Genomic DNA, 57,671 nt, shown 5'->3' on the forward strand with positions numbered 1-57,671 from the left:
AAAATAGACTATTATATATATGGCGAGGAAATGCAATATGTGGAAATAGAATTGGATCCACAGGAAATTGTAATTGCCGAAGCAGGAAGTTTTATGATGATGGACAATAATATTCAAATGGAAACCATTTTTGGAGATGGTTCCGGACAAGAAACCGGATTGTTTGGCAAACTTTTAAGCGCTGGAAAAAGAGTACTAACTGGTGAAAGTCTCTTCATGACTGCATTCATTAACCAAAGCAATACTAAAAGCAAAGTTTCCTTTGCATCCCCTTATCCGGGGAAAATTATCCCAATTGACTTAACCCAATTTGACGGAAAATTCATTTGTCAGAAAGACTCCTTTCTTTGTGCTGCCAAAGGCGTTTCCGTAGGAATTGAATTTTCTAAAAAACTGGGACGCGGACTTTTTTGCGGTGAGGGTTTCATCATGCAAAAAATAGAAGGAGACGGAATGGCGTTTGTGCATACAGGGGGAACATTAGCAAAAAAAGAATTGGCAGCAGGCGAAATCCTAAAAGTAGATACCGGTTGTATCGTAGGTTTTACCAAAGATGTCGATTATGATATTGAATTTATTGGTGGCATCAAAAATTCCATTTTTGGGGGAGAAGGATTATTTTACGCCACACTTCGTGGACCAGGGACGGTTTACATACAATCATTACCTTTCAGCAGGTTGGCAGACAGAATCATCGCATCCGCTCCAAAAGCTGGCGGAAACAGCCGTGATGAAGGTAGTTTATTGGGAGGATTAGGAAATCTTCTCGATGGCGACAATCGTTTTTAGTTTTTTAAATAATTACAGACGGTTTCCATTTCTGAAAACCGTCTGTAATCTATCGCTCTCTTAACTCATCTAGAATTACTCCTATTAAGTTACATTTGTTAAATGGTTAAAAAATAAAAATGTTATTTTTGCACTTTAAACAAAAAACTTGAAACAAATTCTCTTTAAAAATACCAATATTTCTTATTCCGATACTGGAAAAGGGACCGCTATTGTTTTACTTCATGGTTTTCTGGAAAACAAAGACATGTGGGATTTTTACATTCCGGAATTTGCTAAAAAAAACCGCATCATTACTGTTGATTTATTAGGTCATGGTGAAACGGAATGTTTAAGCTATGTACAAACTATGGAAGATAATGCGGATGCTATTCGTGCCGTTTTATCGGAATTACGCATTAGAAAAGCAATTTTTGTCGGACATTCAATGGGTGGCTACGTAGCTTTGGCTTTCGCAGAATTATATCCTGAGAATATAAAAGGATTAGTTTTATTAAATTCAACAACGAGATCCGATAGCGAGGAACGAAAAACAAATCGGGACCGGGCTATTAAAGCGGTAAAACAATCTTTTATTAATTTTGTTTCATTATCAATTGCTAATTTGTTCAGCGAATCCAACAGAGACATACTTTCATCAGAAATTGAAAAAGTAAAAAAAGAAGCTTTAAAAACGCCACTTCAAGGAATTGTTGCCTCTCTCGAAGGAATGAAAATAAGAAAAGATCGTGAAGTTTTATTGCATCTTACCCACTATCCAAAACTATTAATTCTGGGCGAAAAAGATCCTGTTTTAAATTACGAAGAAACTAAAGAGCAAATAGAAAATACTGCTGTGAAACTCGTTTCTTTTCCAGACGGACATATGAGTCATATTGAGAACCAAACAGAACTATTAGAAGTACTATTGACTTTTTTCAAAAGCATTTAAATCATTCCCGATTTCAAATAGTCTCTTTTTATCAATTCACTTTTATCATTTAAATGATACAGCTTCCCGTCTTTCATCAACGCCAATTTTGTAGAAACTTTAAGCACATTTTCATAATTATAATCCGTAATAATAATTCCTTTTGAGATTGACATTTCAGTTATCAGTCTATTTATCTTTTCAACGATAATTGGCGACAAACCATTATAAGGCTCGTCAAGCAAAACAAATTTTGAAGGATTATTGAGTATTAATTTAATTTCTAAATACCGCCATTCTCCCCCGGACAAATTTTTTATTTTTTTATTAAGTATCGTTTGAATTATGTCATCAGCATAAAATCCCTCCAGTTTATCTTTAGCAATAGACAATTCAATACTCTTTTTTACAGAAAATAAATTTGGGATAAAATTATCTTGAGACAAATAGCTTATTTGATTTAGTAAATCACTGGTTTTTAATTTCACTACGCCATCTACCTGAACACATTTAAAATCGGCAGTTACAATTCCGAAAATGATTTTTAATAATGTCGATTTTCCAGAACCATTCCCTCCTAAAATGCCAATAATATCAGCAGTTTCACATTTCAAATACACATCTGAAATTATGATTTCGCCGTTGTATTGTTTTTGAACGCTGTCAACTTCTAAGATACTTTTAGTCATATTACTTGCAGCATTAAATTAATGACTAAAATGAAAAGTATTGAAAAAACGCAATTCATCAGGAAACTAAAAGTCAATAACTTCATTTTTGAAATTCCATTATTGTAATAAAACAGATATTCATTCTTAGCATTTACTTCTTTTACCAAAATACTAATCAAGAAACCGAAAATAACAAGTACACATTTGAACGTTTCAAATCCTCCAAAAACCCATGCCAAGACGCTTATCGACAAGGTTATCGTCAAAGTGCTTTTGTAAAACTCAAAGATATTAGATAATTTACTACTGGGCATTTAAATTATTTTCTCCAGAAAAGGAATATTCTCATCTAAAATTTCATTCAACAACAGAACAATCTGTTCGAGATAATTATTCAAAATTGCCTCGTTTATAATTGAATTAGCCTCTTTCTCTTCTTTAAAATTAAAGGGTAAAAAACCAGCTTTCAAATTCTTAAAAGAAACAATACCTGCTTCAATCGGCTTTCCCTTTGCTTCATTTTCATACATAAAAGCATAAGCCAAAACTTGAATAATTTTATCAAATTTAATATCCTCGCTTAATCCTTTCCATGACTTTAAAGTCACACTGGCTTTTTCTACTTTACCTGTCTTGTAATCAATAATTCTGATGACCCCGTTGCGTTCTTCAATTCTATCGACATTTCCTTTTATCAATACCGGAAACAGCAAATTAGGATGATTTAATAACCGCTCGAATGTTTGTTCCAGAGCGATAATTTTGATTACATCACCATTCTTAATGCTTTCTAATTCAACTTTTAGGAAATTTGACACGTTCCGTTTGGCTACTTCGAAAGCCAATAAATTCCTTCCTTTTTTGATTTCACCTTCTTTGTAAACCAATTTGAATTGTTTCAGAACCTCTGCATCGATTTGTTTGAAACAGTTTAAGATATCACTTTCAGAAACAAACTTCCCAACGAATGGTTCGTACAGCACTTTCAGCGTTTCGTGAATAATAGTCCCTAAAGTGTTTAAAGCAATATTCTCTTCGACTTCTTCGACTTCACTGATGCGCAAAATCTTTTGAAAATAAAACTGGATTGGATTTCGGATATAACTGGTCAAAGCAGAGGGAGAAAAGCCTTTACCAGCAATTTCTTTCAAACGAGCCATAACACTTTCCGACTTCGGAATTACCATTGGCTGATAAGCCGTTTCTGGCAAAACAGCATTATAGATTTCGTGTGTCAGCGTATGATTGACCTGCTTCTCTACTTCCAATTGTGTTATGAATCGGCTTTTTTCACCAGCATCCAGTCCCTCGCTTTCGGTATTATAAAGCAGGTAAATATTCTTGGCACGTTGTAATAAATGATAAAAATGATAGGTGTAAATCGCATCTTTTTCTTTAAAAGTTGGCAAACCTAATTCCCGTTTCACATCATATGGAATAAATGAATTTTGCGATTTTCCTGCTGGAAATTTCCCTTCATTCATTGAGGTAACAATTACGGTATCAAAGTCCAATACACGGCTTTCTAAAACTCCCATAATCTGCAAACCATTCAGAGGCTCCCCCTCAAAAGAAACTTCGGCCAAATCAATTACTTGTTTATAAATGGCATAAAGTGTTTCTATCTTATCGATGTGCTCGTGTTTCGCATAGTAATTAATCAATTTATTAATAACTTTGAAAATAGCAAAAACAAAAGCCTTCGTGATTTTTTCTTCTTCGTTGTCGTTACTTAAATTGTTTTTAATCGTTTGTAATAATTTAGAAATAGTCTCTAATACTGGTATCGATCCGTTTTCCCATTTTTGGAATAACAAAAGAAATAACTCTGATGGATTTGCATTCAATTCCATCAATTTATGATGGGTGATAAAAGTGTAATTATTTTGATTGATAATTTTGACCAAAGTATTGGTTTTCGCGTAAGGCTCCACCAAAGGATGTGTCAAAATATCCAATACATCTTTGTAATACAATACATAATTTTTTGCATTTCTAGACAGTGCATTGGTATGCATTTTAAATAACTTCGCAATCAAAATCTGCGCTGGATTGTTCTTACCCGAATAGCCCATTGTTATATTCAATACACCAACAGTTGATGGCAACGAATACAAAAGCGGCACTAAAAGATTTTCTTCACCAAGAACGACGGCCACTTTATCAAGTTTACCTTCGGGATTTTCATTGACTACATTTTCAATAATACTTCCTGCGATTTTGGCTTGACCAATTGTCTTTGGTGTTCCTATAACCTGGATGTTTTTAGTCTGTGAAAACTCATTTACAATCCATTCAAAAGGATTGGACTTATAATGTTTCCAACTTTCTTTAAAACGCCTTACAAACAGCCCTGCATCGTGATATGGGTCATTTAGAAAGGTTTGATCTGCATCCCAATATATTTTGGCCTGATCAGAAGCAATAAGGTGTTGAATTATTTTTTCCTCGGCTGCATTCAGTGCATTAAAACCCGCAAACAGGAATTGTTTGTTTTGTACAGAATTCGAAAAATGGTTCAGATTATTTACTGCCTCACGGTAAATCAAACCTTGGTAACCGACTCCCTTATTTAATAAATGAGTATAAAGTGATCGATAGTAATTGGGCAGTAATTTCCAAAAATCGATATATTTTTCTAATAAGACTGTTTTATTTTCAACTTCAATTCCCCATTTTTTGATGTCTTCGATATCTTTCAGGTACGAAAGAACATATGATGGTTCCAATAAATAGCGATCTATCTCATTAAAATCCTGCAAAAGTGTTTTTGCCCAATTGGCAAAGAGTTCAAAGGATTGTTGGCTTACTTTGTCAGTAATAGACAAATAGACTTCATAGAATTCGAATAGTAATTCTATTGGATCAATAGTACGAATACCCGCTATATCTTGAACAAAGTCTTCGATACTAATAATTTCAGGAGAAAGGATATTAGCTGAAACTTGTTTCTTTAAAGCTTCGATCAGGAATATTTTCGCCCGTTTGTTTGGTAAAACGACAATGGTATCTGAAAGATTATCTGAATAGTTTTCAATTAAAACGGTGGCTATTTTATCTAAAAAAGAAGTATTTGTCATTTTATAAAAATAAAAAAAACGCCCCGATAAATCGAGGCGTTTTCTATAAATATTTTGAAAGAAATTATTCTTTGATCAAAGATATTTCAACTCTTCTGTTCATTGCTTTACCTTTTGCAGTTTTGTTAGTTGCAATTGGTTTAGTTTCACCAAAACCTGTAGATCTAAGTCTATCAGCAGCAATTCCGTTTTCAATTAAATAATTTTTAACTGCAGCAGCTCTGTTTTCAGATAAGGTTTGGTTCATTGCGTTACTTCCATCACTATCAGTATGACCTTCAATCATGAATTTAGAATATGGATATTCTTTTAAGATTGATGTGATTGATTGCAAAACAGTATAAGTACCTTTTTGGAAAGTAGATTTACCAGAATCAAACAAGATTACTTTACCATAGTTATTTAAAGTCTTCATAACTTCTTCTGAAACTTCTGGACAACCTTGATTAGCAACAGTTCCTCTTACGTCTGGGCATTTATCATCTTTGTCTAAAACACCATCTCCGTCAGTATCTGGCCAAGGACAACCTGCGTTTTCTTTAGGACCTGCAACAGTTGGACATTTGTCATCTTTATCAGCTACTCCGTCTCCGTCAGCATCTGGACAACCTTTTAATGCAGCTAAACCAGCAACATCTGGACAAGCATCATCTTTATCAGCAATTCCATCTCCATCAGTATCAGGACATCCGTTCAATGCAGCTAAACCAGCAACATCTGGACAAGCATCAGCACTATCTTGAATTCCATCTCCGTCAGTATCAGGACAACCGTTGAATTGTTTTAAACCGGCAACTTCTGGACAAGCATCATCTTTGTCATATATTCCATCACCATCAGTATCTTTACCTCCAAATTTGAAAATAAGACCTGCAGTATGTTGGAAATAAGAAGGAGAATCAATTACTCCATTACTATCTTGTCTATCTCCAAAAGATTTTTTATAAGTTGTTGTTAAAGAAAGTCCGATATTTTCAGTAAACCAGATATTTAATCCAGCTCCTGGGTTAATAGTACCGTAACTATCTTTTCCTAAGAAAGTATAACCTCCACCAACAGCTAAAGACGGATCAATTACTTTAGATTTGATCAAATTCATTAAACTGTATCTGATTGTACCATCAATACCGTAATACATTAAATCTCCAGGATTAGTTACTATGTAACCACGAGAATCATGACCAACGGCAGTTGGACGAAAATAAACTGCTTTTGTAATTTTATTTACTGATCCAGAAAGTCCAAAAGTAAAATTGTCCCCTATGTGTCTGGATACGCTTAAATAAGATACAGAAGGAAGAATATTCCAGTTGTCTTTAACAGCGAAAGGCTGAGAAAAATGTCTGTCTAACCAATTATGACCACCACCAGCACTTGTTCTGGTGTCAATAGCATTAACTCCAAAAGAGATTGCCCATGGATTGTTACTGTCTTGTGCGTGAGAGCTTAAACCCATCACCATCATTACAGCAACTAAAAGTTTGTTAAGATGTTTCATACTTAATTTTTTTAATTACAATTTAGTTAATTACAGACAAAAGTAACTCGTAAATTTTTAACTACAAAATGAAATGTTAAAAAAAAACAAAAATATAGCCGCAAAGTGGAAATTATATAACATTCACCAGAAATTATACAACTTCCAAAAGACGCCCAACTTCAATAAAAGCAGCAATTGCCTTATCCAGATGGGCTGTTGTATGTGCTGCTGATAGTTGCACTCTAATTCTCGCTTTATCCTTAGGGACCACCGGAAAAAAGAAACCGATAACGTAAATCCCTCTTTTTAAAAGCTCATTTGCCATAGTTTGAGACAATTTTGCATCATAAAGCATTACAGGAACAATAGCAGAATCACCATCAATAATGTCAAAACCTGCCTTTTTCATCCCTGCTTTGAAATAGTTTGTATTCCATTCTAACTTATCGCGTAACGAAGTATCCTTTTCTAATAATTCAAAAACTTTTATAGAAGCTCCAACAATGGCTGGCGCAAGAGAATTAGAAAACAAGTACGGCCTGGAACGTTGGCGTAGTATTTCGATAATTTCTTTTTTAGCAGTTGTATAGCCACCCATTGCGCCTCCCAATGCTTTTCCCAATGTTCCGGTAATGATATCTACTCTTCCCATAACGCCTTTTGCTTCGAGCGTTCCTTTTCCGGTTGCACCAATGAATCCGGCAGCATGACATTCATCCACCATCACCATTGCATCATATTTATCCGCTAAATCACAAATTTTATCCAGAGGAGCTACGACTCCGTCCATGGAGAAAACACCATCAGTAACAATTAATTTAAAACGACTTCCTGCGTCATTTGCTTTAATAAGTTGCTGTTCCAGATCCTCCATATTGCTATTTTCATACCGATACCTTGCCGCTTTACACAAACGCACCCCATCTATAATGGAAGCGTGATTCAAACTGTCTGAAATAATTGCATCATTTTCTCCTAATAGAGGTTCAAAGACACCGCCATTAGCATCAAAAGCTGCTGCATAAAGAATTGTATCTTCGGTCCCATAAAATTCAGAAATCTTTTTTTCCAGTGTTTTATGGATATCCTGAGTTCCACAAATAAAACGAACCGACGACATTCCGAAACCATGGGTATCCAAAGCATCTTTTGCTGCCTGAATTACTTCCGGGTGTGATGACAATCCAAGATAATTATTAGCACAAAAATTCAAGACTTTCTCACCGGTTGAAATCGTGATTTCTGCTCCTTGTGGAGAAGTGATGATTCTTTCTTTTTTGAAAAGTCCATTGTCCTCAATAGTTTGCAATTCTGTCTGTAAGTATTCTTTGATTTTTCCGTACATTTTGTGTATTTATTTAAGCCGTTATTTATTGATTTTAATATAAGCTTACAAATCTACTACATCGATTTCTTTCCCTATGTATACCAATGCCTTTTTAACAACTTTGTATCCCATTTTCTCAATTGCATCTTTATAATTCTCCAATTGTTGCTGGTATTTAACATTATGCGTTCCAGTTTTATAATCCAGCAACAATACTTCTTTGTTTTTCGTTACAACCATTCGATCTGGTTTTACTGTTTTCCCCTCTTTTTGAATAATGGTTTGCTCATTCAAAATTTCATTTCCTTCAGCGAAATAAGTTAAAAGTTCCAAATGATTTACAATTTCCTGAATCGTTTTATACACCAGCTCTTTTTGATTTAGCGTAATCAATCCGTTTTCAATTGATTTTGTTATTGCCAAATCAACATCATTTTTAGTTTTTACAAAAGATAGAATTTCGTGAATAACATTTCCATATTCTATAGCTTCTTGCTGCAGTGTTCCCCACATTAATGCTTCGCGCTGTGCTATTTTTATATTCTTTGGATTCAAAATTTCCGAAACTAAAGGAATCGTTTTTGAAGTATCAACATGCTGTTGCCCTGAAGATAATTTTAGTGGGTTTCCAAATTCATATTCCAATTTATTTTCGTCGAATGCACCTTTGCTACCCAAATAATTAATAAAAAAAGCACACATATTGTTTTTTGGAACCTCTCCTTTGCTGGACAAATTCATATTCGAAATTACATACAATTGTTCTTCAGCTCGGGTTAAAGCCACGTACAAAACATTAATGTTATCTAATAATTCTTCCTGCTTTTTTTGATTGTAAACGACTGATGCTTCCTCACCAAAACCCTCCACTGCGCTACTATTATCTATTAAAACTTTTGGCAAACCGAAATCATGTTCTTCAGCATTAAGCCATAATTTATCTTTTGGTTTTCTATTATAATCTTCCTCGGCAAAAGGAAAAATAACAATTGGAAATTCTAGTCCTTTCGATTTGTGGATAGTCATAATCCGAACCGCATTATTCCCTTCAGGAGACGGAATGCTAAATTTCTCCGCATTTTTATCCCAATAGTTTAAGAAGTCGGAAATTCCTGCTTGATTGCGAATGTCCCGTTCGAGAACAATGTCCAGAAAATATTGAACGTAAGCATTACTTATCTTTGGATTTAGGAATTTAGAAATAATGGTTTCAACCGCCTCATACAACGATTTTTTTCTAATATTCTGAAAGGAGAGCGAAATATCAAAACTCGTCAACCACTCTTCGAATTCACTTTCTTGAAACAAAGACATTCCTTTGGCAATGAAATCATGAACAGGCAGTTCATCCTGAACATTTCGAGAGAGATATTGTAAAAAATGTGCTTTGGATTCCAAATCCGCATTATTTTTCAGGTATTTCAATAAATGAATAATCAATCGAACTTCGGTGGCATTTTGAATCATCAAAGTTTCCGATGACAAAAGCGGAATACCTTGTTCAGTCAAATAATTTGCAATCGCAATTCCTTGATCTCGCTTTCGGGTTAAAATTACGATATCTTTATATTCAAATCCTTTTTGAATTACTTTTTGAATAGTGTTTAAAGTAGCTAAAACATACAGTTCAGTTTTACCCAAAGCCTCTTCATCGTCTTCTGAAACTTCTATTTTAGGAATAAAGGAGATATTTACATAACCTCCCGTTTTGTTATTTGTTTTTTGATGACTGTGATTTTCATACAAATCTTTATAATCCAAATGCACAAATTCATTAGACAACAATTTAAATAAATCATTATTAAATTCGATTATCTGGGAATAACTCCGGTAATTTTTATCTAAATGTTCGAGTTTTTTATCGGGATTATTGAATGGATTCCGGTCTTTACTCAACTCTATAAACTGCTCTGCTTTTCCGCCACGCCATCGGTAAATTGATTGTTTTGGATCACCCACGATCATCAAAGTCCCTTTTACACCAAAATCATCCTGACCCGAAAGCGCATTATCAATAAGCGGAATCAGGTTTTGCCATTGCATTTCAGAAGTATCCTGAAACTCATCAATAAAAAAATGACGGTAGCGCTCACCCAATCGTTCATAAATAAAAGGCGCCGGCTGGTTTTGAATTTCACGATGAATAATCGCATTGAATTCAGAAATGGAAAGCACATTTTGTTCTTGCTGAATTTTGGCTAATTCATTACTGACCGTATTTAGCAAGGACAAAGGGGTAATGTTTTTTAAGAAAGCCTTATAGAAATTTATCTTTTCGAAAGTTTTATATACTTTGTCTAGAAATTGCAATAAATCAGGAACTATGTTTTCAATAATTACACGGTCTTTTGCTGTTTTATTTATTTTTATATCGTCAAATTCGTGATAGGTTTTGTTTTTTGGATTGAATTTCCCTTCTTGAATACTCAGCAAATGTTTTGGAAAATGTCCTGCCGAAAAGGATTTGACATCAACTCCATTTTTTTCGATTAGCAATAAAGCTTCTTCAGCAATAACGACACTTTCTCTCTCTAAAACTTTGCAGGCTTCAGCCAGTTTGTTTTTTATCCCCACAAACTCTGCAATGGATTTATCCTGAAAATGAGTTATTTCATTCCGGTTATTTTCGTTTAAGACCAAACGACCGGTTTCGAGAATTTCCCGTGAAATATCCCAAGATTTGTCGTCATCGGTTTTTTCCATCGTGAAATCGATCAACAGCTTTGTTAATGTTTCATCTTCTCCGGCTTGTGCGATAATCGCATCGACGGCTTCTATCAATAAATTTTCAGTATCCAACGTGACTTCAAAAGTCATTGGTAAATTCAAATCATGCGCAAAAGCCCGAATCACTTTATGTGTGAATTTATCAATTGTCGAAATATCAAAAGCAGCATAATTGTGAATTATATGTTTGATAATTTGCTGTGATTTGGTTTTGATTTCAATAATAGAAAGTTCCGTATCTAGTACCAGACCCTGCATTAAATCCTGTGCTTTGGGACTCGGTTCGTCTTTAGCAAACTCTGACAAACTACCTACAATTCTACTTTTCATTTCATGTACCGCTTTATTGGTAAACGTAATGGCGAGAATGTTTCGGTACGCATCATTTTTCTTGGCAACAAGAATAATTTTAAGGTATTCTTTGACAAGCGCATAGGTTTTTCCGGAACCAGCCGATGCGTCATATATGGAAAATGAAGGTCTTTGCATTTTGTTTTTTGATTTTTTAAAACCCTTAAAAGTTTCTGAAAATTGAAATTTTATTTTGTCCAAATGTCATAGTCCCGATTACAAAGACATACTTTCCTTGTCTCGTTTTTTTAACTGAACAAGGAAAGACATAGTGAAAATCGGAAATAACTCCTGATAATCAAACAAATTCTGCTTTGAATTGATTGTTCATTTGAAAATTTGTTTGTATAAAACTTAAAAGTAGTATTTTTGCAGCATGGAAACAAATAGACAGAAAAAAATAGGTGGGGTTATCCAAAAAGATTTGGTTGATATCCTACAAGGTGAAGTGAGAAAAAATGGAATTAACAATTTAATAATTTCAGTATCCAAGGTTGTTGTAACTTCAGATTTATCAGTAGCTACAGTACATTTAAGCATTTTTCCTCAGGATAAAGCTAAGGAAACTTTGGCAGCAATAAAGACAAATTCTACCTTAATAAAACACGATTTATCGCAACGCGTTCGTTTACAATTAAGAAAAGTGCCAAATTTGGTTTTCTTTATTGATGACTCTTTAGACTACATCGAGAAGATTGACAATGCGTTGAACAATAAGGAAAATCCAATAGAAAACAGAGATCTTCTAGAAAAACGCAGACATTCATAAAGTTTGAATTTCCCCCTTTACATAGCCAAACGCTATATTCTTAGCAACAGTAAAAACAATGCGATCAACATCATCAATCGAATTGCCAGTATGGGAATTATTGTTGGGGCAATGGCTTTGTTTGTGGTTTTATCCGTTTTTAGCGGACTGAAAGTCTTTAGTCTTTCATTTACGAATGACATTGATCCCGATTTAAAAATAAGCAGTACTTTAGGTAAATCCTTTCTTATTTCTCCAACACAGGAAGGCCAAATCAAGAAAATTGACGGGTTAGCTTCTTATACTAAAATAATAGAGGAGCGTGTTCTATTTACTTTTGACGGAAAACAGGAAGTTACTTATCTCAAAGGGGTTGATTCCAACTTTAGTAAAGTAAATGCCATAGAAACAAAGCTTTTCAATGGACAATGGCTTAAACCGGACACCTACCAAGTAGTTGTGGGTTACGGAATTGCTCAGAAATTTTCAATGGGATTGCTTGATTTCAATCATCAATTGGAAGTTTTAGTACCAAAACCCGGGAAAGGGGCTATCGAAAATCCCGAACAAGCTTTTAACAAAACCAATATTATTCCTGTTGGCATTTATGCTATTAGCGAAGACTTGGATTCAAAATATGTTTTTGCGGATTTAGGTTTGGCGCAAGAATTATTGGAATATAAAACCAATCAGGTTTCGGGGATTGAAATTAAAATAAAAAATGGCACTGATGAACGTGCCATTATAGACAAACTACAAACCATTTTCGATAATACCATTACCGTAAAAAACAGGGCTCAACTCAATGAATCATTGTATAAAATGTTGAATACCGAGAACATAGCCGTGTACTTGATCTTTACCTTAGTAATCATTGTAGCACTTTTCAACTTAATTGGCGCTTTGATTATGATGATTTTGGATAAAAAAGGAAACTTGAAAACCCTTTTTAATCTAGGAACTGAAATCAAGGATTTGCGAAAAATATTCCTGCTTCAAGGCACTTTATTGAGTGTTTTTGGCGGAATTATTGGGTTGGTTTTGGGAATTGTAATTGTGTTGCTACAGCAACATTTCCAACTCGTTATGATTACCCCTACGTTAGCTTATCCTGTCGTTTTCTCCCTTGAGAACCTGTTAATTGTTTTGGGAACTATTGTCACGCTTGGTTTTATCGCATCGCTGATTGCCAGTAGCCGCGTAAGCAAGAAGTTGTTGGATTAATTTTTTTAATTAAAAAGAATATTTACATTTACTTTTGTTAAAATCTAAACGCCATGATAGTTTCTGTCTAGTCTTTCCTGATTTTTCGAATAATTAGGATCCCTTTATTTACTTTTATGTCCCGCTAATACGTCTGGACTGACCATCTCATTATCCTAATATATCATGACAGGAACAACATTAGAAAAAAACTTATTTTCTCGAATTTTCACAACATTAAAACAAGCTATCAAAGGAAATCAATCTTTTGATTACACCTCTGGAAGTATCAAAAAAGGAGTAATTCTTCTAGCTATTCCGATGGTGTTGGAAATGCTTATGGAATCGGTTTTCGCTTTAGTCGATTTATATTTTGTCGGCCATTTAGAGCAAAGCAGTTATGCTATTCAAGCGGTTGGATTAACAGAATCAGTAATTACGATTGTTTATTCTATTGCTATCGGAATTAGTATGGCCGCTACTGCGGTTGTTGCTCGTCGAATTGGCGAAAAAGATCCTGTTGCCGCCTCAAAAGCAGGAATGCAAGCCATCATTATTGCATTCGTTATTAACACAATAATTAGCGTTTTTGGTTTTATTTATGCCAAAGATATTTTGTCATTTATGGGAGCCTCCGTTGAAGCAGCTGAATATGGGGTAAACTTCACTCGAATTATGATGGGCGGAAGTTTATGCATCATGCTGCTGTTTCTTATTAACGGAATATTTCGTGGCGCAGGAAATGCTGCAATTGCTATGAAAAGTCTTTGGTTAGCTAATATTTGCAACATTATTTTATGTCCCCTATTAATTAATGGATTTGGTTCCATTCCTGCTTTTGGATTAACGGGTGCCGCAATGGCAACAACTATCGGAAGAAGCATTGGTGTTTCGTACCAACTGTATCATTTATTTAACGGCAGAGGAATTTTAAAAATCATACCTTCTTATTTTATTCCAGATCCGGAACAAATTAAAGCATTGGTAAAAATCGCTGCCCCTGGAGTATTACAATTTGTAATTGCTTCCTGCAGCTGGATATTTCTGGCTCACTTGGTCGCCACGACCGGTGGAGATCATGGTTCTGCGGGATATCAAACTGCATTGCGCATCATGATGTTTTTTATTCTTCCTGCTTGGGGATTAAGTAATGCCGCAGCCACTTTGGTAGGTCAAAATTTAGGTGCAAAAAAAATTGAACGTGCCGAAAAATCGGTCTTTATCACCGCAAAGTACAACGTGATTTTTATGGCAATCATTACAGTTATTACATTGGTTTTTTCTAGTGCTCTAATTTCATTTTTCACTAATGATCTTATCGTGCAAAAGATTGCCGTTGAAGCATTACAAACAATGTGTTTGGGTTATGTTTTTTACGGAATTGGGATGGTGTTAATTAATACGTTCAATGGCGCAGGCGACACCTGGACTCCAACAATGATTAATTTTTTCGGATTCTGGTTATTCCAAATTCCATTGGCTTATTTATTATCCAAATATTATAAAATGGGACCAACTGGTGTTTTTATAGCGATTCCTATAGCCGAAACAGCAATCACTTTAGCAAGTATTGTGCTCTATAAAAGAGGAAAGTGGAAACGTGTTGAAGTATAAAAAAGATGTAACAAAGAACTGCCCCCAAAAAGATACTATTTGGGGGCATTTTTTATTTTAAACAACCTCATAACCCGCATACGCCTCTTCAATCTCATTCAAAGTAGCGAACAACTCTTCAGGGCGATCCAGCGTTACTAATTTTTGTTTATGGGTTTTGAAAGAATGAATTCCTTTAAAATAATTGGTGTAATGTGGTCTTGTTTCAACAATTCCCAATCTTTCTCCCTTCCATTCCATTGCCCACGTGAGGTGATTTCGAACTGCTTCCACTCGATCGACAACGGTAGGTTTTGGTAAATGTTCGCCTGTTTTGAAATAATGCTTGATTTCGTTAAAAATCCATGGATATCCAATGGCAGCCCGACCAATCATAATTCCGTCGATACCGTATTCGTTTTTATAGTGCAATGCTTTTTCTGGAGAATCAATATCACCGTTTCCAAAAATAGGCATGGTAATTCTAGGATTATTTTTTACTCGGGCGATATGAGACCAATCCGAATGTCCTTTATACATTTGGGCACGTGTCCTGGCGTGTATACTCAAAGCTGCAACACCAATATCTTGCAGACGCTCTGCAACCTCATCAATATTAATCGAATTATCGTCCCAACCTAAACGCGTTTTTACCGTTACAGGCAAATGAGTACTATCGATAACAGCCTGAGTCAAACGAATCATCAAATCAACGTCTTTTAAAACGCCGGCACCAGCACCTTTGCAAACCACTTTTTTGACAGGACAACCAAAATTAATATCTATCAAATCAGGGTTTACAGCGGAAACAATTTTTGAGGACATCGCCATGGCTTCTTCATCACCTCCAAAAATCTGGATTCCAACAGGTCTTTCGTAATCGAAGATATCTAATTTCATTCGGCTTTTGATCGCATCCCGAATCAATCCTTCAGAAGAAATGAATTCCGAATACATCAAATCAGCGCCATGAATTTTGCACAATCTGCGAAAAGGCGGATCGCTCACATCTTCCATAGGTGCGAGAAGTAAAGGAAATTCGGGTAATATTATAGTGCCAATCTTGACCATCTTCATTTATTTTGCTGCAAAATTACGTTTTTTAGATGAAAGGATAAAAGAAGAAAGAAGAAAGACTTAGTATTAAACCTATTAGTTTGCGAATTCGACACTTTGAAACTGTTGAATTTAGCTTATATTTGCAGATTAATTGGTGCTATTTGGCAATTGCCTGAAGGATTGCAGCGAATTTTTTTTCCATTTTTCTTTAAAAACGAAAAGAATGTAGTGAAAATCCAGACCTTACGGTCGCGCCCATGCTTCGACTTCGGTCAGCATGACATATAAATTTGATACAAACAGAAAATGAAACATATACGGAATTTTTGCATTATTGCACACATTGACCACGGAAAAAGTACACTTGCTGACCGATTATTAGGCGCAACACAAACGGTTACCGCTCGTGAAGAAAAAGCGCAATTGCTTGATAACATGGACCTGGAGCGCGAACGTGGCATTACAATAAAAAGTCATGCAATCCAGATGGAATATACTTATAAAGGGCAAGAATATATCTTGAATTTAATTGACACTCCGGGACACGTGGATTTTTCATATGAGGTTTCCCGTTCAATTGCAGCTTGTGAAGGCGCACTTTTGATTGTAGATGCAGCACAAAGTATCCAGGCACAAACCATTTCAAATTTATATTTAGCTCTTGAAAATGACCTGGAAATTATTCCGGTCTTGAATAAAGTGGATTTACCAAGTGCGAATCCTGAAGAAGTAAGCGATGATATTGTAGATCTATTAGGTTGCAAATTAGAAGATATTATTCATGCCTCCGGTAAAACCGGTTTGGGTGTGGAAAATATTTTGGCGGCAATTATCGAAAGAATTCCTCCTCCAACAGGAAATATTGACGAACCGTTACAAGCCTTAATCTTTGACTCCCATTACAATCCGTTTCGTGGAATCGAAGTTATTTTTCGAGTAAAAAACGGGCAAATAAGAAAAGGTCAAAAGATTAAATTCATGGCTACCGGAAACGAATATTTTGCAGATGAAATTGGCACATTGAAACTAAATCAAGTTCCGAAACAAGTAATTTCAGCAGGTGATGTTGGCTATTTAATTTCCGGAATTAAGGAAGCAAAAGAAGTAAAAGTAGGTGATACACTGACGGATGCAAAAACTCCAACAACAAATATAATTCACGGTTTTGAAGATGTGAAACCGATGGTTTTTGCAGGAATCTACCCCGTAGATACAGAAGATTATGAAGAGCTGAGAAACTCTATGGAAAAATTGCAGTTGAATGACGCTTCTTTGGTATTTTTACCCGAAAGTTCAGCAGCATTGGGATTTGGTTTCCGTTGCGGATTTCTAGGAATGTTGCACATGGAAATTATCCAGGAACGACTGGAGCGTGAGTTTAACATGACTGTTATTACTACGGTTCCCAACGTTTCGTATTTGGCTTACACCAAAAAACATCCTGAAACACCACTTATAGTAAATAATCCTTCGGACTTGCCTGAGCCTTCTCGTTTAGATCATGTCGAAGAGCCTTTTATAAAAGCAACTATCATCACTAAAGCCGACTATGTTGGAAATGTAATGAGTTTGTGTATCGAAAAACGAGGTTTGATCACCAATCAAACGTATTTGACCACAGAACGTGTAGAGTTAACTTTTGATATGCCACTGGCTGAGATTGTATTTGACTTTTATGACCGATTGAAAACAGTTTCTAAAGGGTATGCTTCATTTGATTATACGCCAATAGGGATGAGAACTTCCAACTTGGTAAAAGTAGATATATTGTTGAACGCTACCATTGTTGATGCTTTGTCATCATTAATGCATGCAGACAACGCGTATCAGATTGGTAAAAAAATGTGTGAAAAACTGAAAGAATTAATTCCACGCCAGCAGTTTGACATTCCTGTTCAAGCGGCAATCGGTGTTAAAGTAATTTCGCGTGAAACCATTAAAGCGTTACGTAAAGATGTAACTGCCAAATGTTATGGCGGGGATATTTCTCGTAAACGTAAATTATTGGAAAAACAGAAAAAAGGTAAAAAACGTATGAGACTTGTTGGGAATGTCGAAATTCCGCAAGAAGCGTTTATGGCTGTACTGAAGCTGAACGATTAAAAATTATTTTAATTATAAATGAAACCTGATGACGTAAATGGCATCAGGTTTTTTTATTTATTCTTCAACCATTCAAATAATCGTTTTGCATCTTCAAATTTAAATAATTGGGTTCCTTCATTCATCGTTGCTGCAGATCCACAGGCAACACCCCAACGGATTACTTCTTTCAGGCTTTTATTTTGCGAAAGTGCCCAAACCATTCCACCAACCATACTATCCCCAGCACCTACGGTACTTTTTTTGACCACATTGGGAGCAGGAACAAAATCATAGGAATCTTTTGTAACCAATACTGCACCTTGTGGACCAAGGGAAACGACTACGATTTCGGCGCCACCTTTGGCAATTATTTGTTTTGCGGCTTCGTTTACCTCTTCAATCTCAAGGCTTTCCACACCTATAAGTTTCGCTAATTCACCCACATTCGGTTTTATCATATACACACCGGTATCTAATACTTTTTTCAAAGCTTCACCCGAGGTATCAACAATCAATTTTGAATTGGATTCTTTCGCAATACCGGCAAAAACCTGGTAAAAATCCGATGACAGTCCTTCATTCACCCCCCCACTAACAACTAAGTACTTAGATTTTAAATTTTGAATTGTCTGAATGATTTTGTCTTTTTCCAACACCGTTATTTCGGCTCCTTTGAAACTAAAACGGTATTGTAAGTTGGTATTATCATCTACAGCAACAAAGCTTTCTCTTGTCCAACTCTGTATTGTTACAGCTTCATATTCTATTTTTTCCTTACGCACCAGCTCTTCAAGCATTTTACCTGTCGGTCCGCCACTAGTGAATACTGCTAAAGAAGTTCCGCCTAAACGAGAAATTGCCTTAGACACGTTTATCCCTCCTCCTCCGGCATCAAAACGTGGCTCATCACATCGTATTTTCTGTTCAGGCACCAATCCTTTAAAATGGGCACTTTTGTCCAAGGCTGGATTAACCGTAAGTGTGACAATATCGAATGACTTCATTTTCATAAATTTAATACTCTAAAGGTCGGATAAAATTCATAAAAAAGGATCCAATTCAAGGCGAATATTTCTTCGTATATTTGCAACCTCAAACAAAAGAAAAAAATGATTGAAGATAAAACCCCACAACGTACAAGTATAGCTCAGTTAGGAGAATTTGGGTTGATAGACCATTTGACAAAAAACTTTGAAATCAACCAATCTTCGACTTTAAAAGGAATCGGAGATGATGCTGCCGTTTTGGATTTCAAAGATAAAAAAGTAGTTGTATCTACCGATTTATTGATTGAAGGTGTGCATTTTGATTTGGCCTATATGCCGCTAAAACATCTAGGCTACAAAGCAGTCGTGGTTAATGTTTCTGACATTTGCGCGATGAATGCAAAACCAACACAAATTACGGTTTCAATTGCAGTGTCCAATCGTTTTCCTTTGGAAGCGTTAGAAGAATTGTTTGCTGGAATAACACATGCGGCCCGCGAATACAATGTAGACGTTATTGGTGGCGATACTACCTCATCACAAAAAGGATTAATAATCAGCATCACCGCCATTGGCGAAGCTGCTGAAGATGAAATAGTGTACAGAAACGGTGCCAAGCAAACTGATTTATTAGTTGTAACCGGAGATATTGGAGCTGCGTACATGGGATTGCAGGTTTTGGAGCGTGAGAAACAGGTTTTTCAGGTCAACCCAAATTCACAACCGGATTTGGATGCTTACACCTATTTGATAGAACGTCAATTAAAACCTGAAGCCAGAAAAGACGTACGTACCCTATTACACGCTTTGGAGATAAAACCAACTTCAATGATTGATATTTCTGATGGATTGTCATCCGAAATTATGCATTTGTGCAAGCAATCCAAAGTGGGTTGTAATTTATATGAAGACAAATTACCAATCGACCCTCAATTTATTAATGTCTGTGAAGAATTCAATATCGACAGTACAACAGTTGCAATAAACGGAGGTGAAGATTATGAATTGCTTTTCACCATTGCCATGGAAGATTTTGAAAAAATAAAAGGAAATCCAAATTTTACCATTATTGGCCACATGACGCAAGAAAGCGAAGGGATCCATTTAGTTACCCGAGCCAATACAAAAATCGCCTTAAAAGCGCGTGGCTGGGATGCTTTGAGTGAATAGAAATTTCATTAAAATAAATAAAAAAACGACACTTTTTCAGGTGTCGTTTTTTTATTTAATTTTACTTAAAAGCTAAAAAAGCAATCCTTGATTTTTTGCCTCGCGGATTAAATCAATATCACTACCATCATCTATTTTCAATAATTCTTTTAGATTTAGTTTTCTTCTTTCAATTTCTCCTAATGAAATCGGGATATAATGTGGAATCTCATTCAGCTTCGTCCCTTTTGACAAATGAAATAAAATTTGTTTGTCAAATTGATCAATTTCTATCGTGTCTTTTTCTGCTAAGTCCAACATTTTTTGAACAGATTGACTATAATAAATTTTATTATTTATGACTTTATCAAAAGCAAAAAGTAATTCGTCAAATGTCAGATCATTCTTTATTACTAATCCGTTTGGATTTATTGTGCTAATAATGGTTTTTATCTTTAACAATTCCGTATACATAGTTAGCAAAATAATTTTGCAATCAGGCATAGTTTCATTTATCAATTTAGCCAAATCCTCGCCCGTATAAATACCTTTTTCTTCATAAGATGGCATACTAATATCTAAAAAAGCAATATCAAAAGCCGAAGTAGCAGGATTTGTAATGATATTGTATGCCGATTCACAATCTTTGGCTTGGCTAATAAAAAATTCAAATTCTTTAGGGTTATATCGTGTAATGGCATTCTTATATCCTTCTATAATAAAAGGATGGTCATCTACAATTAATATATTATTCTTAATCATCGTCTTTTCAGTTGGGGCAATTGTCATTTCTATGTAGGTATTTGTTTTTGTTCTATTGGGACTAGAATTGTAATAGTTGTTCCTTCTTCATTTTTTGATTTTATGTCTACTGTTCCATCGCATTCTTTTATTCGGGATTGTATGTTTTGTAGGCCAATACCCTTTTTTGCTTTGTTTACATTAAACCCGACACCATCGTCACTTATTACTAAAAATAAATCATTCTCCTTTTTTTTGAGTTCAACTTTGATAGTATTCGCACTGGCATACTTATTAATGTTTTGAAGTGACTCCTGAATAATTCGGTATAAATTTATTTTAATCGCATTGCTTAACAGCTCCCATTTTATAGTTGGATCTATGACTGTAACTAGCTTTGGTTTAAATGTCTTTTTTTGATCTTCAAATAAATTATTTACAATGGCGACGAAGTTATTAATTAATTCTGATTTCTCTCTATTCAAATCATGTGAAATTTCACGAATATCCTGCTCTATATTTTTTAATTCCGCCAGATAGCTGATTCTTTGATTAACCGCTAACTCATCATTAAATTTATTCAAACCGTCTAAATTCATCCGTACCCCAAACATTCTGCCTAGCACTCCATCGTGCAACTCTTGTGCAACCCTTTTTTTCTCCACAACCCTATTGGTTTCAATGGTACTTTGCTGTGAAATCATTAAGTTATAGATTTCTTCATTGACCTTTTGTTGCTCTTGCTTTAATAGCAATTCTCTATTTTTAGCTTTTTGTGATTTAATGACATACAGAAACATTCCCAAGATGGTAAAAGCACTAAACCCAAATAACAAATTCCTGTTTTTAGTTTCCAGATTTACATTTTCATCTTTTATCTGATCCGTTTCATATTCTATTCGGGTAAATTTATTACCCATATTTCGTTCTGTTTTTTGTAGTTCTTCATTGATATGAATGTATTCTTTCGCGTAAAGTGATGCTTTTTCGGGCTCTATAATAGCCAATTGTTTAAGGGCCACCAATACATTTCTATAACTTTTGGAACTTCGAGACAATAAAAGCGCCTCTTTTGAATATCGAGTCGCTTCTGCAATATTCTTTGTAGATACAAAATATTCAGACAGATGAAATTTACTGGCAATAATTCCCGAAGTCAATTTTAAACTATCTCTCAGTTTTAGCGACTGATAATACATTTGTGGCAATCCATCAATTTCATTTAGTTTGAATTTGGAATACGCCAAATTATCTAACAACATAGCATAAACGGCCGGCTTTTGAATAATTAGATTTTCCTGTTCTAATCCCTTTTTAAAATAGGAAATAGCCATTTTATGATTATTCAAATTTTGATAGATATACCCGATATTATTAAATGAAGTGGCTTTCGATTGAAACTCTACTGGTATTATTTTATCGTCTATGCTTGCTAACGCTTTAGTATTGAATTCTATTGCTTTATCATATTCTCCCAACTCATTGTATATAAGCCCCAAAAGATTATAGGATTCGTATATAACATCATTCGCTTTTTCACCTTTTATTACCCGCAAGGCTTTAAATACTGCTATTTCACTTCCAAGAAAATCACCTTCGTTATATTGCAACAATGCTTTATTTAACCGTAACCTAGCTAGAGAAAAAATATCATTGCGTTGTAAGTACATTTTTTCAGCTTTTGAATAGTACATAAAAGCACTGTCCGAAACTGCTTGAGCTCCATAGTAATCCCCTAAATAAGTATATCCTTTTGCTAAATTTAAAGTATCCTTGGCACTCTCTGAATTTTTTAAAACAAGATGCACTGTACTACTAAAATCGCTCCAGTTATCAATATTATAGTACCGATTCGCTACTCTAAACAGATTTACTCGATTTAGCGAATCATTTTCTTGATTAACAACTATATCGAAAGCTTTTTGATTAAATATTTTCCTTTTTTCGCGTGACAAACTGAAGTCGTTCGCTAAGGATAAATAATCAGAAAGACTATCATTGGATGAATTGACAGTAATGCTATTAGATTCTTTTTTGGAGCAACCAAAAAAAATCAACAAGAGAAGTGTTAATATGAGGGATTTTTTTTTCAATAGTTTTTCTTGAATTTTATCAAAAATAGTAAAATAAAACTACTGACATAAAAAAAGGCTGTCAAAAAAAATTGACAGCCTAAAATATATATTTTAAGTATTTATTTAAGTAAAATATTTCTTAGTCTACTTTCACATTTCCACCTGCTGAACCAGATCCAATGATGTCTACTTTTACATTTCCACCTGCTGAACCAGACCCGATGATATCTACTTTTACATTTCCACCTGCTGAACCAGATCCAATAATATCCACTTTTACATTTCCACCTGCTGAACCAGATCCAATAATATCCACTTTTGCATTGTTTTCAACTTTAGTGTTATTAGTTTCAGGAGTTGTGAATGATGTTAAGATCATTACTAAAGAGAATAAACCGATTGTTAAGATTGCTTTTTTCATAATTTGGGATTTTTATGTTGTTATGTTTTTTACTTTTTTCACTTCCTTTTGCAGGAAATTGTTTCGTAAAACTACATAGGTAAACTTAAAATTTCCTACAAAAAAAGGCGTTTATGGTAGAATACAGCCGTTTGATAGTGAATGATATCCAAATTATGGTGAATGGCTATTTTTTAGATTTCCAAGTAATTTCCATTGGAAAAATCAGAAATAATAAGGTCAACATTTGCCTTATACGATTTGGAGAAAGGAAGTTTTGTAGTGGTGTTTTTAATATAACATACTGTATTTCCTGTATGAATTCTGGAGATGTAATTTCGGTTTACGATATAACTGTTATGAATTCTGATAAAAGGAAAAGATAAAATCCCTTCAAAGTGCTTCAATGTTTTGAAAGCGGTTATCATTTCACCATTATTTAGATGTATGTCAGTAGAATTATTATCCGCTTGGAAATAGCAAATATCTTTAGCATTAATATACCTGTAATCACCATAGGATTTTATACAGAGAATAAGAGGCTGTTCTTGATTTGGCGTTTCCTGTTTAACTAAAACTATAGGTTTCTCATCAAGAGCTGGTTTTTGTTTCGAAAGAACTTCTTCTGTGTTATTCGATTTGTTCAATTTTAAAATTGATTTTACAATATCGATGCGCATCAACGGTTTTAATAAATAATCCGCCACTTCATATTGAATAGCTTCAAAAGCCAAATCTTTCTTTGTGGTTGTAACAATAATCTTTGGAACTACTTTCAGATACCGGTACAACTCATTAATAAGAGCCAGTGATAAATTACTCGTTGCATTAGCAGGGTCAATTTCGAGAAAAACCAATTGAGGAGCATGTTCTAAAATAAGATTTAAGCCATCCGTGTAATTATTTGCCGATGCCACAAAAGTAAGCTCCGAAAAACTATCAGCAATGGCTTTCGTTTTCGAAACACTTTCTTGATCGTCGTCAATAATAATGTACGAGTAATTCATCAATGGCTTTTCCTAGAATTATTAGGCATTTCATCAGATATCCAAAGTAAAATATACTTTAAATTATTAAGTAATAATGGTAGTTTTGGGAAACTATTAAACAAAAGCATAAAAAATCAAATAAAAAACCCCTGTTTAACAGTCTAAAAATAAGCATTTAACCATTTTTTAGTATCCGTTGTTAATATGTTTTTAACAAATGTTGATACATTAAGATGAAGTGCAAATAAACCCGACAAAGAGCGTAAATTCCTGCTATAAAAGAAATTAATAACGATACTCTTTTCAATTGATTGCGCATTAAAAAATTATTTGATCCTCCACAAAATAAAAAAGCTCTCCATTTAGGAAAGCTTTTCTTATATAAATAAAAATTGAATTACATTTTCAGCAACCAATTTTTCATCGAAACTTCATTCTCAATGATTGCTTTTAAATCCGTGATTTTCACGCGGTCCTGTTTCATTGTATCTCTATGTCGAATCGTTACCGTCTGGTCTTCGATCGTTTGATGATCTACAGTTATACAAAAAGGAGTCCCTAAGGCATCTTGTCTTCTATAACGTCTTCCTACAGCATCTTTCTCATCATAAGCCACGTTAAAATCCCATTTTAAATCTTCAATGATTTTATGAGCTATTTCCGGCAATCCATCTTTTTTAACCAATGGTAAAACTGCCGCTTTTGTCGGTGCTAAAACTGATGGTAATCTTAGAACTGTTCTTGTGGAGCCATCATCTAATGTTTCTTCTTTTAATGAAGTTGCAAAAACTGCCAAGAACATTCTATCTAATCCTACTGAAGTTTCCACTACATAAGGAACATAATTCTGATTCAACTCAGCATCAAAATACTGCAATTTTCTACCAGAAAACTTTTCGTGCGCCTTTAAATCAAAATCTGTACGAGAGTGAATCCCTTCTAATTCTTTGAATCCAAAAGGAAAATTAAATTCAATATCTGCTGCAGCATTAGCGTAATGCGCTAATTTTTCATGGTCATGAAAACGATAATTTTCTTTCCCAAGTCCTAATGACAAGTGCCAGTTTAATCTTGCTGTTTTCCAATGTTCGTACCATCTCATTTCATCACCTGGACGCACAAAAAACTGCATTTCCATTTGTTCAAACTCGCGCATACGGAAAATAAATTGTCTTGCTACAATCTCGTTTCTAAATGCTTTTCCGGTTTGTGCAATTCCAAAAGGAACTTTCATTCTTCCTGATTTTTGCACATTCAAGAAATTAACAAAAATACCCTGAGCTGTTTCCGGACGTAAATATAAATCCATTGCCGTATCAGCCGATGCTCCTAATTTAGTTCCAAACATCAAGTTAAATTGACGTACTTCGGTCCAATTTCTGGAACCTGATTCCGGACATGCAATCTCCAATTCTTCAATTAAAGCTTTCACATCTTCCAAATCTTCGTTCCCCAGAGAGCGAGCCATTCGTTCTAGAATTTCTCTTTCTTTAGCTTTGTATTCAATTACCCTTGTATTTGTAGTTACAAATTCCTGTTCATTGAAAGCATCACCAAAACGAGTACGCGCTTTTTCGATTTCCTTGATTGCTTTTTGATTCAGCTTTTCGGCATAATCTTCAATCAAAACGTCGGCTCTATATCTTCTTTTTGAATCTTTGTTGTCAATTAATGGATCATTGAAAGCATCCACATGACCTGACGCTTTCCAAGTAGTTGGATGCATCAATATTGCCGCGTCAAGTCCAACAATGTTATCGTTGATTTGAACCATTGCCTTCCACCAATATTCACGTATGTTCTTTTTTAACTCTACTCCGTTTTGTGCATAATCATAGACTGCACTTAAACCATCGTAAATTTCGCTTGACGGAAAAATAAATCCATATTCTTTTGCGTGCGAAATTACATTCTTAAATAAATCTTCTTGTTTTGCCATAATAGTGCAAAAATATAAAAAGTGAACTTAAAAAAAAGAAAATTGTTAAAGATTGAAGCATTGATTTGTCTATTTTGATAAATAAATCCTTGATTACATGTTTGAAAGCAGTATTGCTCTCATCCTAAATATCTCTTTAATTGCTGCTATTACTACGATAGGAGCCCCCATTAGCAGTTTGTTGATCTATTTTATTGAAAATTCCCGGTGCGAAAAATGCACCTTATTTGCAGGGCGACGGCACAATCCCCGTTAGGATTCCAAACCTAAACTTTATTAAAACTAAATAACATTGTCGAAAACAATGCCTTTTAGTCCCGATTGCGGTGAAAATATTTTTTATTAGCCTTTTTGACAAATAAAAATATTGAAACAAAAAGCAGGAAACAGCTACTGAAAACAAGTCTGTTACAATTTCAAAGAGCACACTATCAATTAATTTAATGAAATTATAACAAAATAGAATTTCCGTTTCCAAAGTTAAATGTATAAATTTGATAAAATTTTTATAAATCCTTTAAACAATCATATTATGGCATTTGAATTACCACAATTACCTTATGCGTACGACGCATTAGAACCTTATATTGATGCGCGCACGATGGAAATTCATCATACAAAACATCACAACGCTTATATTACCAACGTAAATGCTGCTATTGCAGGGACGGATATGGAAGGTAAGACGATTGAGAATATTTTGATTAATCTTGACATGAAAAACATGCCGGTTCGTAACAATGGTGGTGGTTTTTACAATCATAATCTATACTGGACTGTAATGACTCCGGACGGTGGCGGACTTCCAACTGGAGATTTACTGGCTGCTATCGAAGCTGCTTTTGGAACTTTTGAAGAATTCAAAGCATCATTCAGTAAAGCCGGAGCTACTCAATTTGGTTCTGGATGGGCTTGGCTTTGTGTTCATAAAGGTGGAAAAGTAGATGTTTGCGGAACTCCAAATCAAGACAATCCTTTGATGCCAGGTGTAGGTTGTGGTGGAACTCCAATTTTAGGAATGGATGTTTGGGAACATGCTTATTACTTGCATTATCAAAACAGAAGACCTGACTATATCGAAGCTTTTTTCAATATAATTAACTGGACCGAAGTAGCTAGAAGATATGCTTTAGATAAATAATCTTTTTTTAAATATAAAGAGACAAGATGAAATACTTATAAAATTATTTCTTTAAATCCTGTCTCTTTATATTTTCTCTTAGTAAACAAAAAAGCGCCGATTTCAAAATTTTGAAATCGGCGCTTTTTTGTTTGTCTTGCTTTTTGACTTTATTCCAATAAAAAAGGTGGAATTTCTTCCACCTTTTTTGCCCCAAATCTACCATAAACTTAACCTACTAATGTTATGGTGATTCAAATTTATAGCAGTTATTTAATCAAAACAAATAAATTAGACAAACAACACATAAAACCGATTAAGAACTAAATTTGCTCAATAACTAGTATGCTCTCGCGTCTTTTCCTTCATAAAAATTCATAAATGCGCGATTCACAACTCGATTTCCTCCAGGGGTAGGATAATCTCCGGTAAAATACCAATCACCTAAATTTTTAGGACAAGCAATATGCAAATCTTCTACGGTTTGAAATATTATTTTTACTTCAGCATTGATTTCAGGAGAGCTTAACATTTCAGCAATTTTGTTTGAAACTTCTTGCGGCTGAAAAGGCTCATAGATTGCCGTCACATAATTTACAACATCAGTGTCAATATAATTTTCCTGTGCTTTACATTTCAAATACACTTCATCAACGATGTGATATAAATTTCTTTCTTTTAGCAATTCTAAAGCTGCTTTAAATGCTACCAAACCTTCCAGTTTAGCCATATCAATTCCATAACAATCAGGGTATCTAATTTGAGGCGCTGATGAAACAATTACAATCCGTTTTGGATTCAAACGATCCATCATTTTAATGATACTCATTTTCAATGTGGTTCCACGTACGATACTATCGTCAATAATTACCAAATTGTCTGTTGGTTTGATAACACCATAAGTAACATCATAAACATGGGCTACCAAGTCATCACGACTACTGTCTTCCGTAATAAATGTTCTTAGTTTTGCATCTTTAATGGCTACTTTTTCTGTACGGATTTTTACTGCAAGTAATTCCTGTAAAGAATCCTTAGTTAAAGTATTTCTGTTTTCAAGAATGAAATTGTTCTTTCTTTGGTTTAAAAAATCCTGAGCCGCTTCAACTAATCCGTAAAAGGAAGTTTCAGCAGTATTTGGAATATAAGAAAAAACAGTATTATCCGTATCCTCATCTATCGATTCCAAAACGGCAGGCAAAATCAATTTTCCTAAATTTTTTCTTTCTTGATAAATTTCAGCATCACTTCCTCTTGAAAAATAAATACGCTCAAATGAACATGCTTTCTTAACTGTAGGCGGAAGAATTTCCTTCATGGAAACCGTTCCGTTCTTTTTAATTATCAATGCATTTCCTGGCTCTATTTCTTGTACTTTTTCGAAAGGTACATTAAAAACCGTTTGTATTACTGGTCTTTCAGAAGCAACCACCACCACTTCATCATCCTGATAAAAATAAGCGGGACGTATTCCTGCAGGATCTCTAAATACAAATGAATCCCCATGACCCAAAAGCCCTGCCATAGCATAACCTCCATCTAAATTTTTGGATGCTCTTGTCAAAATTTTTGCAACATCCAGTTTTTCTGCGATCACCGGAGAAGCTTCTCTTTTAGTTAACCCATTATTTTTACATTCCTGATACAAATCCGTTACCGCATTGTCAAGAAAATGTCCAATTTTTTCCATTACTGTAACTGTATCCGCCATTTCTTTCGGATGCTGACCTAATTCAATTAGACTCTGAAAAAGTTCTTTAACATTAGTCATATTAAAGTTTCCAGCCAAAATCAGGTTTCTGTGCATCCAGTTATTCTGACGTAAAAATGGATGAACACTTTCAATACTGTTTTTTCCAAAAGTCCCATAACGAACATGTCCCAAAAACAACTCTCCTATATAAGGAATATTAGCTTTCTGAAGTGCAACATCATCTGCATATTCAGGATGAGCTGCCATTTCTTCATTAATTCTGTCATTTATCTGCGCGAAAACATCTTGAATAGGTTGTGCATGATTGGATCGCACACGACTTATGTAGCGTTCTCCTGGCTCTACATCTAATTTTATACTTGCAAAACCTGCTCCGTCTTGCCCGCGATTGTGCTGCTTTTCCATAAGGAGATACATTTTTTGTATTCCGTAGAAAGCAGTTCCGTATTTTTCTTTGTAAAACTCAAGCGGTTTAAGTAGTCTAACTAAGGCTATTCCACATTCGTGTTGTAAAGCGTCGCTCATTGTGTTGTTGTTTGTTGTTGTGTTTGTCGGTATACACTAATTACTGTTCTTAAACGAACATCTATAATTAGACCAAAAATTAAATCCTGTAATTTCTTGCCAATTTATTTAAAAAAAAACCTCGTTTCCGAGGTTTGCACATTATAATTCTATATCAAATTGTGTCAATGATTTGAATTGTTTCAATCTTGACAGCACTTCTTCTTTATTTAAATCAATCATTCGTTCTGTTCCAAATTTCTCTACACAAAATGAAGCTAAATTAGAACCATGGATGATTGCGTTTTTCATGTTTTCGAATGAAATATTCTCACTTTGGGTTATGAATCCAGCAAATCCTCCTGCAAAAGTATCTCCTGCTCCTGTTGGATCAAAGACTTCTTCTAAAGGTAAGGCCGGAGCAAAGAACACCTCTTTGTTGTGAAACAATAAAGCACCGTGTTCTCCTTTTTTAATTACCACATATTTTGGTCCCATAGTATGAATTTTTGCAGCAGCTTTCACTAAAGAATATTCTCCCGAAAGTTGTCTTGCTTCTTCATCATTTATGGTAATAACATCGATACGTTTAATTACATCCAATAATTCCGGTAAAGCGCAGTCCATCCAAAAATTCATAGTATCCAAAACCACCAATTTAGGTTGTGTATCCATTTGGTCTAAAACACTGCTTTGCACTAATGGATGTAAATTACCTAACATCACCACATCAGAATTTTTGAAATTTTCTGGGACTTTTGGCTGAAAGTCTGCCAAAACGTTTAATTGAGTATCTAATGTATCTCTTGAATTTAAATCATTATGATATCGACCGCTCCAAAAGAAAGTCTTTCCTCCTTTTACAACTTCAAGACCCGAAATATCAATATTTCTTGCGGTTAATAAATCTAAATATTCTTGTGGAAAATCATCACCAACTACAGAAACTATTGCCGATTGTAAATTGAAATAAGAAGCTGAAAGTCCGATGTATGTTGCTGCGCCGCCTAAGATTTTATCTGTTTTTGCAAAAGGAGTTTCAATTGCGTCGAAAGCTACAGTTCCAACAATCAATAATTTATTCATTTTATGTGTTTCGAATTAAAGCGCAAAGATAGTTTATAAGTTGTAAAATTGCAAAGGGTCACAATCGTAAAGTTTTACTAATTTATTTTACTGAAATCCATTGTTTTACAACAACTTCCCTTCTTCTTTTTCATAAAAAGCATCAACAGAAAGTTGCTTTTGCATCGAAGCCATAACTGCCAACTCATCGCATCTTTCATTTTGAACATGGTTATTATGTCCTTTTATCCATTTGAAATTGACTTTGTGTTTTCTATAAACAACCAGAAAGCGTTTCCACAAATCGGAATTTTTTCGATCAACAAACCCTTTTTTTTCCCAACCTAAAACCCATTTTTTTTCAACGGAATCCACCACATATTTAGAATCTGAAACCACTAAAACTCTTGTATTGGGATTTTTTAATTTCTCAAGACCAACAATTACCGCCAGCAATTCCATTCTATTATTAGTGGTGTGACGAAAACCCTCATAGAATTCCTTCTTATAAGACTTCCCTACCCATTCCATCACAACTCCGTAACCTCCCGGACCCGGATTTCCTTTGGCAGCACCGTCAGTATAAATATGTACATCGTGACTATTCAAAATTACAAGCTATTTGTTATGAGTTTTTCAATTACTTCCGGAAAATATTTTTGCTCCAATTCATGAATTTTTTCAGCAACTTCTTCCGGAGTTTCATTTCCTGATAAAACTACGTTTTTTTGAAAAAGAATATTCCCTTCGTCATAATGTTCATTTACAAAATGAACGGTAATTCCGGTTTCTCTTTCTTTATTTCCAACAATTGCTCTATGTATATGCATACCATACATCCCTTTTCCTCCGTATTTTGGTAACAATGCAGGATGAATATTTATTATTTTATTGGGATAGGCTGCGATAATATTTTCTGGAAATTTTAATAAAAACCCAGCCAAAACAATCAAATCAGGTTGAATCTTATTTATAATCTGTAATACTTTACTTTCAATTAATTCTTCTTTTGAGAAAATCTCTGTTCGAATCCCATAATTTCTGGCTCTTTCAATCACTTTAGCATTTGGGTTGTTTGTAAACACTACTTCAACTCTCCCAATTTCTGTTGCAGCAAAATACTTAATGATATTTTCAGCATTAGTCCCCGATCCAGAGGCAAAAACCACTATTTTTTTCATAACCTGACAAATTTTAATTACGCAAAAAAAGGCATAAAAAATGAAAATAAATAACATTCAGAAGCCTTTGTCAAATATATTTTCTAAATTAGATGTCACATTTATTAACTAAATAGTTGTTTTAAAATAAAGTTTTTTATTTTTGCCAACAAATTAAATTCTAAAATTAAAGATTATGTCAGACATTGCATCAAGAGTAAAAGCGATTATCGTAGACAAATTAGGTGTTGACGAAAACGAAGTTGTAACAGAAGCAAGCTTCACTAATGATTTAGGAGCTGACTCATTAGACACTGTTGAGCTTATTATGGAATTCGAAAAAGAATTTGACATTCAAATTCCGGACGATCAAGCAGAAAACATTGCTACTGTTGGTCAAGCAATCTCTTATATAGAGGAAGCTAAGAAATAATAAATTTCACACCCGTTTGCAATCCTGTAAACGGGTGTTATTATTTTTTTTAAAATTAAATTCGAGATTGAACTTCAATCAAAAATATATTTATTGTAATACCCATGGCTCTTTTGTAAGAATAATACAATAAAGAAAGCATGGGTTTTATTTGTTTAAAGATAACAAAATAAAGAATTTATGGTATTAAGACGAGTTGTTGTAACAGGTTTAGGCGCTCTTACTCCTATTGGAAATAATATTGAAGAGTATTGGAACGGCCTCATTAACGGCGTTAGTGGAGCAGCACCGATAACTTATTTTGACGCTTCAAAATTTAAAACACAATTTGCTTGCGAATTGAAAAATTTTAATGCTGAAGATTTCTTAGATAGAAAAGAAGCCAGAAAAATGGACCGCTATGCACAATATGCTATGGTTTCATCTGATGAAGCTGTACTTGATGCTGGTTTCAATTTTGAAAAATTAGATAAAGACAGAGTTGGTGTTATTTGGGGATCGGGAATTGGCGGATTGGAAACATTTCAAATCGAAATGTTGAACTATGCAGCGGGTGACGGTACTCCAAAATTTAATCCTTTCTTTATCCCAAAAATGATTTCGGATATTGCTTGTGGTCATATTTCTATAAAATATGGATTTAGAGGTCCAAACTTCGCAACCGTTTCTGCTTGCGCTTCTTCCACAAATGCTATTATTGATGCTTTCAATTATATCAGATTGGGCCATGCAGATGCTATGGTTACAGGTGGTTCTGAAGCTGCGGTAACTATTGCAGGAATGGGTGGCTTTAATGCGATGCATGCTTTATCTACAAGAAATGATGATCCAAAAACAGCATCTAGGCCGATGGATAAAGACAGAGATGGATTTATTTTAGGCGAAGGAGCTGGCGCTCTTATCCTTGAAGAATACGAACATGCCATAGCCCGTGGGGCAAAAATTTATTGTGAAATCGGTGGTGGCGGAATGTCAGCAGATGCGCATCATATTACTGCACCGCATCCGGAAGGATTAGGGGCTAAAAATGTAATGCTTAATTGCTTGAGAGATGCCGGTTTACAAGCTAGCGATGTTGATGGTGTCAACATGCACGGAACATCAACACCTCTTGGCGACATGGCAGAATCTAAAGCTATATTGCATGTTTTTGGCGAACATGCGTACACCATGAATTTGAATTCAACTAAATCAATGACAGGCCATTTACTTGGTGCTGCCGGAGCAATTGAGACTATTTCCTCTATTCTTTCTATGAAATACGGAATAGTACCACCTACAATAAATCATTTTACTAATGATGAAAGTATTGACAGTAAATTAAATTTTACTTTCAATGTTCCACAAAAAAGAGAAATGAATGTTGTTATGAGTAATACTTTTGGTTTTGGAGGACACAATGCTTGTGTATTAGTAAAAAAATTAGATATCTAAATTATATGCGTATAATTAGAAAAATATTTTCGAAATCCCGTTCTCTAGAAGACGGGATTTTTTTTGATTCCATTCAAAAAATTTTAGGCTTCGCCCCAAACAATTTAGATTACTATAAAAAAGCCTTCACACACCGTTCATCAAATCGAATGGATGTGTTAGGAAATCCTATCAACTACGAGCGATTAGAGTTTTTGGGCGATGCAATGTTAAGTGCTGTAATTGCAGCTCATTTATTCAGCAAAGCGCCAGCTGGAGACGAAGGCTATCTGACCAAAATGCGTTCAAAAATTGTAAGCAGAGAACACTTGAACGAATTAGGAAAGGATTTAAATCTGGTACAGTATATCGAAAGCAAAGTGCCATTACAACATTTCGGCGAAAACATACATGGCAACATCTTTGAATCGCTGGTCGGAGCAATCTACTTAGACAGAGGATATGTTTACTGTGAAAAATTCATTCAAAAAAGAGTTATCATTCCCTATGTAGATATTGCAAGGCTAGAAGGAAAAGTAATCAGCTACAAAAGCTTAATTATTGAATGGTGTCAAAAAGAGAAGAAAATATTTCATTATGATATTTTTGAGGACAATGCAATAGATGGACAACGTCTGTTTGGGGTCAAACTCAGCATCGATGATAAAGTAATTGCAAAAGCAAGAGCAACTTCGAAAAAGAAGGCAGAAGAAAAAGCATCTCAACGTGCTTATTTTGCATTTCAAGAAAAAATGGACAGAAAATAACATCATTTTCTTAAACCTATAACGTTTTCGTTGATAAATTAACAAAAACATCCTATTTAAGTAGGTCAGAACTTCGATAGAAATACTATATTTACAACTTATTTTTTCATGAAATGGCTATTCATAAACTGGATCTTGGAGAATTTGACGAAATAGATTACTATTTAATTGCTATTCACACTTCACTAGAAGACTATAGATTGGCTTTTTTTATTAATCAATTGTTGCCAATAAATTTAAGTAAAAGCAAGAATGAAATTCAGATTAATATAGAAGAAGGGGAAACAAATTTTTCAAGATTCTATTATTATGATAATGAAAAAGCGATCACTTGGAATTTGATTCAAAATAAAAATGAGGTAGTTCATTATAAAAATGGAATTACCCAAAATTTATTTTCAAATGTTACGATGGAAGTCTCAACAAAAGTCTTTTTACTTCCTGAGTTTAAAAAAGTAGATTATTTCTTAAAAATAGAGAATATTGAAGATACAATGAGTGTATCAACAATACAGACTATATTAAATAAAATCGATAACATATCTACACTTTATACAGTAGATACTAATCAAATAAAATCAAAAAACAATTTAATTTTTTAATACCAATGCTTACAAACAAAAAAACTAAAATTGTAGCCACACTTGGGCCTGCATGTAGTACAAGAGAAATCATCAAAGACATGATTGATGCAGGTGTAAATGTTTTTAGAGTGAATTTTTCACATGCTGACTACGAAGATGTAAAAGAAAAAATAAATCTGATCCGAGGTCTGAACGAAGAGTTTGGCTACACTACTGCAATCTTAGGAGATCTACAAGGACCTAAACTTCGTGTAGGAGTCATGGAAGAAGGAGTGGTAGTACATGATGGAGACTTGATTACATTTACTACAGCCGAAGATATCCTTGGAACTGCAAAAAAAGTATTCATGAAATACCAAAACTTTCCAAATGATGTAAATCCCGGGGAAAGAATTTTACTTGATGATGGAAAACTAATTTTCGAAATCGTAGAGACTGATAAAAAATCAGAAGTTATTGCAAGAGTAATTCAAGGTGGTGAATTGAAATCTAAAAAGGGAGTAAATTTACCAAACACAAAAATATCTCTTCCTGCAATGACTGAGAAAGATATTGCAGATGCTATTTTTGCTATCGGGCAAAATGTGGATTGGATTGCATTATCATTCGTAAAAACACCAAGAGATTTACAAGACTTACAGGAATTAATAGCAGAACATTCAGAATATAAAATTCCAATTGTTGCCAAAATAGAAATGCCAGAAGCATTAGAAAATATTGACAAAATTGTTGCGTATTGTGATGCTTTGATGGTTGCTCGTGGAGATTTAGGAGTTGAACTTCCTGCTCATGAAGTGCCTTTAGTTCAAAAAGAATTGATTCGCAGAGCCAAAACAGCTCGTATTCCGGTAATCGTTGCTACGCAAATGATGGAAACAATGATCACTTCCCTTACGCCAACACGTGCAGAGGTGAATGACGTTGCGAACTCAGTTATGGATGGTGCAGATGCAGTAATGCTTTCTGGCGAAACTGCTACTGGAAATTACCCAGTTCAAGTAATTCAAAAAATGACTCAGATCATTGAAGCAGTTGAGGATTCTCCGCTTATTCAAGTGCCACAAAATACGCCACAAATAAAAACAAAACGTTTTATTACAAAAACGATCTGTCATCATGCTGCAACTATGGCTAACGTTATCAAAGCAAAAGCTATTTGTACATTAACTAATAGTGGTTATACTGCTTTCCAAATTTCGGCTTGGAGACCAAATTCACATATCTTAGTTTTTACATCTAATAAAAGAATCCTTACACAACTAAATCTATTATGGGGTGTAAAATCTTTTTTCTACGAAAAAACAGTAAGTACTGATGATACGGTAACTGACATAAACGAAATTGTAAAACAAAAAGGTTTTGTTCAAAAAGGCGATTTCCTTATCAATTTAGCTGCAATGCCAATTAAAGATAAAGGAATGGTTAATACCTTAAGAGTTTCTGAAATCGAATAATTTTAAGTTCTTTGAATATATAAAACCGTCCAAGGACGGTTTTTTTTTGCTTATTTTTTTTTAAAAACAAACAAAACACCTTTATTTACAGTTGAAAAAAATTAAGAACAATTAAACATTCTTCTGCAAAATAAAATTTATATTTGGGGAACAAAAAAATCGTGTCAACTATGAGTTTCAATTCGAAAAATCCATTTTTAAATAATAAAACCTTTTCATCAACAGCAGTTTCAAAAAAAGACGAAGTACATCAGGCAACTCTAATTGATTACAATCAAGAAATGACTTTGTCAGGAACTATCAATAAGAGCTTAATTCTATTTTTACTTCTTACAGCTTCAGCAACGGTAATTTGGTGGTTGACTTTTAACGGTATGAATCCAATGGTTCCGGCAATTGGCGGTGCTATCGTTGGACTTATTTTAGTAGTAATCTCTGCTTTCAAACCGCAATATTCTCCCTATTTAGCCCCCGGCTATGCCTTGTTTGAAGGCTTATTCATCGGTGGAATTTCTGCAATATTTGAAGCTATGTATCCTGGGATTGTGATTCAAGCCGTAGGAGCAACATTTGTAACTTTCATTGTTTGCTTAGGATTGTATAAATATAAAATAGTAAAAGTAACAGAGCAGTTCAAATCGGTTGTTGTGGCCGCTACACTTGCAATTGCAACGTATTATCTGGTATCTTGGTTGTTTTCTATGTTTACCAGCTTTGTGCCTGTTCATTACGGCAACTCGATGATGAGCATTGGAATCAGTGTTTTTGTGATTGTAATCGCTGCTTTAAATCTATTCTTAGATTTTGATCGAATAGAAAAAGGAGCGGAACAAAAAATGCCAAAATACATGGAATGGTATGGTGCTATGGGATTAATCATAACACTCGTTTGGTTGTATATCGAGTTTTTAAGATTATTATCTAAATTGAACAGTAAAAACTAAATATATTGTAAAACCATTTCACTAACAAAAAAAAGACCTTTTTAAATCAGAAAGGTCTTTTTTTTATGCCGATTTTTCAAAAGCTATGTAGTGACTTAATTGTCCTTTCAAGTTGAAAACAGGGAATCCTTTTATCAGACAGCTATAAATGACTCCGTTCTTTTTATAATTCAATACCGTTTTCTCAAAAGGTTCTTGAAGCTGTATTGCTTTTCGAATTTCATTCGAAGTAATCACACTCGTCTCCACACCTTGAAACATTTTAGGACTTTTACCCAAAACTTCTGCTGGTCTATAGCCGCTCATTTTTACCATATCATGCGAAGCAAAAACGATATTTAATTTAATATCCGTTACAATTATAACTTCCTCTTTGAGTCTTGTTTTTAAATCCCACTTGTCATGATCCCATTGATGCTGAACAGCAATTGATTTGAGTTTGTCTAAATCCAAAAAAGAATTCTTCAATTCATTCAAAAACTCATGATGAAAAGCCCAAGAAAAAATGGGAACCGTTTTCATCTTTAAGCAGCTGTGATACTTTGCCATCGCTTCATCATATTGTTGAAAATTATTCATACTATTTTGTATTAGAGAACCAAATGTAATTTTTTATTTATAATAACAAAACAACCAATTTTAGACTTTGACCATTGTTCAATGCAGGCATTATTAATTAAAAATCAAATTTTAACTGTACGACAACAAATTTTTTCTCTTCAGTATTTAAATTGCTTAAAGAAATTCCAAGCAATCGCACGGAATCTTTCATGCGTTCTTGATACAACAATTCTTTTACGACCTCTACTATCAATGCTTTATCAGAAATAAAATAAGGCAACGTTTTGCTACGGGTTTGTTGTGTAAAATCACTGTATTTTATTTTTAAAGTGATTGTTTTTCCTGCAACGTTGTACTTTTTTAATCTTCTTTCTAATGCATTTGCAATATTCTCAAGTTGCTCTAACATATAAATTTCAGAAGAAAGATTAACATCAAAAGTATGTTCTGCGGCGACTGATTTTGTAATTCGATTTGACTTCACCTCGCTGTTATGAATCCCTCTCACAACATTATAATAGAAACTTCCCGACTTCCCGAAATGTTTCTCTAAAAATTCTAATGATTTACTTTTTAATTCTACTCCGGTGAAAATTCCCAGCTGATACATTTTTTCGGTGGTCACTTTTCCAACACCATGAAATTTCCGAATGGGTAATTCCTCTAAAAATGAAATAACTTCATCTGGATTGACCGTTTTTTGCCCGTTGGGTTTATTATAATCGCTAGCAATTTTAGCTACAAACTTATTAACAGATATTCCTGCAGAAGCCGTCAATCCCACTTCGTTAAAAATACGCTGCCTTATTTCCTGTGCCAATAAAGTAGCGCTAGGATTTCCTTTTTTGTTGATGGTTACATCTAAATAGGCTTCATCGAGAGACAATGGCTCCACCAAATCCGTATAGTCATGGAATATTTTCTGAATCTTAGTTGAAATCTCCTTATACCGATCAAATCGCGGTCTTACAAAAATGAGTTCAGGACAGTTTTTTTTGGCCATAACTCCACTTATAGCACTACGAACTCCAAATTTTCTAGCCTCATAACTCGCTGCCGCGACAACGCCACGGTTTTCAGAACCTCCTACCGCAATAGGCTTTCCTCGCAACAATGGATCATCCATCTGCTCCACTGAAGCATAAAAGGCATCCATGTCAACGTGTATGATTTTTCTATTTGGAATTGATTCCTGCATTTATTCAACTGATTGTACACTCAATTCTATTTTTGAATGGTTTACTATATACTAAAACTATTTTTGCTCTTCAGTGCTTAAATAATTTTCGATTACTACCGATTTACTTTTATTTTCTATAGGAAAAAAGAAGCTAGCCGGTGTGGATTTGAAATGATTCCAAATGGAAATCGTAACAAATCGCAACTCAAATAATGAAATAGCTCTCGAACGAAATGCCAGACCTAATGAAAGACTAAAACTTACCATAAAGTTAACCAATCCCATAATACCAATCCCAAAAATACCCCAAAATAACATCGTGTCGCTCACAACATAATTCGCTCCATATAAAGCCAACGCGAGATTTCCACTACCAAAAGTAATATGTCGAACATCCAGATTTAATCCTAAAAACAAACCAATTGACGCAGTACTTCCCATGAATATACCGAACCAGAAATTTGAAATAATCCCTGCCCCTCTTTTTTCGTATAGTTTCGCTAATTGCAATGTTTTGTCTTTTCCTAAACTCCTTTTCAGCAAAGGATGTTCCGTTATCCTGAAAAAAACCTGATTGTGTTTGTCTCTATTGGCAACACTCCCTGAGATGATTCCGGACAAAAATAAAAACATTCCAGCAATAGCTGCATGAAGAATCGCTAGCGAATGTATAGGGCTTAAATCAATGAGTAACGACTTCCATTTTGTTGCAGCGATATTATAATGAAGCAAATAATCTATCAGCCATATTCCAAGTAACGAAACCGGAAAGGCCATAATCACATTCCCTACAAATGCTATAAACTGCGAGCGAAAAACACGTGCAAAAAGAATCGCAAAAGCCCTATACTTTTCGGCATCTTTACCTTGCTTTATTACTCCTTCCTCCAAAGCTTTTATTAAGGCCGACGCAGTCATCGCCGGTTGTTTTGTGGCCAAAGTAAAACCTAAAATATAAATCGCAATAAACCCAAAAACATAGTTCATACTGTATAGAAAAGCGTGCCCAAAAAAGCTTGTATCTACCTTGGAAAGCAATACTTTAATAACACACAATATCCCAACAATAAACCCACCGCCAAGCGCTGCACGAAACATTTTAAAATACTCTTTTCGGCTTTCGGTAATATAATGTTCACCCGTTTTAGCTGTATGTTGCGTTATTTCATAGGAGATCAACTGGGTACTTTCACCAATAAATTTCCGAACGTTGTTCTTGTAGCAATTGTATTTAACCAGGTGCAACGCCAATGCTATCCCATTGCTTTTTTTATGGCTCTCTTTGTCTACAATCAATAAGGGAATTAAAAATTTCAATCGCTCTAATTGTTGCCTGATCTTTAATAAATTTTGATTTACCCGGAGAGAAATTCCATATTTTGAAGTGTTGTGAAATGCTCGATCAACAAACTCTTCACATTGCTTATGCAAAACCAACAACTGCGCATAGGATAAATCATCTGACTTGATAAAATGCTTTTCACCATTTTTAATTTTGTCTTCGATTTGAAACAATTCCTTTTCAAAAGCTGAAAAAGGACTTTCATAATCATCAAATTCCGGCACCATTTTAATAACGTCCGTTTCCATCGCACGACCACTAATTCGCTGTGTAATTAAATACATTGCAAATAACAATTCCGATAAAACCGAATTGGGCTCCACACTTTCATAAATAGACTTAAATTTTAAAAGGCCATACAATTCTTCTAATTGATGTGATGGTATTTTATTAATCCAAATCGTGTCATCATCCTGATAAAAAACCTGATTAAGAATATATTCTAAGGTGTCTTTTTGTGGCTGATAAGGCAAAAATTTAGAAAAAACTCTTTTTTTAACTTCGAAAATAAAATCTACATCTTGCAAAATAGCCGCATCAGAAAGAATCTTATTAAACTTTTTATCTTTTAAAACCTCTTTAATGTAAATGGAGAACTGTTTTCGAATAGAATAATTCTCCTTTAGAAAAGAAATGATTTCTTGCAAATCAATAATTTCCACTTTCTTCGTTTTCAAAGGTCGAATCCACCGAATTAACTCCACTAAAGGTTCTAAAACATCTTCCTTCTCTCGCCAAGACTGACTATCGTCAAAAAATTTAGTTGTTAATTCTGACAGGGTTGCTTTGGGTTTTACTTTAAAGAAAAAATTCATTATTTTGGTTCAATTTCGGTAAAAATACAAATTGACCTACCAAATTTCATTAACTTAATCATAAAATAACCACTTGTCAAGTATTCACACAACTTAAAAGTTGCGGGTTGGACGCGGCAGAAATCTTAAACTATATCTTTCTCTTGTTCACCAGATCAAAAACCAATTGGCGAACAATTACAAAACCTTCCTAAAAGATAAAAATTAACCATAGTGAAAATATTTGATATCTTTGAGGTATGGGATTAGGCCATAAAAAGTGGAAATCTTCAATTGAAAAAACTATTTTTTCTTTTAAAAAAAGAGCGATTCGTCAAGCTCCTTTCTTTAAAATAGAAAAAGTTTCATGATTGACTAGCCGGAAAACAGACCCCCAAATACGTACTTAAACCCAACAAGAAAATGATTGAAATAGAAAGAAAATTTTTGGTTAAAGATGATTCGTTCAAGGCAGCCGCTTTCACTCAAAATCATATTGCACAAGGCTATTTAAGTTCGGTTCCGGAACGTACCGTTCGTGTTCGTCTAAAAGGAGAAAAGGGATTTTTAACTATAAAAGGAATTTCAAACGAATCAGGATTGTCCCGCTTTGAGTGGGAAAAGGAAATCCCTGCTGAAGAAGCTAAAAAATTACTCCTTTTATGTGAAAAAGGCGTTATAGATAAAACCCGATTTGAAGTTAAATCAGGTGATCACGTTTATGAAGTTGATGTGTTTTATGGCGAGAATGAAGGATTGATTATTGCTGAGATTGAACTTAGCTCTGAAACAGAAACTTTTGAAAAACCAAGTTGGTTAGGAGAAGAAGTGACAAATAACAAACGCTATTACAATTCCTACCTAAGCAACAATCCTTACAAAAACTGGTAATTTAATTGTTCAATACCGCTATAGTCACCTTCATTCCTCCATCGTCTCTACGTGAAGCAATATCGTTAAAAGCTCGTTTTGACAAGTCAATTTCTCTTGACTTTACAAATGGGCCTCTGTCGGTAATTTCTACAATTACTGATTTACCATTAGCTTCATTCGTTACTTTAACTTTTGTGCCAAACGGAAGTTTTTTATGTGCTGCAGTATATTTATTGTTATCAAATTTTCTGCCGCTTGTGGTTCTTCTTCCATTAAATTTATCCGCATAGTAGGATGCATGCGCTTCTTTTTTATAGATTTTGAATTTTCCTAATAAAGCAATTAAAGAGTCTGCTTTCTCATCTTGCTGTTCAGCTGCTATTTTGCTCTTTTTGAGAGAGTCTCTTTGAATTATAGATTTTTGTCTGTCTGAGATGGAACTTTGACTGCTAACTAAGCCAATGATTGCCAGCAAAAAAAATAATGTTATTAATTTTTTCATTTATATCTTTTTAGTTAAATCTATTTTACAAAAACCATACCCAGATAAAAAAAGCTCTATTTCTAGAGCTTTAATTGATTTTTAAAACCACATTGACCATGGAATTCTACTTAAAATAAGCAACAATCCCAGACCATAAAAAATAGAAAATGTTTTGAATTTTGATTCGCTAGTGGTCAATTTTTTATGTTTTGACCATCCTATTGTAATCAAAGTAATTGCAATAATATTTATTAGAGGATGTTCCAATGACGTTAAACGCAACGCTTTATCTGACATTTGCCCTAATGAAGCAAGCCCTACCGGAGAAACGAAATATAAAATTAAACCGATCAATAATTGTGTATGGGTCCCTATAAGACCAAATAGCGCTATTTTTCTATCTTTTGAAGTAAATTCTTTTTTAGAAGCCATTCCTATGAAGGAATTAACAACCGCTACTACTAATAATAAAAGTGCTAAATAAGCCCAGCCAGAATGAAATTTTTGAATAAATTCGTACATAAATTGTGTTTTTGTTTTAACAAATATAAGAAAAAAAGACATAAAAAAACCACGCATTACTGCGCGGTTTTGATTTATTACTATTTTTTTCAGGGATTATTTGCCAAAAATATATCTAAGTGTGAATTGTGCTTGCCAAACATCAAAAGTTGAAGCATTTTTCTGAAAAGTATCTTTTATTAAAGTTTTCGTTCCTGCTGCATCTGTTTGTGTAGCTAACTGGAAAAAAGGCACATTAGCGGTAGTAGTCCTATAACTTAAAACACTTAAGCTGGTAACTCTTTGCGTTACTCCCCAATCTTTATTCAGTAAGTTAGTAAAGTTTAAGATGTCAGCTCTGAACTGAAAATTATTCTTCTTACCTGCAATCTTGATATAAAAATCTTGAGTCGCAGATAAATCTAATCGATGTAACATTGGCAGCACCCCACCATTTCTTGCAGTATATTGGCCTCTTCTTGAAGAAAGATAAGAATCTTGCTTAATGTAAGCTTCATAGGCTTGTTGTTGTTGTGCTTCGGTATAAACAGTTACAACATTGGCTCCATTTACAACATTGGTAACCGATAAAGATTGAAAACGAATTTCATTTGCATTGTTTGGAATATACATTAGGTCATTCCCATTAACTTGATCTCCATTCATATCACCGCCGTAAGCATAAGAGAAAGGTCCAGCTTGCTCACCAATGTATCCAAGATTAATTGAAGTAGCAGCCCCGATAGTATTACCATATTCAATTTTGTACCCTAATATACCAACTATCCGGTGTGGTGTGTTGTTAGACGATAATGTCAAAGGCAAATCGTTGTTACCATTGATTGATTTTGCTCCAGTCCATGAACCTGCAGCAATAGAACCTGCTGATAATAAATCATTAGCACTTGAATGTGTATAAGCTAGTGAACCCCAAAGACCTTTTTTGTAAGGATACTCCAATTTAAATGTTGTTGAATAAAAATACCCTTTATCCGTATTTGTCAATACAACAGCACTGGAAACATTGTCATTGACACGAACTCCATTATCAGTACGCGCAAATCTAGGTCTAGTATCTGGTCCGCTGAAATTCCCAACCGGAGTTTCAAAATTGGCATTGTAGTAATGAATTGCATTGATGTTTTGTTGAAAGATACCTTCAATAGTTCCGACGAAACCAAAAGGAAGTTTTTGATCAACCGCTATATTTGTTTTCCAAACTTGTGGAAATTTAAAATTTTTAGCTGTAAACGCCAATTCAAATGTAGAGGGAAGCGTTGGCGTTGCAGGAATAAAATAATCGTTAGGATTTGGAGTAAAACCGTATCCACCAGCTCCAACAGCTGCACCACTAACATCAACAAAACCAGTAAGAACACCGTTATTACCAATAGCATTAGATAAAAACACTGATGGTGCTCTTCCTGTAAAGACACCACTACCACCACGTACTTGTGTTGTAGCGTCACCGTTAACATCTAAATTAAAACCTACTCTAGGTTCAAATAAATATTGAGTGTCTGGCATTTCACCAGTATTGAACTTTTCACCATTTGCGAAAGTCATTGCTGTAACTTTTGTGTTTTCAAGTGCAGTATCAGCAAACCAAACTGCTGAAGCACGAAGACCTAATGTAACTCTTAAGTTATCACTTACTTTGATTTCGTCTTGAGTGTATAAGTCCAATTTATTTGATTTCAAAATCTGCAAAGGCTCTATTGCACCTGGTAAAGCAGAATATCTGAATTGAAAACGAGCAGGTAACGCTGTAGTTGATGGAGCACCGCCCGTATTGGCCGATTGATTAGCCGCAGCATAAAAATCATCCAATGAGTTAAATACATATACTCCGTTAGATCCGGAGAAAAATAAGTTGCTTGATTTAAAATACTCAAAATTAGCCCCAAACAACAACGAATGATTCCCCATTGTTTTTGTCAAATTATCCGTAAAGTGTAGCGTAGAATAAGAAAGCTTGTTCCCTTGGGTAAATGGGTCTAAACCTGCAGAAATAAAAGTATTCGATCCATTTTTTATATCAATTGTAGGAAATAAACCACCTCCTTGTAAACCTCTATCTTCTATTTGCTTATCATAACCTCCAATGAAGTTATTGTACCATGAATTACTTAATTTACTGTTCAGCTCTACTACAACTGATCTGGTATTATCTTGTATAACATAACCACTATTTTTAAAAGACATTGCAAGTGCACTGGTTCTTCTATTTCCAAATCCTAATGAATTTGAATTTGAGGTTAACTCATCAGAATTTGAGTTATGAAAAACATAACGAGCAGTTAATTTATGATTGTCATTAATATTCCAGTCAATTCTGGCCAAGAATTTTTTTGAAATTTTTTCTGCATTATAATTTTCCCAAGGTCCAGTTGTGTAATCAAATTTATCCTTCAAAAAAGTTGATAATGTTTGCATTTCTGCAAAAGTAGGTAAGGATACCTGAGCGCTTGGCTGCGGTGAACCTGTAGCAGTCCAAGTTGTAGCCGGGCTTGTATTTTCTATGGTCTCAAAATTTCCAAAAAAGAACAATTTGTCTTTAATAATTGGTGCGCCAATTCTGGCTCCCCAAATTTTTTCATTAAATTTTCCTGGTACTATTACAGCATTTCCAGCTTTAGTTCCTATGAAATCTTTCTTGTTGCTTCTAAATGAATTATAAACAGAACCTTCAATCTCATTTGTTCCACTTTTAGTTACTGCATTAATTCCAGAACCTAAAAACCCTGACTGACGCACATCATAAGGTGCAATGTTAACTTGTAATTGTTCAATAGCATCTAAAGAAATCGCAGTAGAACCAGTTCTACCTCCTGCTTGTGAATCAGTTCCAAGTCCGAAACCATTATTAAACACCGATCCATCAATGGTAAAATTATTCAATCGTGAATCCTGACCTCCAAATGTACCATTACTTCCAGCGTTAGCATTGTATTTTGTAATTGCATTTATTGAACGTGCTCCTGTAACAGGAACAGCCACTAATTCTCTATTAGAAAATTGTTGAGAAGCTCCAGTTCTTCCTTTGTTGAAAGTCCCTTTTGATTTTGTAGAAACTACTACAACTTCACTTAAAACATTTGATTCTTCATCAACAACAATATTTACGGTTATGTTATTACCTAAAGGCGCGTTAATTTCTGTAATTTCTGTTGTTTTGTAACCAACATAAGTAACTTTTACAGTGTAAGGACCTCCTGGTCTGATTCCTTGAACGGCATATCCTCCGTTAGAACCTGTAGTTGAAAAATATTTTGTTCCAGTAGGTTTATGAACAACCTCCACGGAAGCACCAGGAAGCGTTTCGCCAGTGCTGGACTTAACAGTACCAGACATGGCAGAACTAGTGACCTGCGAATGACCAACAGCTGATAAAAAAATAATCAAAATAAAAATAACTTTCTTCATTTTTGTTTTTTGTTTAATTTATTAATTTTTAGCAAAATTATAACATTTAAACCGTAAACTGTTATGAAAACGTTAAGAAAAATCCTTCTGAATCATGCTTTCCATCTTTAAAATGATTTTTTCAATGTTTTAGTTAAAAATTAACATAATTACCAACTACATCCATATTATTTATTTAGACCATAAAAATAATCCCAAGTCAATTTATACAAAAAAGAAAATGACTCTCAAAAAAACACTGTTATAGAACTACTTGCATAAAAAAGCCCCGATTTTTTTATAAAATCGGGGCTTTTTTTCAACTGTAATTTAGAAAAATGACAGAAAATAATTTTAAATCTTCCATTAATCCTAATCAAAACAAATCTCTATTTATTGGAAAGAAAATGATTTAATAAAAATGCTGTTGAGCTATCGTGATTTTTAACTTTCTTACTATTAATTTCTTCTAAAATTGAATTGGCCAATTGTTTTCCAAGTTCAACACCCCATTGGTCATAACTGAATATATTCCAGATGATTCCTTGAACAAAAATTTTGTGTTCGTACAATGCAATCAGAGAACCCAAGGTTCTCGGAGTCAATTTTTGTATTAAAATGGTATTCGTAGGTTTATTACCGGCAAAAACTTTAAAAGGCAAGAGAAACGCCGCTTTATCTGCATCAAGCCCTTGTTTGTCGAATTCCGCCTGAACCTGCTCCTCCGTTTTCCCGTGTAATAATGCTTCTGTCTGCGCAAAAAAGTTAGACATCAATTTATCGTGATGATCCTCATCGCCATATAACGGTTTTATAAATCCAATAAAATCGGTAGGAATCAATTTAGTTCCCTGGTGAATTAATTGAAAAAAAGCATGTTGTGAATTGGTTCCTGGCTCACCCCAAATTATAGTTCCGGTTTGATAATTTACCGGTTTTCCGTCACGACCAACACTTTTCCCATTACTTTCCATAGTACCTTGCTGCAAGTAAGGCGCTAATTTTTGTAAATATTGCGTGTAAGGAATTAAAGCTTCGCTTTCTGCTCCAAAGAAATTATTATACCAAACACTCAATAACGCTAAAACTACCGGTACATTTTTATCAAAGTCAGCAGTTTTGAAATGCTCGTCCATTTCATTGGCTCCACTTAATAATTCATCAAAATTCTCAAAACCAACCGCCAGACTTATGGAAAGCCCTACTGCACTCCATAATGAAAAACGACCCCCAACCCAGTCCCACATCGGAAATACGTTGTCAGGGTTAATCCCAAATTCTGTTACTTTTGCAATATTGGTAGAAACCGCAACAAAATGTCGAGCAACATCTTCCTGTTTTGCTGATTGTAAAAACCATTTTCTGATCGTTTCAGAATTCGTTAATGTTTCCTGCGTGGTAAACGTTTTAGAAACGATGACAAAAAGCGTGGTTTCCGGATTCAGTTTTTTAATAATTTCGTTTACATGATCCCCGTCAACATTCGATACAAAATGAACCCTTAACTGGTTTTTGTAAAATTGTAATGCTTCCACTGCCATTGCAGGTCCCAAATCTGAGCCACCAATACCGATGTTTACAATATCCGTAAACGGTTTTCCTGTAAAACCGGTTCTTTTACCTGAAGTTACTTCGTTAGTAAATGCTTTTATTTTGTTTTTTACCTCAAAAATTTCAGGAACTACATTTTGTCCTTCTACCTTTATAATTGCGGATTCTTTAGCTCTTAAAGCCGTATGAAGCACCGCTCTGTTTTCCGTTTGATTGATAATTCCTCCATCAAAATAGTCAGCAATCGCACTTTTAAGTCCTGCTTCTTCTGCCAACTCAAGTAATAATCCAAGTGTTTCCTGGTTGATGATATTTTTTGAATAATCAATTAAAAAATCATTCCATTTTAAGTTGAATTTCTCTGTTCTTGAATCATCTGCTTGAAACATTTCTTTCATGGAAGCTTTTTGCATTTCACTGTAATGCTGTTGAAGTTTCTTCCAGGCTATTGTTTCTGTTGGGTTAATTGTATTTAAGGCCATTTATATTTGGATTGTAGTTTTGTTTAATTTGGGGCAAAAATACTGAAATTAGTCTTAACGCTAAATGTGTTTACAATTATATAACAATTTAAGGAAATTTTACCATAATAGTAATGCTCCAAACAAAGCAGAAAAGAACTATTATTATTTACTAAATCAATTGATTACAAATTAGCTACACTATCCAGTTGCCATTTTAAAGGAGTAATAACCTTTAAAAACTGTTCTTTATTTCTACCACTCATCGGTTCACCGGTAGGCAGCTTAAGCTTCAGGGCATCGACCTGAACACCATTCTTCCAAAATCGATAGCAAACGTGAGGACCTGTTGCTAAACCAGTACTTCCTACTCGACCTATAACCTGACCTTGACTGACATGCTGCCCTCTTCGCACCAAAATCCTAGACATATGTAAATATTGAGTGGAATAAGTCCCGTTGTGCTTTACTTTAACAAAATTTCCGTTTCCTGCTGTAAAACCTGTTTGTTCTACAGTTCCCGCAGCAGTAGTTGTAATTGGAGTTCCGTATGGTGCAGCATAATCAGTTCCTTTATGAGCTTTCCATATTTGCTGTACAGGATGAAATCTATTAGTAGAAAAACGAGACGAAATTCTGCTAAATTTTATTGGTGTTTTAAGAAAGAAATTTTTCAATGTTTTTCCTTCCTCATCATAATATTCTATTTTATTGGACGAGGGATTTTGAGCATAAGGAAATGCGTAAATTATTTTTCCTTTGTATTCAAAAAAAGCTGCTTTAAGACTGTCTACTCCATCATAAACGGAGTCATTTATAAATCTTTCAGTAAAAGTAATAGCAAACCGATCTCCCTTTTTAAGTTTGAAAAAATCGATTGACCAGGCATAAATTTTAGATATCTTACTAGCCAGGGCGCCCTCCACATTTGCGCCTTCCAAAGTTTCAGACAAGGAACCCTTTAATAATCCTCCTATTGTACGGCTCTTAATCGTAATAGGTTTCGTTTTTTTATAGGCAACCACAGCAGTATCTCTCAGATCCACCACATAATACGTCAATGCATCCGGCTGATAAATAAAAACCTGCAACTTATTTGTTTTATTTTTTGATCTTAACAGCGTATACGGCTTGTGCAGCCTGATTGTCCTAACATCAAACGAATCCTTTACCTGCTTAATAATATCATATACTTTTATATCACCAATACTTTGATTTTCAATAATGGTACCGAAAGTATCTCCCTTTTTAATCGTATCCTGAACCACATTAAAATCAGAATATCTAAACCCAAACTCCATTTTTTTAGCCGCTGGTTTTATAATTTCTTTTTCTAATACATCATTAGATTTATTACAAGAAACTAAAGAAAACAACACTATAATTGCTATAAATACTTGTTTCAAACTATTTTTTTTTATTCTAATTATTTTTACTCACCCCAGTGTGCCAGCTCATCAGCGGACCATAATTCAGGAAAAAATATTCTGCGTTGGTATTTTGGGTGCATGTATTTTTTCCAGTCACTTCCGCCGGTAGCTTCTCCATTTCCTTTTCCACTTTGATCTATATATTTTATAGCGACATTCAAATGTTGCATCACCCAGGTAATATTTACTGTGTGATCATAATGACGCATCGCTTTTATTAACTCTGGATTTTTTTGATCTGAATCTGGAAGTTGCTTGAATTTTTGCCAAATGTTTATGGTGTTGTATTCCTCCATGTGTTTCAAAAACGTTCCTTTGTATTTCCTTTCAAATTCCTCTAGCAAAAATGATTTTTCACCTGTATGATAATCTTTTCCGGCAGCTTGCCAATATAAATGTTCAAACGCAAATTCAAAAGGAGTATTCCTATCAATCGAACCTCTATAACGGTGATCAATAAGATTTATTAGATCCGTCGAACAAAACTCTATTAATCTGTATTGTGCACTTTGAAAACCGCTTGCCGGAGTAAGGGTATTTCTGAATTTCATGTATTGATCTACATCCATTCCGTTCTCCATAATACCGAAAGAAGTTGTCAGCATATCAAAATAACGGCTGATTCTCATTAACCTTTCAGTAAAAAAATCAGTTTTTATACCCTGACAATATGAAATTTGATTCATTTCCCAAAGTATCATTTTAAATATCAATTCATTTACCTGATGATACATGATAAAAACCATTTCGTCGGGAAGTGTGGTTCTTTGAATCTGAAGATTTAATAACGCGTCGGTATGAATATAATCCCAATAAGTAATCGGCTTAGACCAAAGTAGCCCTTCTAAATGCGTCTCGGTTTTCTGGCTTATTGCTTGGTATTTAAGATCAATTTCTTTTAAAATTGCTTCAGAATTATCATTATTGTCCATTATTATTTTTTATTTTAAACTGATTCTTCAATCCTCTAAATTCGTCTAAATCTGCTTTGATTGAACCTACAGCTAAACTTGCTTTAATTCGCAAGGGTATTTTATTATCATCGTCCGAAATCCAAACGGTTAAACTTTCCTGCTCTTTAAAAACGCGCCCTGATTGCACCAGGGGTCTAAAAATCATCGTTGCAACAACCCCAAATTTAGTTGTAATATCTTCACGACCTATAAATTTCATCTTAAATTTTGTAGCTTCATCATCAAAAAACATATCAATCGCTACTGATTCTCCAGGCCTGATTTTATCAATACTAGGATAATTCCTTAAATAATAGAAAGTGGACAAAATATCCTGTGCATTTTTTGGAATGCCGATTGTCTTTTCGTTTTTGTGTTTGTAATCTTTTACAAGAATTCTATTTGTAGTCTGATTGAAAAAACCTTCTTGGTTCTTAGTATACCCTCCTTCGTTAATTTTTCTTACAAATCGATATGGATTTCCAGTTTCCTTATCAATATAACTTTCATATAAATCATCCACTTTAAAGAAAAATCGTGACATTCCGGTTGTATATCCTTTGCCAACTACATGGAAAATTTTTTTATTATTTAAGACGGCGTCTTTTACTTCAAGTGTTGCATACCCTGCATTTACTATACCGTAATGAATTCTAAATTTAAAATACTCGCCCACATCGTAAGCATCCTCTTTTTGAGAATCGAAACTTACCGTTGTTACAAATAGTATTAATAGTATTATTTTTTTCATTACTTTTTGTCAATTTATTGACGGTAATAGCAAATTTTGTTCCAAATATATTAAAACAAAAAAACTCAGTCAAATAATGACTGAGTTTTTATGCTATTAACTAACCAAAAAACTATAAATTATGAAATTTATATCAATATAGGAAGGAAACCACCCCTTCCTGTTTTGCGAGTACAAAGTTAATTAATAAAACTAGTTTTTAAAGCTTGGAAATAAAGTTTAACACAACATTTGCATAAAAACAGGCCATTCACTGATTATTTTTTAACACAACATAAAAATAACACGCTTTTACAACGTTCCTCGCAATTGCTGTTCTCTTTCTATTGACTCAAAAAGAGCCTTAAAATTACCCGCTCCAAAACCTTTGGCGCCCATTCTTTGTATAATTTCAAAAAACAGGGTCGGGCGGTCCTGCACTGGTTTCGTAAAAATTTGTAATAAATACCCTTCCTCATCGGCGTCGACCATAATGGCCAATCTCTCAATTTCCTTTAAATCTTCTTTCATCATCTTCATATGCACTCCTAATCGTTCTGGAATTGCCTCATAATAGGTATGCGGAGGAGCTGACAGGAATTCAATTCCTCTTGCTTTCAATTGTGATACTGTTTTGATAATATCATCTGTTGCTATAGCAATATGTTGAATACCTGGCCCACCATAAAAGTCCAGGTATTCCTCAATTTGTGATTTTTTCTTTCCTTCGGCCGGTTCATTAATTGGAAATTTAATTCTTCCGTTTCCATTGGACATTACCTTACTCATCAATGCCGAATATTCGGTATTAATCTGTTTGTCATCAAAAGAAAGGAAATTTACAAATCCCATTACCTCTTCATAGAACTTAACCCACGTATTCATTTCATTCCAACCTACATTACCCACCATATGGTCAATGTATTTTAATCCTGTTGGCTCTGGATTGTAATCAGACTTCCATTCCTTATATCCAGGAAGAAAAACACCATTATAATTTTTGCGCTCTACAAAAATATGCACGGTTTCACCATATGTATAAATCCCAGAACGTACCACCTCTCCAAATTCATCTTTCTCAACTGTTGGCTCCATAAAAGAGCGGGCACCGCGTTTCATTGTTTCATCGTAAGCACTAGTGGCGTCTTCTACCCAAAGTGCAGCTACTTTCACCCCATCACCATGTTTTCTCAAATGTTCGTTTATTGGAGAATCTTGGGTCAACGGTGTGGTCAATACGATGCGAATCTTATCTTGTTTCAGCACATAAGATGTCCTGTCTCTTACTCCGGTTTCTAATCCTGCATAAGCCAATGATTGGTAACCAAAAGCCGTTTTATAATAATGTGCTGATTGCTTTGCATTTCCAACATAGAATTCTACATAATCGGTTCCTAGTAAAGGAAGAAAATCTTGCGCTCCTTCAAATATTTTTTCTAGTCCGTATTCAACTGATTTTACTTCTTTTGACATGATATTTATTTTTTTTGATTCGGTAAATCTAATTTTTCGAACCCGGATGAACGAATTAATGGATTTACGCGGATTTTATTAATTTTAAAAAATGTTGTTTTTTTATAAAGCCTGACCCTGAAGGGGATCCCATCCTTACTGTTTTCCTTTTAAATTTAAAAACATTAAGATATAGCGGACAGCAGCAAATAAATCCTTACTACTCAACCCACGATTTATAGTATTGACCATCGTCCAGTCCCATTGCCTCTTCAGTTACCATTAACGGACGAAATGTATCCACCATCACTGCTAATTCATGCGTTATGGTCTGACCAATGCTGCGCTCCATTGCTCCGGGTGCCGGTCCGTGAGGAATCCCTTTCGGATGCAACGTAATATGACCCTGCTCAATATTATTGCGACTCATGAAATCGCCGTCTACGTAATACAAAACCTCATCGCTGTCGATGTTGCTGTGATTGTACGGCGCCGGAATTGCTTTTGGGTGATAATCGTACAATCTTGGAACGAAAGAACAAACCACGAAAGTAGCCGTTTCGAATGTTTGATGCACTGGTGGCGGCTGATGCACACGCCCTGTAATAGGCTCGAAATTGTGAATGCTGAATCCATAAGGAAAATTATAACCATCCCAACCAACAACATCAAAAGGATGCGTCGCATAAACGACTTCATGCATCATGCCTTCTTTTTTTATTTTGATAAGAAAGTCTCCTTTTTCATCGTGCATTTCTAACTCGTTTGGCAAAATGAAATCGCGTTCGCAAAATGGAGAATGTTCCAAATGCTGACCTGATTCGTTTTTATAGCGTTTTGGAGTATAAAATGGCGCAAATGATTCTACGTAAAACAATCGGTTTTCTAAAGTATCAAAATCGATTTGATAAATTATCCCACGCGGAATGATAAGGTAATCGCCGTATTTAAAGGGAATATTTCCCATCATGGTTCGCAATTTTCCTTTCCCTTTGTGAATGAAAATCATTTCATCTGCATCTGCATTTTTATAAAAATAAGTACGTAGGGACTGCTTCGGTGCAGCTAACCCTATGGTACAATCTTTATTGACCAGCATCGCTTTGCGGCTGTCCAGAAAATCGTCTTCGGGTTTTAACTCAAAACCTTTTAACAATAAAGATTTTATGTTTTTTCTAACGGCAATTTTTGGTTCAACTGAGTAGGAATTAAGAATCTCCTTCACTTGTGTTGGTCTGTGAACATGATATAACAAAGAAGAATTTCCATGAAAACCCTCGGTTCCAAAAAGTTGTTCGTAATACAAACCACCGTTTGGTTTTTCGAATTGTGTGTGTCTCTTTTGAGGAAAATTCCCCAATTTATGGTATAAAGGCATGATTTTTTTGTTTAAAAGTGTAACAATTTAAAGTTGAGATTACTTTATAATGTGCTATGATAAATCAAAAAAAGGTCACTCACTCAGGATTTCTCTTGATGAGGAATTGAAGATAATCTAATAAACCTAGCCATTTTGTTTTCATTATAACAAATATCGGAATTATTATTGAAATAAATTACAATTAAAACAAAAACCCAACACTAAACCAAGTGAATCCTTTTCCAGTTTCCGGCGACCAAGAATGTTTTATTTCTACGGGTCCAATTACTGTTTCAAGGCCATATCCTACTGCATATCCTGAATATTTTGGAATTGAAATCCAGTCTACCGTTTCAAAAATTCGATCTCCAATATTGGCAAAATTTGCCGAAAAGTTAAAATGATTGTTCTTATAAAACTCATAATCAACTGTTCCGGTTGACTTTATATAACTATTGGCAGCAACACTTAAATAATCGTAACCATACAAATACTTGAAATTATTTATGGGATTGTAACCATAACCACCCAAAATAAAATTAAAAAAAGATACACTTTTATTACCAAATGAAAATCCCGCATCCGTCTGCAATTTTACTGTCACATTTTTAAAAAGTGTTGCCGCTATTCCAAAATCGCCTTTTGCAATTGAGAACGGTTTAAAATCTCCTGTATAATTTGAAGAAAGTAAATACGATTGAATATCCCCTGAGAAATACCATCCCTTCTTGGGGAAATATTTATTGTCAAAGGAATCAAATTTCATATATCCAAAAGCACTTACATAATTACTTTTATCAATTATGGGATCCACATTAGCCAACGTTTCTGACTTTATTTTTAAAAACTTAAGCTCTATTCCCCCTCCTATTAGAAATTTTTGCACAAACAAAGACTGAAAATAAGCTTGATTTGTTAAATCTGTAAAATCAACATTGATTGAATTTACTTCACTTAAATTCAATTTACTGATTCCTTTAGCGACGTTTCTATTAAATTGATTGAATTGCGATTTAAAACCAAAACTCAAATTAAATCCGTTTTCTACATAATAATCTAAATTGTATCTAATATTGTCCCCTAAAACAACATCAAGTGAGGCAATATCATTTTTAAAAAGTGTTCTTTTTCGAGTCAAATTAACTAAAACCGCACTTTTAAACAAATTGTCATAATGCAATCCAAATTTCAGGTAGGTCTTAGTGGGATTTTCTTTTAAGCTTAGATTCAAGTCATCATCCGCTCCATTAGCATCTAACGAATAGGATATGGCGCTGAAGTTTTGAGTCGCATTAATATTGTTTATTCCATTCAGTAAATCATTGTAGGTTGTTTTAGCTCCTGGTTTAAATCTTAATTTACCAATAACATAATCCCGCGTATAATTGTCCAGCTCATTACAATTTATATTTTTAATTTGTAAAGTATCGGTGATTAATTTTAGCTCCGGTTTCTTATATGGTTTTGATTCATCAACCAGCACTTTTAATTTCTCAAAAACAGAAAATGTTGCTTCTTCTCCTTTTCTAATAATTTCTTTTCCTTTATCAAATGATATAACTCCGTAGTTTTTGATGTCCGGCCGTATATAGAGATCAGTATCTTTTACATTTCGCTTCATTCTTTCTATGGATTGAAGATTTGTAATTTGCACCAAAATTCTTGTAGCGTCTTTGAGCTGGGTCCTGTCCAATAAATTATTCTGAACATCAACGCCTATAATAATATCCGCGCCAAGTTTTCTCACCTCTTCAATAGGATAATTATTAGCAACGCCACCATCTACAAGTAATTTCCCATCAATTTCCACGGGAGAAAACAAAGATGGAAATGCGGAACTGGCGATCATAGTCTGTGCCAAATTGCCCTTGTTCAACAGAACTTCTTCCCCTGTCTCTATATTGGTTCCAATACATAAAAAAGGAATGGGAAGTTTATTAAAATCATTTATATGCCTAACATTCCTGGTAATTCTACTCAGTAAATTATAATTATACATCCCTTTTGACAATGCTTCAGGAATACCAATTTTTAGTTTATTAAAGGGCAGAACCAAGGCATATAATTCGTCGTTTCGTTTTTCATAAAAATTTTTGGAAGATCTGGGAATGAAGTCGTTTAACAGTTCATCGAAATTTGTTGATCGAAAAATAGAGTCAATCTGACTTGCATTATATCCCGAAGCATAAAGCCCTCCAACAACTGCTCCCATACTGGTACCTCCTATGTAATCAATCTTGATTCCTGCTTCTTCAAGCACTTTTAAAACACCGATATGCGCAAATCCTTTTGCCCCGCCACCACTTAAAACCAAACCTATTTTTGGTCGGCCCTGCTCTTGCGAAAACAAAGTTAAACTCATACAAAAAACAATGAATAACAGCGCAATTTTCTTCATAAACAGCAATTTGATAGGTAATGGAAAGGTGTATTAATTATTCATTTGTGCCTTGTAAAATTCGGTAATTTTTTTGGCTTTTGATACACCTATAACGTCAGAAATTTCTTTTTCTGTCGCTAACTTCAATCTTTTAACACTTTTAAAGTGCTGAATCAAAGTCAACATCGTTTTTTCTCCAATACCAGGGATGCTTTCTATCGACGAATTTAGTGCCGCTTTACTCCTTTTATCTCTGTGATGTGTAATCCCAAAACGGTGTGCTTCATTCCGCAATTGCTGAATTACTTTTAAGGTTTCTGATTTTTTGTCTAAATATAGCGGAATAGAATCTCCCGGATAAAAGAGCTCTTCCAGTCTTTTGGCAATCCCAATTATGGTTATTTTTCCTCGTAAACCCAATTCATCAATACTTTTCAGTGCTGATGACAATTGTCCTTTTCCTCCGTCAATAATGATCAATTGTGGCAAAGGCTGTTCTTCATCTAATAATCGTTTGTATCTTCTGTAAACTACTTCGGTCATAGATGCAAAATCATCCGGTCCTTCGACAGTTTTTATATTAAAATGGCGGTAATCCTTTTTACTGGGTTTCCCATCTTTAAAAACCACACAAGCTGCTACCGGATTTGTTCCTTGAATATTCGAGTTGTCAAAACATTCTATGTGCCTTGGCTCCACCGGCAATCGCAAATCTTTTTGCATTTGAGCCATAATCCTTTTCGTGTGGCGATCA

The 57,671-nt window shown here is 34.4% G+C and carries 45 protein-coding genes (2 of these 45 cut by a window edge); 15 read left to right on the forward strand and 30 right to left on the reverse strand.

The features are described from left to right. Both ACNQGH_RS01450 and ACNQGH_RS01455 read left to right on the forward strand, forming a co-directional pair. Positions 1–789, forward strand: the 3' portion of a protein-coding gene (locus ACNQGH_RS01450; RefSeq protein ID WP_417954194.1) for a TIGR00266 family protein. It extends 12 nt beyond the left edge of the window; only the last 789 of its 801 coding nucleotides appear in the window; the start codon falls outside the window, past its left edge; its stop codon occupies positions 787–789. 148 nt (positions 790–937) lie between these two features. Further along, the gene (locus ACNQGH_RS01455; RefSeq protein WP_417954195.1) at positions 938–1,720 is read left to right on the forward strand and encodes an alpha/beta fold hydrolase; all 783 of its coding nucleotides are present in this window, start codon (positions 938–940) and stop codon (positions 1,718–1,720) included. Here the strand turns inward: ACNQGH_RS01455 and ACNQGH_RS01460 are convergent. From ACNQGH_RS01460 to ACNQGH_RS01480, 5 genes are all read right to left on the reverse strand, one after another. Next, positions 1,717–2,388: an ATP-binding cassette domain-containing protein gene (locus ACNQGH_RS01460; protein ID WP_417954196.1), complete on the reverse strand. Its 672-nt coding sequence runs from the start codon at positions 2,386–2,388 to the stop codon at positions 1,717–1,719. The genes ACNQGH_RS01455 and ACNQGH_RS01460 overlap by 4 nt on opposite strands. Positions 2,389–2,684: 296 nt before the next feature. After that, the gene (locus ACNQGH_RS01465; protein WP_417954197.1) at positions 2,685–5,450 is read right to left on the reverse strand and encodes a PD-(D/E)XK nuclease family protein; all 2,766 of its coding nucleotides are present in this window, start codon (positions 5,448–5,450) and stop codon (positions 2,685–2,687) included. Between the two features lie 64 nt (positions 5,451–5,514). Further along, positions 5,515–6,948 carry an OmpA family protein gene (locus ACNQGH_RS01470; RefSeq protein ID WP_417954198.1) on the reverse strand — a complete coding sequence of 478 codons (1,434 nt, stop codon included), beginning with the start codon at positions 6,946–6,948 and terminating at the stop codon, positions 5,515–5,517. A 133-nt stretch (positions 6,949–7,081) separates the two neighbouring features. Then, on the reverse strand, positions 7,082–8,275 hold the full coding sequence (gene kbl / locus ACNQGH_RS01475) for a glycine C-acetyltransferase (RefSeq protein ID WP_417954199.1): 1,194 nt from the start codon (positions 8,273–8,275) through the stop codon (positions 7,082–7,084). Between the two features lie 45 nt (positions 8,276–8,320). Next, positions 8,321–11,473 (reverse strand): UvrD-helicase domain-containing protein, encoded by a 3,153-nt coding sequence (locus tag ACNQGH_RS01480; protein ID WP_417954200.1) that lies wholly within the window; start codon positions 11,471–11,473, stop codon positions 8,321–8,323. Positions 11,474–11,711: 238 nt separating this feature from the next. On the opposite strand from ACNQGH_RS01480, the gene rbfA reads away from it, so the two are divergent. From rbfA to ACNQGH_RS01495, 3 genes are all read left to right on the forward strand, one after another. After that, complete coding sequence (gene rbfA / locus ACNQGH_RS01485) at positions 11,712–12,104, forward strand: 30S ribosome-binding factor RbfA (protein ID WP_417954201.1); 393 nt, start codon at positions 11,712–11,714, stop codon at positions 12,102–12,104. A 3-nt stretch (positions 12,105–12,107) separates the two neighbouring features. After that, complete coding sequence (locus ACNQGH_RS01490) at positions 12,108–13,307, forward strand: ABC transporter permease (RefSeq protein ID WP_417954202.1); 1,200 nt, start codon at positions 12,108–12,110, stop codon at positions 13,305–13,307. Positions 13,308–13,472: 165 nt separating this feature from the next. Then, positions 13,473–14,900, forward strand: a complete 1,428-nt coding sequence (locus ACNQGH_RS01495) for an MATE family efflux transporter (protein WP_417954203.1) — start codon at positions 13,473–13,475, stop codon at positions 14,898–14,900. Positions 14,901–14,957: 57 nt separating this feature from the next. Here the strand turns inward: ACNQGH_RS01495 and dusB are convergent, their stop codons facing one another. Continuing rightward, the gene (gene dusB, locus ACNQGH_RS01500; protein WP_417954408.1) at positions 14,958–15,950 is read right to left on the reverse strand and encodes a tRNA dihydrouridine synthase DusB; all 993 of its coding nucleotides are present in this window, start codon (positions 15,948–15,950) and stop codon (positions 14,958–14,960) included. A gap of 294 nt (positions 15,951–16,244) precedes the next feature. On the opposite strand from dusB, the gene lepA reads away from it, so the two are divergent. Next, positions 16,245–18,041: a translation elongation factor 4 gene (lepA, locus tag ACNQGH_RS01505; protein ID WP_417954204.1), complete on the forward strand. Its 1,797-nt coding sequence runs from the start codon at positions 16,245–16,247 to the stop codon at positions 18,039–18,041. A gap of 53 nt (positions 18,042–18,094) precedes the next feature. Here the strand turns inward: lepA and ACNQGH_RS01510 are convergent, their stop codons facing one another. Continuing rightward, on the reverse strand, positions 18,095–19,027 hold the full coding sequence (locus ACNQGH_RS01510; RefSeq protein WP_417954205.1) for a 1-phosphofructokinase family hexose kinase: 933 nt from the start codon (positions 19,025–19,027) through the stop codon (positions 18,095–18,097). Positions 19,028–19,132: 105 nt separating this feature from the next. Between ACNQGH_RS01510 and thiL the strand changes: the two genes are divergently transcribed. Further along, the gene (gene thiL / locus ACNQGH_RS01515; protein WP_417954206.1) at positions 19,133–20,179 is read left to right on the forward strand and encodes a thiamine-phosphate kinase; all 1,047 of its coding nucleotides are present in this window, start codon (positions 19,133–19,135) and stop codon (positions 20,177–20,179) included. Positions 20,180–20,251: 72 nt separating this feature from the next. Here thiL and ACNQGH_RS01520 read toward each other — a convergent pair whose 3' ends face one another. The 5 genes from ACNQGH_RS01520 to ACNQGH_RS01540 all read right to left on the reverse strand — a co-directional run bounded on the left by ACNQGH_RS01520 (position 20,252) and on the right by ACNQGH_RS01540 (position 26,302). Continuing rightward, positions 20,252–20,947, reverse strand: coding sequence for a response regulator (locus ACNQGH_RS01520; protein ID WP_417954207.1), 696 nt, complete (start codon positions 20,945–20,947; stop codon positions 20,252–20,254). 2 nt (positions 20,948–20,949) lie between these two features. After that, entirely contained in the window at positions 20,950–22,992 is a 2,043-nt protein-coding gene (locus ACNQGH_RS01525; protein ID WP_417954208.1) for a tetratricopeptide repeat-containing sensor histidine kinase, read from the reverse strand. 121 nt (positions 22,993–23,113) lie between these two features. Further along, the gene (locus tag ACNQGH_RS01530; RefSeq protein WP_417954209.1) at positions 23,114–23,395 is read right to left on the reverse strand and encodes a 3-oxoacyl-ACP reductase; all 282 of its coding nucleotides are present in this window, start codon (positions 23,393–23,395) and stop codon (positions 23,114–23,116) included. 173 nt (positions 23,396–23,568) lie between these two features. After that, on the reverse strand, positions 23,569–24,381 hold the full coding sequence (locus ACNQGH_RS01535) for a LytR/AlgR family response regulator transcription factor (RefSeq protein ID WP_417954210.1): 813 nt from the start codon (positions 24,379–24,381) through the stop codon (positions 23,569–23,571). 379 nt (positions 24,382–24,760) lie between these two features. Beyond that, the gene (locus tag ACNQGH_RS01540; protein ID WP_417954211.1) at positions 24,761–26,302 is read right to left on the reverse strand and encodes a glycine--tRNA ligase; all 1,542 of its coding nucleotides are present in this window, start codon (positions 26,300–26,302) and stop codon (positions 24,761–24,763) included. A gap of 532 nt (positions 26,303–26,834) precedes the next feature. Between ACNQGH_RS01540 and ACNQGH_RS01545 the strand changes: the two genes are divergently transcribed. Then, positions 26,835–27,443 (forward strand): superoxide dismutase, encoded by a 609-nt coding sequence (locus ACNQGH_RS01545; protein WP_417954212.1) that lies wholly within the window; start codon positions 26,835–26,837, stop codon positions 27,441–27,443. Positions 27,444–27,762: 319 nt separating this feature from the next. On the opposite strand, the gene ACNQGH_RS01550 is transcribed toward ACNQGH_RS01545, so the two are convergent. From ACNQGH_RS01550 to purN, 4 genes are all read right to left on the reverse strand, one after another. Next, a complete protein-coding gene (locus tag ACNQGH_RS01550; RefSeq protein ID WP_417954213.1) occupies positions 27,763–29,661 on the reverse strand; it encodes an amidophosphoribosyltransferase in 1,899 nt (632 codons plus the stop codon). Positions 29,662–29,802: 141 nt separating this feature from the next. Next, positions 29,803–30,726: a PfkB family carbohydrate kinase gene (locus tag ACNQGH_RS01555; protein ID WP_417954214.1), complete on the reverse strand. Its 924-nt coding sequence runs from the start codon at positions 30,724–30,726 to the stop codon at positions 29,803–29,805. A gap of 105 nt (positions 30,727–30,831) precedes the next feature. Beyond that, positions 30,832–31,314 carry a ribonuclease HI gene (gene rnhA / locus ACNQGH_RS01560; RefSeq protein ID WP_417954215.1) on the reverse strand — a complete coding sequence of 161 codons (483 nt, stop codon included), beginning with the start codon at positions 31,312–31,314 and terminating at the stop codon, positions 30,832–30,834. Between the two features lie 2 nt (positions 31,315–31,316). Beyond that, positions 31,317–31,886 carry a phosphoribosylglycinamide formyltransferase gene (purN, locus tag ACNQGH_RS01565; protein ID WP_417954216.1) on the reverse strand — a complete coding sequence of 190 codons (570 nt, stop codon included), beginning with the start codon at positions 31,884–31,886 and terminating at the stop codon, positions 31,317–31,319. Positions 31,887–32,061: 175 nt separating this feature from the next. On the opposite strand from purN, the gene ACNQGH_RS01570 reads away from it, so the two are divergent. The 6 genes from ACNQGH_RS01570 (at position 32,062) to ACNQGH_RS01595 (ending at position 37,460) form a co-directional block, all read left to right on the forward strand. Further along, positions 32,062–32,298 carry an acyl carrier protein gene (locus tag ACNQGH_RS01570; RefSeq protein ID WP_007137004.1) on the forward strand — a complete coding sequence of 79 codons (237 nt, stop codon included), beginning with the start codon at positions 32,062–32,064 and terminating at the stop codon, positions 32,296–32,298. Positions 32,299–32,478: 180 nt separating this feature from the next. Then, positions 32,479–33,732, forward strand: a complete 1,254-nt coding sequence (fabF, locus tag ACNQGH_RS01575; RefSeq protein ID WP_417954217.1) for a beta-ketoacyl-ACP synthase II — start codon at positions 32,479–32,481, stop codon at positions 33,730–33,732. A gap of 5 nt (positions 33,733–33,737) precedes the next feature. Continuing rightward, positions 33,738–34,478, forward strand: a complete 741-nt coding sequence (gene rnc, locus ACNQGH_RS01580) for a ribonuclease III (RefSeq protein WP_417954218.1) — start codon at positions 33,738–33,740, stop codon at positions 34,476–34,478. 113 nt (positions 34,479–34,591) lie between these two features. Then, complete coding sequence (locus ACNQGH_RS01585; RefSeq protein ID WP_417954219.1) at positions 34,592–35,080, forward strand: IPExxxVDY family protein; 489 nt, start codon at positions 34,592–34,594, stop codon at positions 35,078–35,080. A 5-nt stretch (positions 35,081–35,085) separates the two neighbouring features. Further along, positions 35,086–36,516 (forward strand): pyruvate kinase, encoded by a 1,431-nt coding sequence (pyk, locus tag ACNQGH_RS01590; RefSeq protein ID WP_143386989.1) that lies wholly within the window; start codon positions 35,086–35,088, stop codon positions 36,514–36,516. Positions 36,517–36,686: 170 nt separating this feature from the next. After that, positions 36,687–37,460: a Bax inhibitor-1/YccA family protein gene (locus tag ACNQGH_RS01595; protein WP_417954220.1), complete on the forward strand. Its 774-nt coding sequence runs from the start codon at positions 36,687–36,689 to the stop codon at positions 37,458–37,460. A gap of 63 nt (positions 37,461–37,523) precedes the next feature. Here the strand turns inward: ACNQGH_RS01595 and ACNQGH_RS01600 are convergent, their stop codons facing one another. The 3 genes from ACNQGH_RS01600 to ACNQGH_RS01610 all read right to left on the reverse strand — a co-directional run bounded on the left by ACNQGH_RS01600 (position 37,524) and on the right by ACNQGH_RS01610 (position 41,358). After that, positions 37,524–38,039: a PAS domain-containing protein gene (locus ACNQGH_RS01600; RefSeq protein WP_417954221.1), complete on the reverse strand. Its 516-nt coding sequence runs from the start codon at positions 38,037–38,039 to the stop codon at positions 37,524–37,526. Between the two features lie 97 nt (positions 38,040–38,136). Next, positions 38,137–39,219 carry a DNA polymerase IV gene (gene dinB, locus ACNQGH_RS01605; RefSeq protein WP_417954222.1) on the reverse strand — a complete coding sequence of 361 codons (1,083 nt, stop codon included), beginning with the start codon at positions 39,217–39,219 and terminating at the stop codon, positions 38,137–38,139. A gap of 57 nt (positions 39,220–39,276) precedes the next feature. Continuing rightward, positions 39,277–41,358 carry a recombinase gene (locus ACNQGH_RS01610; protein WP_417954223.1) on the reverse strand — a complete coding sequence of 694 codons (2,082 nt, stop codon included), beginning with the start codon at positions 41,356–41,358 and terminating at the stop codon, positions 39,277–39,279. A 402-nt stretch (positions 41,359–41,760) separates the two neighbouring features. Here ACNQGH_RS01610 and ACNQGH_RS01615 point away from each other — a divergent pair, with 402 nt between their 5' ends. Continuing rightward, positions 41,761–42,228 carry a CYTH domain-containing protein gene (locus tag ACNQGH_RS01615; RefSeq protein ID WP_417954224.1) on the forward strand — a complete coding sequence of 156 codons (468 nt, stop codon included), beginning with the start codon at positions 41,761–41,763 and terminating at the stop codon, positions 42,226–42,228. 1 nt (position 42,229) lies between these two features. Here ACNQGH_RS01615 and ACNQGH_RS01620 read toward each other — a convergent pair whose 3' ends face one another. The 11 genes from ACNQGH_RS01620 to uvrC form a co-directional block, all read right to left on the reverse strand. Further along, positions 42,230–42,712: a septal ring lytic transglycosylase RlpA family protein gene (locus ACNQGH_RS01620; protein ID WP_417954225.1), complete on the reverse strand. Its 483-nt coding sequence runs from the start codon at positions 42,710–42,712 to the stop codon at positions 42,230–42,232. Positions 42,713–42,793: 81 nt separating this feature from the next. Continuing rightward, a complete protein-coding gene (locus ACNQGH_RS01625; protein WP_417954226.1) occupies positions 42,794–43,216 on the reverse strand; it encodes a hypothetical protein in 423 nt (140 codons plus the stop codon). Positions 43,217–43,312: 96 nt separating this feature from the next. Next, positions 43,313–46,621, reverse strand: coding sequence for a TonB-dependent receptor (locus ACNQGH_RS01630; RefSeq protein WP_417954227.1), 3,309 nt, complete (start codon positions 46,619–46,621; stop codon positions 43,313–43,315). A 368-nt stretch (positions 46,622–46,989) separates the two neighbouring features. Continuing rightward, on the reverse strand, positions 46,990–48,633 hold the full coding sequence (pgi, locus tag ACNQGH_RS01635) for a glucose-6-phosphate isomerase (RefSeq protein WP_417954228.1): 1,644 nt from the start codon (positions 48,631–48,633) through the stop codon (positions 46,990–46,992). 164 nt (positions 48,634–48,797) lie between these two features. Next, positions 48,798–50,018 carry a M23 family metallopeptidase gene (locus tag ACNQGH_RS01640; RefSeq protein ID WP_417954229.1) on the reverse strand — a complete coding sequence of 407 codons (1,221 nt, stop codon included), beginning with the start codon at positions 50,016–50,018 and terminating at the stop codon, positions 48,798–48,800. Positions 50,019–50,044: 26 nt separating this feature from the next. Continuing rightward, positions 50,045–50,974 carry a tryptophan 2,3-dioxygenase family protein gene (locus tag ACNQGH_RS01645; protein WP_417954230.1) on the reverse strand — a complete coding sequence of 310 codons (930 nt, stop codon included), beginning with the start codon at positions 50,972–50,974 and terminating at the stop codon, positions 50,045–50,047. Further along, entirely contained in the window at positions 50,964–51,746 is a 783-nt protein-coding gene (locus ACNQGH_RS01650) for a DUF3108 domain-containing protein (protein ID WP_417954231.1), read from the reverse strand. The genes ACNQGH_RS01645 and ACNQGH_RS01650 overlap by 11 nt, the downstream gene beginning before the upstream one ends. Positions 51,747–52,037: 291 nt before the next feature. Further along, entirely contained in the window at positions 52,038–53,198 is a 1,161-nt protein-coding gene (hppD, locus tag ACNQGH_RS01655; protein WP_417954232.1) for a 4-hydroxyphenylpyruvate dioxygenase, read from the reverse strand. 199 nt (positions 53,199–53,397) lie between these two features. Further along, entirely contained in the window at positions 53,398–54,555 is a 1,158-nt protein-coding gene (locus ACNQGH_RS01660) for a homogentisate 1,2-dioxygenase (protein WP_417954233.1), read from the reverse strand. Between the two features lie 184 nt (positions 54,556–54,739). Then, on the reverse strand, positions 54,740–56,935 hold the full coding sequence (locus ACNQGH_RS01665) for a patatin-like phospholipase family protein (protein ID WP_417954234.1): 2,196 nt from the start codon (positions 56,933–56,935) through the stop codon (positions 54,740–54,742). Between the two features lie 33 nt (positions 56,936–56,968). Beyond that, positions 56,969–57,671, reverse strand: partial view of an excinuclease ABC subunit UvrC gene (uvrC, locus tag ACNQGH_RS01670; protein ID WP_417954235.1) — the end only. 1,100 nt of this gene lie beyond the right edge of the window; 703 of the gene's 1,803 nt are visible here — the last part of the coding sequence; its start codon lies beyond the right edge, outside the window; it ends in the stop codon at positions 56,969–56,971.

The sequence above is a fragment of the Flavobacterium kochi genome (genome assembly GCF_048286715.1).
In the GTDB taxonomy this organism is placed as follows: domain Bacteria; phylum Bacteroidota; class Bacteroidia; order Flavobacteriales; family Flavobacteriaceae; genus Flavobacterium.

Coding starts and splice junctions, on each gene's coding strand:
- ACNQGH_RS01520 (WP_417954207.1), bottom strand. CDS start 20,947: ATGACAATTGCCCCAACTGAAAAGACGATGATTAAGAATAATATATTA.
- ACNQGH_RS01625 (WP_417954226.1), bottom strand. CDS start 43,216: ATGTACGAATTTATTCAAAAATTTCATTCTGGCTGGGCTTATTTAGCA.
- ACNQGH_RS01585 (WP_417954219.1), top strand. CDS start 34,592: ATGGCTATTCATAAACTGGATCTTGGAGAATTTGACGAAATAGATTAC.
- ACNQGH_RS01615 (WP_417954224.1), top strand. CDS start 41,761: ATGATTGAAATAGAAAGAAAATTTTTGGTTAAAGATGATTCGTTCAAG.
- ACNQGH_RS01550 (WP_417954213.1), bottom strand. CDS start 29,661: ATGAGCGACGCTTTACAACACGAATGTGGAATAGCCTTAGTTAGACTA.
- ACNQGH_RS01465 (WP_417954197.1), bottom strand. CDS start 5,450: ATGACAAATACTTCTTTTTTAGATAAAATAGCCACCGTTTTAATTGAA.
- ACNQGH_RS01595 (WP_417954220.1), top strand. CDS start 36,687: ATGAGTTTCAATTCGAAAAATCCATTTTTAAATAATAAAACCTTTTCA.
- ACNQGH_RS01480 (WP_417954200.1), bottom strand. CDS start 11,473: ATGCAAAGACCTTCATTTTCCATATATGACGCATCGGCTGGTTCCGGA.
- ACNQGH_RS01600 (WP_417954221.1), bottom strand. CDS start 38,039: ATGAATAATTTTCAACAATATGATGAAGCGATGGCAAAGTATCACAGC.
- purN (WP_417954216.1), bottom strand. CDS start 31,886: ATGAAAAAAATAGTGGTTTTTGCCTCTGGATCGGGGACTAATGCTGAA.
- dusB (WP_417954408.1), bottom strand. CDS start 15,950: ATGGTCAAGATTGGCACTATAATATTACCCGAATTTCCTTTACTTCTC.
- ACNQGH_RS01650 (WP_417954231.1), bottom strand. CDS start 51,746: ATGAAAAAAATAATACTATTAATACTATTTGTAACAACGGTAAGTTTC.
- ACNQGH_RS01555 (WP_417954214.1), bottom strand. CDS start 30,726: ATGAATAAATTATTGATTGTTGGAACTGTAGCTTTCGACGCAATTGAA.
- ACNQGH_RS01660 (WP_417954233.1), bottom strand. CDS start 54,555: ATGCCTTTATACCATAAATTGGGGAATTTTCCTCAAAAGAGACACACA.
- ACNQGH_RS01495 (WP_417954203.1), top strand. CDS start 13,473: ATGACAGGAACAACATTAGAAAAAAACTTATTTTCTCGAATTTTCACA.
- dinB (WP_417954222.1), bottom strand. CDS start 39,219: ATGCAGGAATCAATTCCAAATAGAAAAATCATACACGTTGACATGGAT.
- ACNQGH_RS01630 (WP_417954227.1), bottom strand. CDS start 46,621: ATGAAGAAAGTTATTTTTATTTTGATTATTTTTTTATCAGCTGTTGGT.
- ACNQGH_RS01610 (WP_417954223.1), bottom strand. CDS start 41,358: ATGAATTTTTTCTTTAAAGTAAAACCCAAAGCAACCCTGTCAGAATTA.
- ACNQGH_RS01460 (WP_417954196.1), bottom strand. CDS start 2,388: ATGACTAAAAGTATCTTAGAAGTTGACAGCGTTCAAAAACAATACAAC.
- kbl (WP_417954199.1), bottom strand. CDS start 8,275: ATGTACGGAAAAATCAAAGAATACTTACAGACAGAATTGCAAACTATT.
- pgi (WP_417954228.1), bottom strand. CDS start 48,633: ATGGCCTTAAATACAATTAACCCAACAGAAACAATAGCCTGGAAGAAA.
- ACNQGH_RS01510 (WP_417954205.1), bottom strand. CDS start 19,027: ATGAAGTCATTCGATATTGTCACACTTACGGTTAATCCAGCCTTGGAC.
- rbfA (WP_417954201.1), top strand. CDS start 11,712: ATGGAAACAAATAGACAGAAAAAAATAGGTGGGGTTATCCAAAAAGAT.
- rnc (WP_417954218.1), top strand. CDS start 33,738: ATGCGTATAATTAGAAAAATATTTTCGAAATCCCGTTCTCTAGAAGAC.
- ACNQGH_RS01535 (WP_417954210.1), bottom strand. CDS start 24,381: ATGAATTACTCGTACATTATTATTGACGACGATCAAGAAAGTGTTTCG.
- ACNQGH_RS01665 (WP_417954234.1), bottom strand. CDS start 56,935: ATGAAGAAAATTGCGCTGTTATTCATTGTTTTTTGTATGAGTTTAACT.
- pyk (WP_143386989.1), top strand. CDS start 35,086: ATGCTTACAAACAAAAAAACTAAAATTGTAGCCACACTTGGGCCTGCA.
- ACNQGH_RS01620 (WP_417954225.1), bottom strand. CDS start 42,712: ATGAAAAAATTAATAACATTATTTTTTTTGCTGGCAATCATTGGCTTA.
- ACNQGH_RS01645 (WP_417954230.1), bottom strand. CDS start 50,974: ATGGACAATAATGATAATTCTGAAGCAATTTTAAAAGAAATTGATCTT.
- thiL (WP_417954206.1), top strand. CDS start 19,133: ATGATTGAAGATAAAACCCCACAACGTACAAGTATAGCTCAGTTAGGA.
- ACNQGH_RS01530 (WP_417954209.1), bottom strand. CDS start 23,395: ATGAAAAAAGCAATCTTAACAATCGGTTTATTCTCTTTAGTAATGATC.
- ACNQGH_RS01470 (WP_417954198.1), bottom strand. CDS start 6,948: ATGAAACATCTTAACAAACTTTTAGTTGCTGTAATGATGGTGATGGGT.
- ACNQGH_RS01540 (WP_417954211.1), bottom strand. CDS start 26,302: ATGGCAAAACAAGAAGATTTATTTAAGAATGTAATTTCGCACGCAAAA.
- fabF (WP_417954217.1), top strand. CDS start 32,479: ATGGTATTAAGACGAGTTGTTGTAACAGGTTTAGGCGCTCTTACTCCT.
- ACNQGH_RS01570 (WP_007137004.1), top strand. CDS start 32,062: ATGTCAGACATTGCATCAAGAGTAAAAGCGATTATCGTAGACAAATTA.
- hppD (WP_417954232.1), bottom strand. CDS start 53,198: ATGTCAAAAGAAGTAAAATCAGTTGAATACGGACTAGAAAAAATATTT.
- ACNQGH_RS01545 (WP_417954212.1), top strand. CDS start 26,835: ATGGCATTTGAATTACCACAATTACCTTATGCGTACGACGCATTAGAA.
- lepA (WP_417954204.1), top strand. CDS start 16,245: ATGAAACATATACGGAATTTTTGCATTATTGCACACATTGACCACGGA.